At 51.4% G+C, this 57671-nt stretch carries 42 protein-coding genes (2 of these 42 running past the window's edge); 23 read left to right on the top strand and 19 right to left on the bottom strand.

From position 1 onward, the window contains the following. The 5 genes from QMG16_RS05245 to kdsB all read right to left on the bottom strand — a co-directional run. Positions 1-648 carry the 5' portion of a KpsF/GutQ family sugar-phosphate isomerase gene (locus tag QMG16_RS05245; RefSeq protein ID WP_373878711.1) on the bottom strand. The gene continues 372 nt to the left of window position 1, outside the view, so only the first 648 of its 1020 coding nucleotides appear in the window; the start codon lies at positions 646-648; the stop codon falls past the left edge of the window. 214 nt (positions 649-862) lie between these two features. Next, the gene (gene purF, locus QMG16_RS05240; protein WP_281792734.1) at positions 863-2326 is read right to left on the bottom strand and encodes an amidophosphoribosyltransferase; all 1464 of its coding nucleotides are present in this window, start codon (positions 2324-2326) and stop codon (positions 863-865) included. Positions 2327-2399: 73 nt separating this feature from the next. Continuing rightward, on the bottom strand, positions 2400-5627 hold the full coding sequence (carB, locus tag QMG16_RS05235) for a carbamoyl-phosphate synthase large subunit (RefSeq protein ID WP_281792732.1): 3228 nt from the start codon (positions 5625-5627) through the stop codon (positions 2400-2402). A 182-nt stretch (positions 5628-5809) separates the two neighbouring features. Beyond that, positions 5810-6955 carry a glutamine-hydrolyzing carbamoyl-phosphate synthase small subunit gene (carA, locus tag QMG16_RS05230; RefSeq protein ID WP_281792730.1) on the bottom strand — a complete coding sequence of 382 codons (1146 nt, stop codon included), beginning with the start codon at positions 6953-6955 and terminating at the stop codon, positions 5810-5812. Between the two features lie 393 nt (positions 6956-7348). Next, a complete protein-coding gene (gene kdsB, locus QMG16_RS05225; RefSeq protein ID WP_281792728.1) occupies positions 7349-8086 on the bottom strand; it encodes a 3-deoxy-manno-octulosonate cytidylyltransferase in 738 nt (245 codons plus the stop codon). A gap of 180 nt (positions 8087-8266) precedes the next feature. On the opposite strand from kdsB, the gene glnE reads away from it, so the two are divergent. After that, positions 8267-11011, top strand: coding sequence for a bifunctional [glutamate--ammonia ligase]-adenylyl-L-tyrosine phosphorylase/[glutamate--ammonia-ligase] adenylyltransferase (gene glnE / locus QMG16_RS05220; protein ID WP_281792726.1), 2745 nt, complete (start codon positions 8267-8269; stop codon positions 11009-11011). A 15-nt stretch (positions 11012-11026) separates the two neighbouring features. On the opposite strand, the gene QMG16_RS05215 is transcribed toward glnE, so the two are convergent. The 3 genes from QMG16_RS05215 to QMG16_RS05205 are packed head-to-tail and all read right to left on the bottom strand — an operon-like array spanning position 11027 to position 15863. After that, a complete protein-coding gene (locus QMG16_RS05215) occupies positions 11027-13864 on the bottom strand; it encodes a PAS domain S-box protein (RefSeq protein ID WP_281792724.1) in 2838 nt (945 codons plus the stop codon). Further along, a complete protein-coding gene (locus QMG16_RS05210; RefSeq protein ID WP_281792722.1) occupies positions 13861-14316 on the bottom strand; it encodes a response regulator in 456 nt (151 codons plus the stop codon). The genes QMG16_RS05215 and QMG16_RS05210 overlap by 4 nt, the downstream gene beginning before the upstream one ends. Then, on the bottom strand, positions 14313-15863 hold the full coding sequence (locus QMG16_RS05205; RefSeq protein WP_281792720.1) for a sensor histidine kinase: 1551 nt from the start codon (positions 15861-15863) through the stop codon (positions 14313-14315). The genes QMG16_RS05210 and QMG16_RS05205 overlap by 4 nt, the downstream gene beginning before the upstream one ends. 762 nt (positions 15864-16625) lie before the next feature. Here QMG16_RS05205 and QMG16_RS05200 point away from each other — a divergent pair. From QMG16_RS05200 to QMG16_RS05160, 9 genes are all read left to right on the top strand, one after another. Beyond that, the gene (locus QMG16_RS05200) at positions 16626-17036 is read left to right on the top strand and encodes an NADH-quinone oxidoreductase subunit A (RefSeq protein ID WP_281792718.1); all 411 of its coding nucleotides are present in this window, start codon (positions 16626-16628) and stop codon (positions 17034-17036) included. After that, the gene (locus tag QMG16_RS05195) at positions 17009-19399 is read left to right on the top strand and encodes an NADH-quinone oxidoreductase subunit B/C/D (RefSeq protein ID WP_373878655.1); all 2391 of its coding nucleotides are present in this window, start codon (positions 17009-17011) and stop codon (positions 19397-19399) included. Before QMG16_RS05200 ends, QMG16_RS05195 begins: the two co-directional genes overlap by 28 nt. 51 nt (positions 19400-19450) lie before the next feature. Continuing rightward, positions 19451-20437 (top strand): NADH-quinone oxidoreductase subunit NuoH, encoded by a 987-nt coding sequence (nuoH, locus tag QMG16_RS05190; protein ID WP_281792716.1) that lies wholly within the window; start codon positions 19451-19453, stop codon positions 20435-20437. A 94-nt stretch (positions 20438-20531) separates the two neighbouring features. Then, entirely contained in the window at positions 20532-21068 is a 537-nt protein-coding gene (nuoI, locus tag QMG16_RS05185) for an NADH-quinone oxidoreductase subunit NuoI (protein WP_281792714.1), read from the top strand. Positions 21069-21095: 27 nt separating this feature from the next. After that, positions 21096-21614: an NADH-quinone oxidoreductase subunit J family protein gene (locus QMG16_RS05180; protein WP_281792713.1), complete on the top strand. Its 519-nt coding sequence runs from the start codon at positions 21096-21098 to the stop codon at positions 21612-21614. Next, on the top strand, positions 21611-21913 hold the full coding sequence (gene nuoK / locus QMG16_RS05175) for an NADH-quinone oxidoreductase subunit NuoK (RefSeq protein WP_281792711.1): 303 nt from the start codon (positions 21611-21613) through the stop codon (positions 21911-21913). Before QMG16_RS05180 ends, nuoK begins: the two co-directional genes overlap by 4 nt. Positions 21914-21924: 11 nt before the next feature. Continuing rightward, on the top strand, positions 21925-23844 hold the full coding sequence (locus QMG16_RS05170; protein ID WP_281792709.1) for an NADH-quinone oxidoreductase subunit 5 family protein: 1920 nt from the start codon (positions 21925-21927) through the stop codon (positions 23842-23844). Positions 23845-23907: 63 nt separating this feature from the next. After that, positions 23908-25389: a complex I subunit 4 family protein gene (locus QMG16_RS05165; RefSeq protein ID WP_281792707.1), complete on the top strand. Its 1482-nt coding sequence runs from the start codon at positions 23908-23910 to the stop codon at positions 25387-25389. Then, positions 25386-26804, top strand: a complete 1419-nt coding sequence (locus QMG16_RS05160) for an NADH-quinone oxidoreductase subunit N (protein WP_281792705.1) — start codon at positions 25386-25388, stop codon at positions 26802-26804. The genes QMG16_RS05165 and QMG16_RS05160 overlap by 4 nt, the downstream gene beginning before the upstream one ends. A gap of 180 nt (positions 26805-26984) precedes the next feature. Here the strand turns inward: QMG16_RS05160 and hdrA2 are convergent, their stop codons facing one another. The 11 genes from hdrA2 to QMG16_RS05105 all read right to left on the bottom strand — a co-directional run bounded on the left by hdrA2 (position 26985) and on the right by QMG16_RS05105 (position 42637). Then, on the bottom strand, positions 26985-29420 hold the full coding sequence (hdrA2, locus tag QMG16_RS05155) for a CoB-CoM heterodisulfide reductase HdrA2 (RefSeq protein WP_281792703.1): 2436 nt from the start codon (positions 29418-29420) through the stop codon (positions 26985-26987). A 78-nt stretch (positions 29421-29498) separates the two neighbouring features. Beyond that, complete coding sequence (locus QMG16_RS05150) at positions 29499-31082, bottom strand: hydrogenase iron-sulfur subunit (protein WP_281792701.1); 1584 nt, start codon at positions 31080-31082, stop codon at positions 29499-29501. Positions 31083-31209: 127 nt separating this feature from the next. Beyond that, a complete protein-coding gene (locus QMG16_RS05145; RefSeq protein ID WP_281792699.1) occupies positions 31210-34566 on the bottom strand; it encodes an FAD-dependent oxidoreductase in 3357 nt (1118 codons plus the stop codon). Next, on the bottom strand, positions 34563-35168 hold the full coding sequence (locus QMG16_RS05140) for a 2-oxoacid:acceptor oxidoreductase family protein (protein ID WP_281792698.1): 606 nt from the start codon (positions 35166-35168) through the stop codon (positions 34563-34565). Before QMG16_RS05140 ends, QMG16_RS05145 begins: the two co-directional genes overlap by 4 nt. An 82-nt stretch (positions 35169-35250) precedes the next feature. Then, positions 35251-36096: a 2-oxoacid:ferredoxin oxidoreductase subunit beta gene (locus tag QMG16_RS05135; RefSeq protein ID WP_281792697.1), complete on the bottom strand. Its 846-nt coding sequence runs from the start codon at positions 36094-36096 to the stop codon at positions 35251-35253. A gap of 136 nt (positions 36097-36232) precedes the next feature. Further along, the gene (locus tag QMG16_RS05130) at positions 36233-37381 is read right to left on the bottom strand and encodes a 2-oxoacid:acceptor oxidoreductase subunit alpha (RefSeq protein ID WP_281792695.1); all 1149 of its coding nucleotides are present in this window, start codon (positions 37379-37381) and stop codon (positions 36233-36235) included. Between the two features lie 223 nt (positions 37382-37604). Continuing rightward, entirely contained in the window at positions 37605-37904 is a 300-nt protein-coding gene (locus QMG16_RS05125) for a 4Fe-4S dicluster domain-containing protein (RefSeq protein WP_281792694.1), read from the bottom strand. Positions 37905-38318: 414 nt separating this feature from the next. Beyond that, entirely contained in the window at positions 38319-40787 is a 2469-nt protein-coding gene (locus QMG16_RS05120; protein ID WP_281792692.1) for a Lon protease family protein, read from the bottom strand. 262 nt (positions 40788-41049) lie between these two features. Beyond that, positions 41050-41280, bottom strand: coding sequence for a KH domain-containing protein (locus tag QMG16_RS05115; protein ID WP_281792691.1), 231 nt, complete (start codon positions 41278-41280; stop codon positions 41050-41052). 27 nt (positions 41281-41307) lie between these two features. Then, a complete protein-coding gene (locus QMG16_RS05110) occupies positions 41308-41613 on the bottom strand; it encodes an MTH1187 family thiamine-binding protein (protein ID WP_281792689.1) in 306 nt (101 codons plus the stop codon). Positions 41614-41848: 235 nt separating this feature from the next. Continuing rightward, a complete protein-coding gene (locus QMG16_RS05105) occupies positions 41849-42637 on the bottom strand; it encodes a sugar phosphate isomerase/epimerase family protein (protein WP_281792687.1) in 789 nt (262 codons plus the stop codon). 550 nt (positions 42638-43187) lie between these two features. Here QMG16_RS05105 and QMG16_RS05100 point away from each other — a divergent pair. From QMG16_RS05100 to QMG16_RS05040, 13 genes are all read left to right on the top strand, one after another. Next, the gene (locus tag QMG16_RS05100) at positions 43188-44585 is read left to right on the top strand and encodes a sigma-54-dependent transcriptional regulator (protein ID WP_281792686.1); all 1398 of its coding nucleotides are present in this window, start codon (positions 43188-43190) and stop codon (positions 44583-44585) included. A 427-nt stretch (positions 44586-45012) separates the two neighbouring features. Then, positions 45013-47250, top strand: a complete 2238-nt coding sequence (locus QMG16_RS05095) for a tetratricopeptide repeat protein (RefSeq protein WP_281792685.1) — start codon at positions 45013-45015, stop codon at positions 47248-47250. A gap of 64 nt (positions 47251-47314) precedes the next feature. Further along, positions 47315-48661 (top strand): sigma-54-dependent transcriptional regulator, encoded by a 1347-nt coding sequence (locus tag QMG16_RS05090; RefSeq protein WP_281792684.1) that lies wholly within the window; start codon positions 47315-47317, stop codon positions 48659-48661. Between the two features lie 508 nt (positions 48662-49169). After that, positions 49170-49559 carry a flagellar basal body rod protein FlgB gene (gene flgB / locus QMG16_RS05085; protein ID WP_281792682.1) on the top strand — a complete coding sequence of 130 codons (390 nt, stop codon included), beginning with the start codon at positions 49170-49172 and terminating at the stop codon, positions 49557-49559. Next, complete coding sequence (flgC, locus tag QMG16_RS05080; protein ID WP_281792680.1) at positions 49559-49996, top strand: flagellar basal body rod protein FlgC; 438 nt, start codon at positions 49559-49561, stop codon at positions 49994-49996. Before flgB ends, flgC begins: the two co-directional genes overlap by 1 nt. Before the next feature lie 18 nt (positions 49997-50014). Beyond that, on the top strand, positions 50015-50320 hold the full coding sequence (gene fliE / locus QMG16_RS05075) for a flagellar hook-basal body complex protein FliE (protein WP_281792678.1): 306 nt from the start codon (positions 50015-50017) through the stop codon (positions 50318-50320). 32 nt (positions 50321-50352) lie between these two features. Continuing rightward, on the top strand, positions 50353-51969 hold the full coding sequence (fliF, locus tag QMG16_RS05070; protein ID WP_281792677.1) for a flagellar basal-body MS-ring/collar protein FliF: 1617 nt from the start codon (positions 50353-50355) through the stop codon (positions 51967-51969). Positions 51970-51974: 5 nt separating this feature from the next. Continuing rightward, on the top strand, positions 51975-52976 hold the full coding sequence (gene fliG / locus QMG16_RS05065) for a flagellar motor switch protein FliG (RefSeq protein WP_281792675.1): 1002 nt from the start codon (positions 51975-51977) through the stop codon (positions 52974-52976). Continuing rightward, positions 52969-53721: a FliH/SctL family protein gene (locus tag QMG16_RS05060; RefSeq protein ID WP_281792674.1), complete on the top strand. Its 753-nt coding sequence runs from the start codon at positions 52969-52971 to the stop codon at positions 53719-53721. The genes fliG and QMG16_RS05060 overlap by 8 nt, the downstream gene beginning before the upstream one ends. Further along, positions 53678-55033, top strand: a complete 1356-nt coding sequence (locus tag QMG16_RS05055) for a FliI/YscN family ATPase (RefSeq protein ID WP_281792673.1) — start codon at positions 53678-53680, stop codon at positions 55031-55033. The genes QMG16_RS05060 and QMG16_RS05055 overlap by 44 nt, the downstream gene beginning before the upstream one ends. 299 nt (positions 55034-55332) lie before the next feature. Continuing rightward, positions 55333-55776, top strand: coding sequence for a flagellar export protein FliJ (gene fliJ / locus QMG16_RS05050; RefSeq protein WP_281792671.1), 444 nt, complete (start codon positions 55333-55335; stop codon positions 55774-55776). Further along, positions 55763-56398 (top strand): MotE family protein, encoded by a 636-nt coding sequence (locus tag QMG16_RS05045; protein ID WP_281792669.1) that lies wholly within the window; start codon positions 55763-55765, stop codon positions 56396-56398. The genes fliJ and QMG16_RS05045 overlap by 14 nt, the downstream gene beginning before the upstream one ends. 495 nt (positions 56399-56893) lie before the next feature. Further along, positions 56894-57671, top strand: the 5' portion of a protein-coding gene (locus QMG16_RS05040) for a flagellar hook-length control protein FliK (RefSeq protein WP_281792667.1). Its footprint extends 1490 nt past the window's final position; 778 of the gene's 2268 nt are visible here — the first part of the coding sequence; its start codon is at positions 56894-56896; its stop codon lies beyond the right edge, outside the window.

Below are 57671 nucleotides of genomic sequence, written 5' to 3'. Positions count from 1 at the left end.
TTCGCGTACCATGGGGATTTCACCCCCCTGGCGCATGACTTCATAGAGGGGGACCTGAAGGCGCTCCCCGAGATGACCACCCGGATGGAAGCGGCGAAAATCCTGAACCTGAAAGTTGCGAACCCGGATGAGAGCGACCGCCAAGGCATCGCCCATGGCGAGTTGAGCCGTTGTGCTTGCCGTTGGCGCCAGCCCCAGGGGGCAGGCTTCACGGAGAACGCCCGTATAAATGGCAAGATCGCTGTATCCGGCGAGCGTTGAAGAAAGGTTGCCGGTGAAAGCGATCACCCGCGTTCCAATGTTTCGAAGGCTGGGAAGAATGATATTCAGCTCGTCGGTTTCTCCGCTGTTGGAAAGGGCCAGCACAATGTCTTCAGCACGCACCATTCCGAGATCCCCGTGCATGGCTTCCACGGGATGGATGAAGAGAGCGGGGGTACCGGTGCTGCTCAGTGTGGCGACAATCTTGCGGCCCACGATACCCGACTTGCCGATCCCCGTTACAATGACCCGGCCGCGTGCTTCATAAATCCACTGCACGGCCAGGGCGAACTTTTCATCGAAGTGCTCCAAAAGATGAAGGATGCCCTCCGCTTCAATGCGAAGAACCTCCCTTGCAATCTGAACAACATCTTGCCCGTTGCACATGCCGGGGAGGGACTTGCTCGGGAGCGAGCCGACTTCAAGATGATCCTCCGCTCCCTCCATATCAGGAATGGGTAACGAACCGCCTTTTTTCAATCGTTTTCCTTTCACTTGGACCTTATCTACTGCGAACGATCGAAATCTTGACTTCTACGTCATGATCAAAAAGTTCAATTTCATCCGTGTAGAGTATAGTGACATGCCGGAGGCAGAAAAATCAGGAACGCTGCTGCTCGAAGCAGTCTTTGCGGACCGGTTCTTCGACAGGTATGGAATAATCTCCCGTAAAACAGGCCAGGCAGAAGGAGTGATTGCTGCTGGTCGCCCTGGCGCCTTCCAAAAGCCCATCCAGGCTCAGATAGTTGAGGGAGTCCAGTCCGATGAACTGCCGGATCTCGTCCACGGTGTGGGATGCTGCAATGAGTTCCCCTTTTGTTGAAAAATCGATGCCGTAAGGGCAGGGGAATCGGTGAGGGGGGCAACTGACCACCATGTGTACTTCCCTGGCACCGGCCTGGCGAAGCGCATTGATGCGTGTACGGGTGGTGGTTCCGCGGATGATGGAATCTTCCACCAGAACGACCCGTTTTCCGTGGAGGAGTTCCTTGACGGGATTCAGTTTGATGCGCACTCCAAAATCCCGCATGGCCTGGCTCGGCTGGATAAAGGTTCGTCCCACGTAGTGGTTTCGAATGATTCCCATTTCCAGGGGGATTTTGGAGGCTTCGGCAAATCCGATGGCGGCGTAGTTCCCGGAATCCGGGAAAGGCATGATGTAGTCCGCCGAAATGGGACAGTTTTCTTGGGCCAGAAGATGCCCCAACCTTTTTCGGCAAAGGTATACGTTTTGGCCGAAGATGTTGCTGTCGGGCCGTGCAAAGTAAACGAACTCAAAAATACAGTAAGCCGGTGGAACCTGTGGAAAAGGCTTGAGGGAGCGGAGCCCGTTCCTGTCGATGATGAGAATTTCTCCCGGTTCGATGTCCCGGATATAAGTGGCTTCGATGAGATCGAAGGCACAGGTTTCGGAGGCGAGAACGTAACTGCCGTTCACTTCCCCCAGGCACAGGGGGCGGAATCCCCGGGGGTCGCGAATGGCGATGAGTTTATCTCTGGTGCACATGACCAGAGAGTAGGCGCCTTTCACACTTTTCAAGGCCTCGACAAGAGCTTCTTCGATGCCGTATTTGAGGTTCCTGGCCATGAGGTGCATGATGATTTCGGTGTCCATGGTGGACTGAAAGATGGCGCCATCCCGCTCCAATTCCCGGCGCAGTTGGATGGCGTTCACAATATTGCCGTTATGGGCGATGCCGTAATATTCATTGCCGTGAAAGACGACGAAGGGCTGTGCATTGGCCAGAAGGGAGGCGCCCGTAGTGGAATAGCGGACGTGGCCGATGGCCAGGTGTCCCTTGAGGCTCTTCAATGTATCTTCTTTAAAGACATCGTGGACCAGACCCATATGTTTGTATTCGCGGACCTGACAGCCGTCCGAAACAGCGATTCCGGCACTCTCCTGGCCCCGGTGCTGCAGTGCGTAAAGTCCGAAGTAACTCAATTTTGCAGCATCGTTGTTTCCAAAAACACCAAAAATTCCGCATTCTTCACGCTTTGAGGGAGTGTAGAGCCGGCTGATGGGAGATGAATTGTGAGTGATGAGAGTCGGGTAGTCGGTCATCGTTGATAACGCCTCCGTTAAAAAATTGAAACCATCCGTTCAGGCATTTGGATGTTTCGTTCTCCTCGGAACTCTAGCTTTCCCGGTGATATTCCTGAATGGTCTTCACGTCCCAGTCGCCCCGCTGCAACTCTTCCACCGCTTCGGCCATGGCTCTTGCGCCGGAAATCGTCGTGGTATACGGGATGTTGTAAAGCAGGGTCGTACGCCGTATTTCATAAGAATCCGAAAACGTCTTTTTTCCGAGACTGCTGTTGATCACAAGCTGGATTTCACCATTTTTGATATGGTCCATCACATGGGGCCGTCCTTCTTTCAGCTTAAAGACGGTTTCCGTGGGAACCCCGTGTTCCCTGAGATAGGCTGCAGTTCCTGTCGTTGCAATCAAACGGAACCCCAAGTCTTTGAACTTCCTGGCCACGGGAAGTACTTTGGGTTTATCGGCGTTGTGGACGCTGATAAAAACAGTACCCTTGGTGGGGAGTTCATAACCGGTGGCTGACTGGGCCTTGGCGAAAGCGATGCCGAAATTGGGGCCGATTCCCATGACCTCGCCCGTCGACTTCATTTCAGGTCCGAGCAAAAGGTCTACATTGGGAAAGCGCGAAAAGGGGAAAACAGATTCCTTCACGGAGATATGTTTCGGTGTCACTTCATGGTCAAATCCCAATTCTTTCAAAGACTTTCCAAGCATAACCTTAGTGGCCAGTTTTGCCAAGGGGTATCCAATGGCCTTGCTCACGAAAGGAACGGTGCGTGAAGCCCTGGGGTTGACCTCCAGGATATAGATCTCTCCCTTCTGCAAAGCGAACTGCACGTTCATCAATCCCACGACACCCAACTCCTTGGCCATGAGCCTGGTCTGCCTCTTGATCTCTTCCTGTACGTCCGGGGGAATGGTGAAAGGCGGAAGGACGCATGCGCTGTCGCCCGAATGGATACCGGCCTCTTCGATATGTTCCATGATGCCGCCCACGACCGTCATTTGACCGTCACAGATGGCGTCTACATCCACCTCTGTGGCGTCCTCGAGGAACTGATCCAGGAGAATGGGGTGGCCGGGAGAAATGTGGACCGCCTTTTCCATAAACCTTTTGAGCATGTTTTCGTCGTAGACGATTTCCATGGCTCTTCCACCCAGCACGTAGGAGGGGCGCACCACGACCGGGTAGCCGATCTCTTCGGCGGCCTTCAAAGCCTCTTCTATGGTAAAAGCCGTGGCATTGTTCGGTTGTTTGAGGCCGAGCTTTTGCAACATCTGCTGAAAACGCTTGCGGTCTTCGGCAAGATCGATGGCGTCAGGGGAGGTTCCAAGGATCCTGGCTCCCGCCTTTTCCAGGGGAACTGCAAGATTGAGGGGGGTTTGGCCTCCGAACTGAACAATCATGCCTTTGGGTTGCTCTGTTTCCAGGATATGGAGAACATCTTCCCGGGTGAGGGGTTCGAAATAGAGCTTGTCGGACGTGTCGTAGTCGGTTGAAACCGTCTCCGGGTTGGAGTTGACCATGATGGATTCGTGGTTTTCCTCCCGCAGCGAAAAGGAAGCATGCACGCAACAATAATCGAATTCTATACCCTGTCCGATGCGGTTGGGACCGCCTCCGAGGATGACCACCTTGGGCTGGTTTGAAGGCCGTGACTCATCTTCGGTTTCATAAGTGGAATAATAGTAAGGTGTGTAAGCTTCGAATTCTGCGGCGCAGGTGTCCACAAGCTTGTAAACGGGCTTTATTCCGTGCTGGATCCTTTTTTGACGAATCGTTTCCTCGTCGGTTCCCGCCAGTGCGGCCAGCCTCACATCGGAAAATCCCCAGGATTTGGCGAAGCGCAGTTGATCCGGATCATCGAGAAAATTCGGTGAAGTGACAGACGCTCGAATGGCCGTTTCCATCTCGACGATCTGCTGCATATGATGAAGGAACCAGGGGTCGATCCAGGTCAGTTCGTAGAGTTCCTCCACCGTTACTCCAAGTTTCATGGCTTCGGCGATTTGGAACAGGCGTTTTGAATTGGGGCGGCGTATCTTTTGTTTGAGGGCATCCAAGTAATCGCCGTCGACGCTGAGAGGGGGATCTCCGAATCCGTAACGGCCGATTTCAAGAGAGCGGATGGCTTTTTGCAGAGATTCCTTGAAAGTTCTGCCGATGGCCATGGTTTCCCCAACCGACTTCATGGAAGTGGTGAGGAAGTCCTCGGTATCTGGGAACTTTTCAAAGGTGAAGCGGGGAATTTTCACCACACAGTAGTCGATGGTGGGTTCAAAGGACGCGCGGGTTTCCCGGGTGATGTCGTTTGCGATTTCGTCCAGGGAATATCCCACGGCGAGTTTTGCCGCGATTTTGGCAATGGGAAACCCCGTGGCCTTGGATGCGAGAGCCGAGGACCTGGAAACGCGAGGGTTCATTTCAATGACTACCATTTCCCCGTTTTCCGGATTAATGGCGAACTGCACGTTGGATCCACCCGTTTCTACGCCGATTTCCCGCAGAATGGCAACGGAAGCATCCCGAAGCACCTGGTATTCCCGGTCCGTTAGAGTCTGCGCCGGAGCCACTGTAATGGAGTCACCCGTGTGGACGCCCATGGGATCCATGTTTTCAATGGAACAAATGATGACTACATTGTCCATCTTGTCGCGCATGACTTCTAGTTCAAATTCCTTCCAGCCCAAAACGGATTGCTCGAGCATGACCGTGTGGATGGGGCTGGCGTCGAGGCCGCCTTGAGAAAGTTCCAGAAGTTCTTCCCGGTTGTAGGCCACACCTCCGCCGGTTCCTCCGAGGGTGAATGAAGGACGGACAATGATAGGAAAACCGATTTCCCGGGCAATGGTCTCGACTTCTCCCATCGTACGGGCGATTCCGCTCGCAGGAACCTTGAGCCCGATCTTCGTCATGGCATCCCGAAAGAGCTCGCGGTCTTCCGCCTTCTTGATGACATCCACCCGTGCGCCGAGCATATCGACATTGTAGCGTTCCAGCACTCCCATTTCCGCCAGTTTGACGGCGACATTGAGAGCGGTCTGGCCTCCAAGGGTGGGAAGGAGTGCGTCGGGACGCTCCCTTGCGATGACTTTGGCTACAGCTTCGGGAGTGATGGGTTCGATGTAGGTGCGGTCGGCCGTTTCCGGGTCGGTCATGATGGTGGCGGGGTTGCTGTTGATGAGAACGATTTCGTATCCCTCTTCGCGGAGGGCCTTGCATGCCTGAGTCCCCGAATAATCGAACTCGCAAGCCTGACTGATGATAATAGGTCCTGAACCAATGATGAGAATTTTGTGGATGTCTGTTCGCTTGGGCATGTGCTCCTGTTCCTTGGAATCTATCCGGAAACCTTCCCCGGCAGCGCACACCCCCCTTTCAATTCCCCCCTCGAGGGGGGGACTAAGGGGGTGTTCCAAAGTCCACAGGAAGGTTTCCGGATAGGCTTTTAATGTCGGCCGCAGGCCGGTGGTCAGTATCGATGGCAAGCGTTGGTTCCCGCTTATTTCTTTTCCTTTTCCATGAGCTGCACAAACCGTTCAAAGAGATAAGATGCATCATGGGGACCCGGAGCGGCTTCGGGGTGATATTGAACGCTGAATGCAGGAATTTCCAGGTGTTCCATGCCTTCCAGCGTATTGTCGTTGAGGTTGATGTGCGTCAACCTCAGAGGCTTTTCCTTGAGAGATTCCAGATCGACGCAGAAGCCGTGGTTCTGGGAAGTGATTTCCACTTTGCCGGTGGAGAGGTCCTTGACCGGTTGGTTGGCTCCGCGATGGCCGAACTTGAGTTTGAAGGTGCGGCCTCCCAGGGCGAGACCCATGAGCTGATGCCCCAGGCATATGCCGAATACGGGTTTTTTTCCCAAAAGATGCCGGACCGTGTCTACGACATAACCGACCGCCGCCGGATCGCCGGGCCCATTGGAGAGAAAAACCCCGTCGGGTTCTGTGGCAAGGATTTCTTCCGCCGTCGTTTGAGCAGGGAAAACCATGACCTGACATCCTGCCTGTTCGAGTTTGCGAAGGATGTTGTATTTGACTCCACAATCTATGGCGGCAACCTTGAAGCCCGGTTTGTCTTTGGACCAGGCTTCGGATACATCGGCAGGTTGAGGTCCATTGTTCCAACGATATGGCTTTTGACAGGTTACATGCCGGACAAGATCCAAACCGTTCAGACCAGGAAAGGTGTGCACTGCCTCCATAAGCTGTTCGATGTCGTCGGTATCCGTGGCAATGATTCCGCGCATGGCTCCAACCACACGAATGTGCCGTGTGAGCGCCCGTGTGTCGATGCCTTCCAGGCCGATTTTACCGTGCTCGTTCAGGAAGTCTGCCAGGCTTTTCTTGCTGCGCCAGTTGCTGACAAAATCTTGATATTCTTTTACGATAAAGCCTTCTACCTGTATGGCGGCCGATTCCATGTCCTCATCGTTGATGCCGTATGTTCCGCTCAAAGGGTAAGTCATCGTCACGATCTGCCCTTTGTAGGAAGGATCAGTAAGCACTTCCTGGTAACCGGTCATACTGGTGTTGAACACTACCTCACCCAGCGCACGCCCCTGGCCGGCAAACGCATATCCTTTGAAAACGGCCCCATCTTCGAGCAAGAGCAGCGCTTTGGTTCGCTTCCATGGAGAAGTCATCTTTCTTCCTCGTTCCATTCTATAACTGCACACGGTTTGAATTTGGGTTTTGGTCATCCCGAACGAATGTGGGGGATCTTAAGATTTCTCCCTTCGGTCGTAATGACATGAGGTCCAATTTATAGCCGCTTGCAGTATATCTATAGGTTTCAAACGGCTCATCCCCTTGCCACTTTGGTCCGGAAGAATCCGCCTGATCTTTGAAATGCATTTGTTCGGGAAAAGGCGAACGAATTGTGTGGCAAAATCCTGAGCACGCAAGTTCATCGTACCCGCAATCTTAACCGACCAATTGTAACGATAAATTGGAGGATGGCAACCGATTTCATCATCCAAAGCAGAACATTTTTGTTTCGAAATTCGGTGCGGGCATACTTGTGGAGAGGAGAATTATCAGGGATGCATGATAAGGTTCAGTTTTTCAAGGTCTTGGGGGGTATCTATTCCATGGGTTTCGACCGGGGATAACGCGACGCGAATGCAATAGCCGTGTTCGAGCGTTCGTAGCTGTTCCAGTTTTTCGATGTTTTCCAGCCTTCCGGGGGAAAGCTCTGTAAAAGTCTGCAGGAAAGCGTTCCTATAGGCGTAAAAACCAAGATGCTTAATGAATGAGAGGGGAGTGTCGCCGGCATCTCTGCGACAGGGCAGGGGAGATCGCGAAAAATAGAGCGCCCTCCCGCTATTGTCCATAACAAGCTTGACGACGTTTGGGTTGAGATAATCCCGCTCGTCGCTTGTCTGAAAGCCGAGGGTCGCCATGGGACACCGAGGGGTTTTTTCCAACGCCTCGATGAGAAGATGGATCATCACGGGTTCCACAAGGGGTTCATCGCCCTGGATATTGACGACGATGTCCCCGTCCGAGAGATTCAACAGCCGGCACGCTTCCGCCACTCGGTCCGTTCCGCTCGGGTGATGGCTGCCCGTGAGAAGGGCTTCGCCTCCAAACGCCTCGACAGCTTCGAGAATGCATGTGTCGTCGGTGGCCACCAGCAGACGATCCAGCCTCGATGCCAGGCGGGATCTTTCATACACATGCTGGATCATGGGGCGTCCATGGATCATGGCCAGGGGTTTTGCAGGAAAGCGCGTAGATTGGTAACGCGCCGGGATGATGCCCACAATTTGCATGGGATGATCCTTTCAGTTTATTGTAAGAATGCTTTTTCAGAAGGGCTGATCTGTCAGGATTTTTCCAGTCCGTCCCTTTCTTCTTCCTGAAGGCAGCATACTATGATAAACGAACGTGTTCGTGCAAGGCTTCAAGGCTGATCTTTCCCACACAGGCAAGGAAAAAGGAAAATCCAAGGAATGAACGAGATCGAACGCATCCAGGGATCCTCTCAATATCTGGCTACCTTGCTTCGACGCAGCCCCGATTTTTCGGACTGGCTCTGGGCCAGGAAGAATCTCTACCGGCGCTATCCACTCACGGGTTTATACAAAGAATTGCTGGAAAGCAGTGAAAGGATCGAATCTTTTGCCCGATTGCTGACGTGTTTCCGTGAATTCAAACAGCGTCATTTCCTTCGCATCGGCGCAAGGGACCTGCTTGGGTTGGCTTCCCTGGAGGAAACGACTTCTCAGGTGAGTGATCTGGCATGCGTGGCGCTTCAGGTGGGTCTCGATATTCTCATCCGGCATCCTGAATGGTGGACAGACCGGGAAGGCGTGAAGACCTGGCTCCAGGTAAAGGATGACTTGCAGATCACGGTAATGGGCCTGGGGAAACTTGGCGGACATGAGCTCAATTACGTCTCGGATATCGACCTCATTTTCCTTTATTCCCCAAAAAAGCAGGGGGAAATCTCCTCGCCTGACAGCCTCTTTCTGTTGAACCGCCTCTGCGAATGGCTCATCCGCCTTTTGTCTCATCGAGCCGAAGGGGATCGCGTGTTTGAAGTCGATATGCGTTTACGCCCCCAGGGCAAAGATGGGCCTCTGGTGCCTTCGGTGACGGCGGCTACAGATCATTATTTGCTTTCCGGACGTCCCTGGGAACGTCAGATGCTTCTCAAGGCTCGCCCTGTGGCAGGAGACAGAGCGCTGGGAATGGCTTTCCTGCAGGAGGTCCGTCCATTTGTTTTCCGTCGCTTCCTGGATTTTCAGGCGTTGGATGAACTGCGCGCCATGAGGGATCGCATTCTTGCGGAAGCTGTCCGCCCCAACAAGAAATGGCAGCAATTCGATGTCAAACTGGGTGTGGGGGGAATCCGGGAGATCGAGTTTCTTGTTCAATCTCTTCAACTGATTTATGGCGGGCGCCATCCCGAGTTGGATGAACCCAATACGCTCCGTTGTCTCAAACGTTTGAGCGATTTGAATCTGCTGCCTCCAAGGGTGGTGGAGGAACTGAAAGATTCCTATATATTTCTTCGCAGAGTGGAACATTGGGTACAGTTGGATCAGAATCGCCAGACGCAAAAGCTGCCCAAGTCCGAGGAGGCGAGGAGCAGGCTCTCAGTGGCCCTGGGTTTTGGCCCGGATGAAAAAGAATTCCTGGCTAAGCTCGAAGCTTGTTGTTCCACCGTGCATGGACATTTTCTTGCCCTGTTTCAGCCGGAAGAGGAACCCTCGGACCAGTCCGTCCGGGCAGTGGAAGGTAAAGCCGGAGAGGTCGAAAAGGAAAATTTTCTCGGGAATTTTTCCGCCGAGGATCTGGCCCGGCTGGAAACGCATCTCAAGGGGTTCAAATCGCCCGTGCGGCGGACCATCCTGGATGTTCTCAATGAATATGGACGCCTGAAGGAACCGGACCTGAGGGAAATCGTACTGCTTCGTATGGAACACTATTTTGGCCAGGTAGTGAAACGTCCAGGCCTTGCCAAAGTCTTCCGCTCTTCCGCCCCATGGCTTCAGGATCTGTGCGGGGGGGTGGCTTCGAGCGCATTGCTCGCGGAGCTCTTGACCCATCATCCGAGTCTGGTGGAGGGGGTTGCCACCGTTTCGGGTGTTCTTCCCGACATTGCGGCCTGGGAGAAGACGAGCACGCGCCTTTTGAAGAGGGCGGACAGCCTGGAAGAAGGGCTGGAGTGGCTTCGGCGCATTAAAAATGAACGCCTGGTGCAGCTTGTTCTGGGGGACCTTGCAGGGGATGTGGGGCATGCGGCTTTGGAGCATCAGCTGACTTCCCTTGCCGATTTTGTCATTCGCCACACGTATCAACGCATATTGGACAATCTTCAACTATCCAGAGATCTGCCTCTAAGCGTTTTGAGTCTCGGCAAATTGGGCAGCCATGAAATGAGCTATCTTTCGGACCTGGACCTGGTATTTGTCTATGACCCCCGACCGGGTGAAGAGGAACATCAGATTCCCACCGATATCGTTCGTTTTTCTCAGCGGTTCATGCGGATGCTCAGCACTCCTCTCCATGAAGGACCCGGCTACGTGGTGGATGCCCGTCTGAGGCCCACGGGAAATTATGGGCCTCTCATTGTCACGCGAAACGCATGGTTCGAATATTATGAGAAACAGGCGGATCTTTGGGAAATTCAGGCGCTTTTGCGCGTACGCCATGTTGCCGGTCATGAAAAGCTGGGACGTTGGATCGAAGAGAGGGCTCAAGAAATCTGCTACAGAAAGAGAGACCCACGGGAAGTTTGGAACAGAATCTGCCATCTGCGGGGGCGCATGCAGCGTGAGCGAAGCGAGGAAAAAGGGGAGACGGTTGACCTCAAGCTGGGATTCGGCGGATTGGCGGATATCGAGTTTCTTGTTCAAGGATATCTTCTTTCGGAAGGCTACAGGGATCCTTCTCTCAGAATATCCTCTGTCCGCGCCGCCTTGCCGGGTGTGTTGGAAAAAATCTCTTCTCATGAAGTGTTACGGGAAATCCAAACAGCATTCGAGTCGCTCAGATCCCTGGATCATCGTCTTCGACTCTTTACCAATTCTACCGCCTCTCGCCTTATTCCCCGGCAGTTGGAAGCGATGCAGGCATTGAAGCTCTGGCCGCCCGCGCAGGGGGGGAGTTCTCTGGAGAGTTGGCATGATCTTTTACGTATGCGCAGGCGTGTTCGTGAGTCTTTGCAGCATTTTTGCCATGAGTTGTGACGGATTCCCCCCAAGTCAAATTTTTTTGGAAATGGAAATGTAGAAGATGCTCCCTTTACCAGGAGCCGGTGTGGCCCAGACCTTACCCCCGTGTTGTTCTGCGATTTCCTTCACGATGGCCAATCCCAGGCCGGACCCTTCGATCTCTCTCACTTCTTCCTTGCGCTGAAAAAGGTCAAAAATTTTTTGGGTATCTTCTCTTCGGATGCCGATGCCGTCGTCTCTGACAGAAATGATGTGGTGATGAGGGGATTCCTCGTATCCAACGGCGATTTCGCTTAAATCGTCCCCACCGTATTTCAACGCATTATCCACAAGATTTCTAAGAACTCTCAAGAGAGCGAGCCGGTCGGCCTTGACCTCCGGCAAATCATCCGGAATGGTCCACCGTATGGAGCGGATGCTGAATCGAGTGGAGAATTCGTCTTTGATCATCTGGAGTACGTGCCTCAGATTGACCCTTTCAATGATGAGAGAAACCTCCTTGGTGGAGATGTAGAGGTTGATTTTTTCAACGAGTGCGGCAATTTGTTCCGAAGCCTTTAGGATTTGTTCACAGTAGGTTTTACCCCTCGCATCCAGTGTATTGCCGTATTGCTTGTACAGAAGGTTTGTCAATCCGTAAACTCCGACGGCCGGGCTCTTGAGGTCGTGGGAGACCGAATATGCGAAGAGCTTTATTTTTTCAGCGCTCCTTTGCAGAGCTTCCTCCATTTGCTTTTGTTCCGTAATATCCCGGCCCACCGATTGAAATTCCTTCGGGTGATTTTGGCCGTTGAGAATAAGACGATTGGTCCATTGCTGCCAGCGAATTCCTCCCCCAGGTTTCATTGCCCGAAGTTCAATGGTTCCCACTGGATTTTTAGGGTTCAGGGAGGCGAAATGCTCCCGGACTTTTTTGTGGTCTTCGTCCACCAGAAAGGGCAAAAAGCCGGCGCCGATCAATTCCTCCTGTTTCCGTTCGAAGTAGCGGCAAAAGGCGTTATTTACAAACGTGATGGTCTGGTCGGGCAGCGAACGGAAGATGAGCTCCGTCTGATCCTCGACGATGGCCCGATAGCGGGCTTCGCTCTCCCTCAGAGCCTCTTCCGCCTTTTTATAAGCCGTGATATCCCGAAAAATTCCCTGATAGCCCAGAATGCTTCCATCCTTGGAATACTTGAGCGTGGAAGTGAGCAAACAATCCATCTCCTGGCCGTTTTTTTTGCGAAACTTCACCCTGTAGTCCCGCACGGACCCTTCTTTTTCGATTTTTTTTTGGTAGGTATCCCGGTCCCTTTGGCGTATGTAGAGTTCAGAGATGTTTGTCGTCATCAATTCGCTGCGCGTATACCCGAACAGGTCGAGTCCCGCCTGGTTGATATCAAGAAACTTTCCGTCTCGAGTGACAACGGCGATGGCGTCTCTGGATTCCTCGAAGAGGCTTCGATATTTTTCCTCATTTGCCCGAATGGCTTCTTCTGCCTGCCTGCGCTCAATGGCGATGCCTGCCAGGTGCGCAGCAACTTCAACGAGTTGCAGATCCTTTTGGGATGGTTCACGCTGCAGACCGTCATACAGGGCAAAGGTGCCCAACACGGTTCCATTGCTGGCGCGAATGGGAACGGAAAAACAGGACCTCAATCCGTACTTCATTGCCAGATCACGATAATTGGCCCATAGAGGATCGGTTGCCGTATCTTCCACCACGACGGTTTTAGAGAAATAGGCTGCGGTTCCGCACGATCCTGCAGACGGGCCGATGGTGAACCCGTCAATGGATTGGATATATTGGGCAGGAAGGCTGGGAGCTGAAGCATGAAAGAGCTTTTCTCTTTCAGCATCCAGCAGAAGGATGGAGCTGTAGCTCCCCGTAGCGAGCTCCTCCGTCATGGCAGTGAGGGTATCGAGAGTTTCCTGCAAGGCGCTCCCTGTCGCAATCATCTCCAAAATCTTTCGTTCCCAGGCGAGAAGCTCTTCCAGGTATCTTCGCTCCGTGAAGTCCTCGTACGTTCCCAGGATCCCCATCACGTTGCCTTCGCTGTCGTGCAAAGGGATTTTGTTCGTCTCGAGCCATGCCAATTTGCCGTTGGCCTGGAGTTGGGGTTCAATGATATGGAGTTGAGGGGCATCCTCTCTCATCACGCGGAGGTCCGTCTTTCGAAAAAAGTCTGCCTGCTCTTTTTGCCAGACCATATCGTAATCGGTCTTCCCTACAATTTCTTCGGGGGAGCGGAGACCCGCATCTACGGCAAAATTGTGATTACACCCCTGGTAGATCAAGTTTTTGTCTTTCCAGAAGATGGATTGTGGGATGTTGTCCATGACCAGTTGAAGCATCTGTTGCGATGTCCGAAGGGCCTCTTCCGCCTTTTGCCTTTCGGCGATTTCACAGCGCAGTTCCTCGTTGGCCTTTTCGAACTCCGCAGTACGTTCCTGAACCCTGACCTCCAGTTCGTTGCGAGCTCTTCGAAGAGCTTCCTCCGTGCGTTTGCGCTCGATGGCGTACCGCGTGGCCCTTGCCAGCAGGTGGCTGCTCACATGCCCTTTGACCAGGTAGTCCTGTGCACCCTCCTTGACAGCCTTGATGGCGAGTGTTTCATCGTCGAATCCCGTCAGGATGATGATGGGAATTTCGGGCGTCCGATCGTGAACTTTCAAGAAGGTTTCAAATCCATGGCTGTCCGGAAGGGATAGATCCAGAAGAATGGTGTCGATTTCTTGTGTCTCGAGGATTTCAATGCCTTCGTAAAGCGTTTCCACGTACTTCAAATCAAAGGAGCCGGGAGCACATTCCAAAAAGAGCTCTTTTATCAACCTTGCGTCGCCGGGATTGTCCTCGATCAAGAGTACCTTGATGCAATTGGAAATCATTCTTTTGTGCCTCGTGGTAATTTCACGATCGTGAACCAGAAGTCTTCGATGGATTCCACGACGGAGATGAACTGGTCCAGATCCACCGGCTTGGTGATGTAGCAGTTTGCATGAAGACTGTAGGCTTTCAGGATGTCCTGTTCCGCTTTGGATGTGGTGAGGACGACGACCGGAATGTGCCGCAAATCCTCGTCGGATTTGATTTCCGTGAGGACTTCGCGGCCGTCTTTCTTGGGGAGGTTCAAATCGAGCAGAATGAGGTCCGGCCGCACTGCATCGGCGTATTTTCCCTCTTTGCGCAAAAACGCCAAAGCTTCCACTCCATCTTCTACCACGTAGAGGTTGTTCTTGACCTTTCCTTCCTTGAGACCTTCAATCGTCAGGCGTACATCGCCGGGATTGTCTTCGACCAGCAGGATTTCTACGGGTTTAATTTGTTTTACAAAGGTCATGATTGATTTCCTTTTATGATTGGGATGGTAAAACAGAAAGTGGCCCCTTTTCCCGGCTCGGATTCAGCCCAGATCTTTCCGCCATGGTATTCCACTATTTTTTTGCAGATCGCCAGGCCGATGCCGGTGCCGGCGTATGCTCCCCTTCCGTGGAGGCGTTGAAAAATGATGAAGATGCGGTCGGCGTATTGCGGATCGAAGCCAATGCCGTTGTCGCGAACGGTGAACAGCCACTCGTTTCCTTCCAGTTTGGCTGATATATGAACGTGGGGAGGATCTTCACCGCGGAATTTAATGGCGTTTGCGATAAGATTCTGAAAAAGCTGTCCCATGAGACCTCCGCTGGCAATCAGTGTGGGGAGCGGGTCGTGCGTGATTTTGGCCTGGTTTTCTTCTACGGCGGCCCCCAGGTTTCCCACCGCCCAGTCAAGGGCCGTTTCACAATCCGTGGACTGTAAAACCCCACCGACCCTTCCAACGCGTGAATATGCCAGCAGGTCGTTGATCATCGTCTGCATGCGTTTGGCTCCCTCCACGGCATAAGCGATGAACTCATCCGCATCTTCATCGAGCTTGCCCTTGTAACGGCGGGCCAGAAGCTGCACGTAGCTTGCGATCATGCGCAACGGTTCCTGCATGTCGTGCGATGCCACGTAGGCAAATTGCTGCAATTCCGCATTGGATCTCTCAAGCTCTTTAGCCTGTCTGGCCAGGGCTTCCTCCGCCTGTTTGCGGTTGGTGATGTCCGTGATGATAACGAAGCTGCCTCTGAATTCCCCGTTGGCGTCGAAAAGGGGCCTTGGGGACATGATGGTTGGAATCTTCCGCTTGTCTTTGGCTGTCCAGGCAATCTCGTAAGGATCATAGATGCCTTGTCTCCGTTTGACGAGCTGCTCTTTGAGTATGATTTGGTTGTCTTCATCCAGGAAATCGGTCAAGGGGCGGTCCACAATCTCTTCGCGGGAATAGCCCCACATTTGGCAGAGTCTTTCATTGACGTATGTAATACGATCTTTTTCGTCTCGGATCAATAACCCATCATTCATGGTTTCGACAAGAGTACGGTAGCGCTGTTCGCTTTCTCTGAGTGCTTCCTCGGCACGCCTTGTTTCAGAGATGTCTTCGAAAAGGCCCACCGCCCCCAGAAACTTGCCGTCCTCGGAGGAAAGACGATTGTAAATGGCCCTCAGTTGAGTGCTCTTATTTCCCGTGACGGAACGATACTCTCCTTCGTAGTAGCTCAGTTTTCCATTCAGCGCCGTCTGAACGGCTGAACGCATCGGCATGTCTTGAGCGGAGGTAACCATGTTGAAGCCAAGGACTTTCTCCCGGGGGGCCCCCATAATTTTCAGAAAATGCTCGTTGCAGTCCAGGATGATTCCGTCCTGGTCAAAATGGACAATTCCGAGCGGAGAATGATTGAAAATCATTCGGTATCTCTCTTCACTCTGAAGCAGGGCTTCCTCGGCAAGGAGCCACGAATGCCTTTCTCTTTCGAGCTTTTCGATCCTTTTTTCCAGTTCTTCGTAAGTCGGTTTCTGAGACATGCGAAAGTTCCTCTTGTAAGTCGCAAGATTTGTCTGTGAATATTCGAACCACGTCATCCGTAACGGCGACCGGCACTCACAATCATCCCCATGTTCTCCCATGTTTTTTAAACCCATCAGCTGTCTCTATTTCGCCTATCACCACCAATAGATCAAGTAGGTCAAGGGAGCTGAAGAATTTCTCAAAATAGATCCAGGCGGTTTTCCCCTGGGGAAAATGCCAGGGGGCATGAGGAATTGAAGGGAGAATTTCGTTTGAATTCAACTCTCGGGGAATAAGGGAGTGAGTCGCTCTTGAAATCCCCATTTACCACAGATGCACAGAGATCACAGAGGAATCCCATAAGAATTCCAAAATCTTCTCCATGTCTCCGTGGTGAATAGCGGGATATTAGAATCCGCCAACTCCCTAAAAACAAAGCCTCTCCGAAGTGTGGGGTTACAGACGGACATCTCATATCAGTCGGTCGAATCCTTTTACAATGTCGAAAACCGGCGTGGCATGTTGCCGGATTTCAGGCGTCGGTTACACATCTCGGACTTCCCAATATCCTACTTTTCGATTGACAAAGATGCTGTAAGCTATAAGTTGTTGGAGCAACATCTGGTGTTCGGTTCCACCTTATTTGCCGATGGGGCATTATCCTGCATCGTTCTTCTCGCATTGCTGATGGTTGCTGCTGCAGCAGCAGGTTTTATATTTCCGCTTGTCTCACATTTTGTGGAAAGATGCCAACGTAAAGTATGCACTGCGGAGGTTTCATGAATCCGATTGCTTATGGTGAGGCTTTTTCTCCCTGGGAGCCGGGCATATTCAGTTTGATCATTTACAGTATCCTGGTACTGGCGTTTGTGGCATCACAGCTTTTCATCGCTTCCTGGCTTGGGGAAAAGAGACCGACTCCTGAAAAACTCAGACCTTACGAAAGTGGCATCATTCCCACGGGTTCGGCACGTCTTCGCTATCCTGTACCATTTTATCTGGTAGCCGTTTTCTTTCTTGTTTTCGATGTGGAGGGAGCCTACATTTTCACATGGGCGGTCGTCAGTGAAGAGCTTGGCTGGGCTGGATGGCTGCAGATATCATTTTTCATCGGCCTGTTGCTCGTTGGACTTCTCTATATCTGGAAGAAGGGGGGATTCGATTGGGGACCAACCCGCAAGAAAACGTAAACAACAGGTTCCTGAACAGTGTTGATGTTGTGGTCAACTGGGCCCGCAAGTACAGTCTCTGGCCCATGTTTTTCGGCCTTTCCTGCTGTTTTGTGGAAGAGGCTGCCGCTTTCACTTCCCGCTACGATCTCGCCCGTTTCGGGGCGGAAGTGTTGCGCCCTTCACCCCGCCAGGCGGATCTCCTTATAGTCTCGGGTACCGTATTCAAGAAAATCGCACCGATCGTTTTGCGCCTCTATGAACAGATGGCTGAACCCAAGTGGGTGATTTCTATGGGATCCTGTTCCAACTGCGGTGGAATGTACGATGTCTACAGCGTGGTGCAGGGAATAGATCAGATTCTCCCTGTGGACATTTACATCCCCGGATGCCCGCCGCGACCCGAAGCCGTGCTGCAGGGGCTTTTGTTGTTGCAGGAGAAGATCACGTCCGAAGAGCGACCCGCGCGCTCCATTTTCCACCTGCCGGGGGGAACTCAGGGCAGCCGGAGGCCCATACGGGTGGATGGTCTGACAAAGTCCCGCGATCCACGAGGACCCGGAATGGAGGGTATCCCCATCCGGGGCAGTTCGGTCATACCTCCCTTGTTTCGAGACAGCCGTTCCGATCTCATGTGGACCCCGCCGGCACGGCGCATCGAACTGAAGGATGAAGAAAGGGTTCTCGCTGATATTTTGAAGGATCGTTTTGGGGAAGCCATCGAAAGGGTGCCTCAGACGGCGGACATGCCCACATTCAATGTGGCCGAAAACCGGATCAAGGATGTGCTGCGCTTTCTCAAAAACGATGCAACGCCCAGGTTTCAGCGCCTCGAGGATCTCACCGCCATCGATGAATCCGCCCGCCGCAACCGAAGTGCATACCCGGATTTCACCCTGGTTTACCACCTGCTTTCATTTGATGCTGCTTCCAGATTGCGGCTCAAGGTGCCCCTCCATGGCGAAGCCCCCTCTGCACAAACGGCGACCGATATCTGGCCGTCCGCCAATTGGTACGAACGTGAAGTTTTCGACATGTTCGGAATACGGTTCGATGGCCATCCCAATCTTCGTCGAATCCTCATGCCCCACGACTGGCAGGGATATCCCTTGAGGAAAATCCATCCGGGCCGTGCGACGGAAATGCCTCCCTATGCGCTTGCCGATGCCCGGAAGCACCAGCCCCTGGACGGTGGGATTTTCGTGAAACATGCCGATGGTGAACAGAAGCTTGTGCTGAACATGGGTCCCCATCATGTCAGCACCCATGGACTGCTTCGCTACGTTGTTTCTCTCGATGGCGAAGAGATCACCGGTCTTGACATGGATATCGGGTATCATCACCGGGGGGTGGAAAAAATCGGGGAACGTCAGAGTTGGCATCAATTTATCCCATACTGCGCCAGAGTGGACTACCTGGCGGGTGCTGCGAACGATCTTCCCTACGTTTTGGCGGTGGAAACCTTGGCGGACATCAAGGTGCCGGAACGCGCCCAGGTCATTCGAGTGATGCTGAGTGAACTCTTTCGCCTCAGCAACCATCTCGTTTGGTTCGCCACATACGCCCACGATGTTGGAGCCATGACGCCCAATTTTTACACTTTTCGCGAGCGGGAGATAATCCTCGATATTGTGGAGCTCATCACGGGGGGGAGATTGCATCCCTCCTGGTTTCGACTGGGAGGCGTCGCCGCCGATCTGCCCGAAGGATGGAAAGATGCAATCGATCATTTCGTAAAGATATTTCCTGCCCGCCTCAGGGAATACGAAAGCCTCATTCGAAAGAACCCTATTTTTAAGGCGCGCACGGAAGGGATAGGTCGTCTATCTCTTGAAGACGCTATGGACTGGGGAGTAACCGGCCCGAACCTGCGGGCGTGCGGCCTCGAGTGGGATTTGCGCAAAAAAATTCCCTATTCGGGGTACGAAAATTTCGAATTTGAAGTTCCCACGGCCAGCGGCGGTGACTGTTATGCGCGCTACCTGGTGCGGGTGGAAGAAATGCGGCAGAGCCTCAAAATCATTGAACAGGCCGCTGCAAATATGCCTGAAGGCCGCTATGTGACCGATGACTATCGCTACGTGATTCCGAAGCGCACGGATATGCTCAAGGACATCGAGAGCCTCATACACCATTTCATCAACGTGACCCGCGGCCCGAAGATCCCCAGGGGTGAGGCTTATGTATCCTGTGAAATCCCGAGAGGAGAGCAGGGATACTATGTAGTCAGTGATGGTTTGGGTTACGCTTACCGTATGCGGATACGGGGTCCCGGGTTTGCCAATGTGCAGGTGATGCCCCGGATGGCGACAGGTGAGAGCATTGCCGACATCATTGCCATTATCGGTTCTGTGGACTACATATTGCCGGATATCGACCGATAAGAACCTTTGCTCCCTATAGCACTGAACCCCCAAAAATAACGTGGCAAGACTATGCTTACCTGGATTGCTGGCATCGTTTTTTTGATCGTAAAGCTGGGATTTGTTCTTATTTTCTTACTGGTCCTGGCTGCCTATCTGGTATGGGTGGAGCGTAAGTTCCTGGCGCGGCTTCAAATCCGCTACGGTCCCAATCGAGCGGGCAAGTTCGGCCTTCTGCAGCCCATTGCGGATGTGATCAAAATGATCACCAAGGAAGATACGGTGCCTGCGGATTGCGATCGTGTCATCTTTTTGCTGGCGCCGGCCGTGGTGGTCTTTACAGCCTTCCTCATGTTTGCCGTAATTCCCTTTGGTGCCGATGTAACGCTCTGGGGGAGGCAAATCCCCCTCATCATTTCGGACCTCAACATAGGACTTTTGTATGTTTTTGGGCTCTCTTCCCTGGGGGTATACGGAGTCGCTCTGGGGGGCTGGGCCTCCAATTCCAAGTACAGTCTTCTGGGAGGCATACGCGGCGCAGCCCAGATGATCAGCTACGAGCTTTCCCTGGGTTTGTCGCTGGTTCCCATTGTCATGCTGTCACGTTCCTTCAGTCTGGTGGATATTGTTCAGGCTCAGGAATCTTATCCGTTCATTCTGGTTCAGCCTGTCGCTTTCGTGATTTTCATGATCAGCGCCATGGCGGAGAGCAAGCGCATTCCCTTCGACCTGCCCGAGGCGGAAAACGAACTGGGAGCCGGCTACCATACGGAATACAGTGGAATACGTTTTGGTCTTTTCTTCCTCGGAGAGTACGTCCACATGCAGGTTCTGGGAGCCCTGGTCGCCGTCCTTTTTCTGGGAGGCTGGCGGGGGCCTCTTTTGCCCGGTCCCCTATGGCTTTTGGTAAAAATCATCCTGGTGTCTCTCATCATGATATGGATACGCGGAACACTGCCCCGGCTCAGGTATGATCAACTGATGGCTTTGGGCTGGAAGGTTTTGATTCCCCTGGCTCTCATCAATATTATGGTGACGGGCGCGGCGATACTGTTTTGATGAATTGAAAAATTCAATTCGGGCGTGTCGCCTTTCATTTCATTGAACTGAAAAGGCAAAACAGCGGTTAAAAATCAAAGGATTGAAAGGGCGTATGTCTTCAGCTTTAGAGGCAGTAAAGGCACTTGCGAGCGGGTTTGCCACGACCTTCAAGCATCTTTTCCGAAAACCCATAACCGAGGAATACCCCGAATATAAAAGGACTTTGCCCGTTCGCAGTCGTGCGCGCATCGTGTTGACGCGGGACCCTGACGGCGGAGAACGCTGTGTGGCCTGCTATCTGTGTTCGGCGGTTTGCCCCGTGAGCTGCATTTCCATGCAGTCGGCTGAAAGAGAAGACGGGCGCCGTTATGCCGCCTGGTTTCGCATCAACTTTGCCCGCTGCATCTATTGTGGGCTTTGCGAAGAGGCCTGCCCGACTTCGGCCATCCAGCTGTCGCCTTTTTTCGAAACATGCGAAAGGGACATCTTGAAGCTTGTTTACGAGAAGGAAGATCTGCTTGTAAGCCACCAGGGGAAGGATAGGGAATACAACTTTTACAAGTATGCGGGGGTGGTGACCGAAGTGGGCGGCAAGGGTGAACATATAAAGGAGGATCGCCCGGTGGATATAAAGAGCAATATGCCGTGATAATCCTCTTCTCGACAGGGCTCTGATATGACATTTTTCACATGTATATTTTATGTGCTCGCAGCGAGCATTGTCGCGAGCACGGGGCTTGCCGTCACGCGACGTAACCTTGTGCACGCCGTGATCTACCTGATTTTTTCCTTTTTCGGGAGTGCCATGCTCTTTTACCTGCTGGGAGCGCCCCTTCTGGCGGTCCTGGAGGTGATCATCTACGCTGGGGCCATCATGATCCTGTTTCTTTTTATCATCATGATGGTCAAGGTGGAATCATCCGGAGAGCGTATGTTTCCCTCCAGCCAATGGCTTCCCACAGTCTTTTTCGGGCTCTTTTATCTCGGGATCGGGGCGGTCATTGTCTTCACGGCTCCCGGAAGCGCAATCCATTTGACTATGGCCGTTGCCACACCCAGGGAGCTTGGATTGTACCTTTTTCAATGGCACTGGCTGTCCATAGAAATAGTTTCCCTGCTGTTGCTGGTGGCAATAATCGGTGCTTTGCTTCTGGGAAGAAAAAAAGGATCGGAAGAATCTGAGGGTCGGGTATGATGGTTCCATTTGGCCATGTTCTGATGCTGGCAGGAATTCTTTTTTTCATGGGCATTTTCTGCGCCCTGACGCGCCGCAACCTGATCATGATCGTGCTGGGGGTGGAAATCATGCTGAACGCGGCTTCCATCGCTTTCGTAGGGGCCGCTTTGCGCTGGCGCCATTTGGAAGGCCAGACTTTTGTGCTCTTCATTCTGGCGGTTGCTGCGGCTGAAGTATCCGTCGGTTTGGCAATGATTGTGTATGCTTATAAAAAAACAGGCTCTTTTGATCCGAGCAGGTATAACCTTTTAAAATAACGGAATTCATAATGATGGCCGCCTCCTGGATAAGTGACACTACATTGCTTGCAGTCATGCTGGCTACATTGATGCCTTTGGGCTCATTTCTCGTGATAATGGTTTTCACAAGGCACCATCCACGGCTATCCGCCGGGTTGTCCATCTTCGCTGTTACCGTTTCTCTCGTGTTTTCCCTTTTGCTTCTCGGTTCCCACTGGGCCATTGAAAGCCCGATTCAATATACGGGACGGTGGCTTGTTTCCGGCGAGATCGATATCCCCTTCGGTTATCTCCTCGATCCGGTGAGCATGCTCATGCTCTGCACCGTGGCGGTCATCGGATTTCTCATCCAGGTATACTCCCTGGGCTATATGGCTGGAGATCCAGGCTTTTCCCGTTATTACGCCCTCATGTCCCTTTTCCTCTGGGCCATGATGTGCCTGGCAGTGTCGCCGACCCTGCTGCAGCTCTATATCTTCTGGGAATTGGTTGGATTGTCGTCGTATTTTCTCATCGGATTCTGGTATGAAAGGTTCAGTGCCAGCCAGGCGGGCAAGAAAGCTTTTGTCATGACCCGGGCCGGGGATGTGGCAATGTTTCTCGGTATCCTTCTCATTTTGCTGCACCTCGGCAATCTGGATATCCTGGAAATAGACAGTCCGAAAATGGCTGTACATATGTCGCCCGAACTTCTCACCCTCTCCGCTCTTCTGATTTTTGGCGGCATCATCGGGAAGAGTGCTCAGTTTCCCTTGATGACCTGGTTGCCGGACGCCATGCAGGGCCCCACGCCTGTAAGCGCTTTACTGCATTCTTCCACCATGGTGGCTGCGGGTGTTTATCTGTTTGAGAGGCTTTTTCCATTTTTTCTTTTTTCTCCGGATGCCATGACTTTCGGCCTGACTGTTGGGACGATCAGCATGCTTCTGGCCTCCACCATGGCCATGGTGAGTCGAGATATCAAACAGATCTGGGCTTACTCGACCATCAGCCAATTGGGATATATGATCATGGGGCTGGATGCGGGCGCTTTTTTCTCCGGGGTTTTTCACCTGACCACCCATGCTGCTTTCAAGGCTTTGCTGTTTCTTTGCTCGGGGGTATTCATCCACACGTTTGAGACCAACGACATTTTTGAACTCAGCAAAAAAGGGGCGCGCGGCCTGAAGGTTCCCATGGCCTGCGCCTTAATAGCAGCTGGTGCTCTTTCCGGTTTACCACCGCTTTCAGGTTTTTTCAGTAAGGAGATAATCCTTGCGGGGTTGGCCGATCTATCTAATCCCATCTGGCTGGCCGCCGCCCTGCTAGGAGCCTTTCTGACCGCCTATTATGCCTTTCGGCCCATCTTCATCATTCTTTTTCCTCCAAGCTCTGAAAAAAAACAGAAACCGCTTTCTCCGGGTTTTCATGCGGATCATACCGGCAGCCACCATGGAGGCCGGTATTGGGCTATGGCCTGGCCCTTGGTCATCCTGGCCACCGTTACCATGTTGCTGGGTTTCATGAAGGTTCCACTGGAACATTTCCTGACGGGCCAAACCGGTGTTCTGAAATTTCATGAAATCTCACACCACGATTGGCTGCTCTACACGGAATTGATTCTGGCCGCCGGAGGGGTGGTGCTCGCCTGGCTTGAATTTGGCCGTCCCGGATCGGCTCAGGTGGGGTTTGTTGAACGCATTCCCGCCTTGAACAGGCTATTTGCCGAGCGTTGGTACATGGATCATTTTTATCGATATGTGCTGGATAAGGTTGTCGACAAAGGGATTTCCAAACTTTTTGCTCAAAACGACAATAAAGTGATCGACGGCGCCATCGATGGGATGAGCAAAGGGACGGTAGAAATGGGTGCGTTCCTTTCCCTGCTGCATTTGGGAATGGTCCAGTACCGGTTGATGATGGTTTTTATCGTTATGGTCCTGATGACGATTTACTTTTTCTTTTTTTGATCGGGCAGGGAGCCGATACGCTCTCAGCCTTTCGCCCATAGCCTTTCTTAGGGTAGTGAATCCATGAGAATCGAATTCACCGGTTTTCCTTTCCTTTCCGCCATACTCCTCAGTTGCCTGGTGGGGTTTTTGATCATTCTTTTCATTCCTCGAGAACGCACCCGGCAGATCAAGTGGGTCAGCGCGCTGTTTTCCTGCATTACTTTGCTTCTGTCTATCTATCTCTTTTTCGCCTATGACAAAAATACGGGAGGCCTGCAGTTCGTTGAGAAGTTCGATTGGATTCCGTCCATGGGCATTCAGTATTTTAATGCCGCCGACGGTTTCAATCTGCCCAACCTTCTTCTTACCGGCATCGTGTTTTTTACCGGTGTGCTCACCATGTGGGAACTGGAAACCCGGGTGAAGGAATTTTTTGCCCTCTACTTCCTGATGGTAACCGGCGTTTTTGGTCTCTTTATGAGTATGGATCTCTTTTTTATTTTCGTCTGGTATGATGTGTCGCTCTTTCCCATGTATCCTCTGATCGCTATTTGGGGCACTACACGCAAGGAGTACGGAGCCATGAAACTGACTCTATACCTGCTGGCGGGAAGTGCCCTCATTTTGCCGGCTATCCTTTATCTATTCGTGAGCTCGGGACAGAACACCTTCGACATCGTCACTCTCATGCAACCTGGGACTTTCACTTCCTTCCAGCAAAAATTCGCATTCATCCTGCTCTACCTCGGCTTTGGTATCCTGGCCGGTGTGTGGCCCTTTCATACATGGTCGCCCGTGGGCCATGTGGCTGCTCCTCACGGTGTCAGTATGATTCACGCGGGGGTGCTGATGAAAATAGGCGCTTTCGGTATATTGCGTGTGGCTATTTTTCTTTGCCCTCAAGGGTGGCAGCACTGGGCACAACTCATGGCCTTGCTTGCCGCTATAGGGATAGTCTACGGCGTTCTGGTCGGTTTGAGGCAGACAGACCTCAAGTACGTGATAGGATATTCCAGTGTTTCCCATATGGGTATTGTCGGACTTGGCCTCTCAACGGTGACATTGACGGGCCTCAATGGTGCGGTCTTCCAAATGTTCGCTCATGGCGTGATGACGGCCCTGCTCTTTTCTTCCGTAGGCTATATCTACGATCGGACCCATACGAAAGCTATTTCCGAGCTGGGAGGGTTGAGCAAAATCATGCCGGTGGCATCCGGTTATTTCATAGTGGCGGCCTTGGCGGGCATGGGTATTCCAGGCCTGGCGAGTTTCTGGGGTGAATTCCTCGTTTTTGTTTCGGCCTTCAAAACTTATCCTCTTCGCGGGGCTGCGGCTGTGACCGCTCTGGTGATCAGCGCACTTTTTATGCTTCGCGTGGTTCAAAAAACGTTTTATGGCCCCGGCAATGAGAAGTATGCGCAACTGCCGGACATGCCTTTCCGGCTGGGCATTCCCAGGATGATTCTGGTTACGGTGCTCTTATTGTTTGGATTCTTCCCGTCGCTCCTGTTGGATATGATTGAGACGGCATCAATTCCGTTGATCACTGGATTGACAAAATGAAATGGATGCTTTTTAGTCCCGAAATCTATTACTTTTTGGTGGCCCTCTGTTTTTTGTTTCTGTCAATGAGGGGACATCCCAATCCCAGGCGGGATCACTTCTTCGCGTTTTGTTCCGCATCCGTAGGGGTAGTGGTTTGCCTGGCTGCAGTCAGGCTGGAAGGCACCCTCTTTTCCGGTGTCTATCGGATTGATCTTTTCTCACAAATTTTCAAGAGCTTGCTTTCCATGGGCCTCTTTTTGGTCATCTCCATCTGCTCGGAACTGAAGGGTGTCAGGGAAAATTACGAACGCGAATTTTATTTTCTGCTCCTTGTCTGCACGCTGGCTATGATGATGCTCGTCAGCAGTGTGCATCTGCTCAGCATCTATGTCTCGTTGGAACTCTCCAGCTATTCCCTTTATATTCTTGTTGCGTTGCGGAGGGATTGGAATCTGGGAGTCGAAGCGGGCATCAAGTATTTTCTGGTGGGTATTTTTGCATCGGCCGTGATGCTTTTCGGGATTGTTCTTCTCTACAGCACGACTGGTTCTATGTACGTGAGTGAGCTTGTCCAGTTACTTCCCCAGTTCAGCGACAGTCCCGCCGTCATGATCGGACTCCTTCTGACCCTCAGCGGTTTCTTTTTCAAACTCGCCGTTTTTCCATTCCATTCATGGGCTCCGGATGTCTACCAGGGTGCCGCGAACCAGGCGGCGGCTTATATCTCCACAGTATCCAAGGTGGCGGCTGTCGCCGTTCTCCTTCGAATGATCTCTACGGCCGGGGAGGGCAGTTCCTATCTTGTGCGGGTTCTGGTGGTGCTCTCCATCATTTCCATGACGGCGGGGAATCTTGCGGCTATCGTTCAAAAGGATCTGAAGAGGCTGCTGGCATATTCGACCATTGCCCATGCCGGTTATGTCCTTATCGGGCTGTTGAGTATGAATACGGATGGTTATACGGGCGCCATTTTCTATGCATTGGCTCTACTGATGATGAAATTCACCATTTTTCTGGTGGTCGTCAAAGTGGCGTATGACGGAAGCAATTTACAGGTGGAACAATTGGCGGGACTGCACAGGCGTTCTCCCCTTTTGGCTGCGGCATTGATGGTATCGCTTTTCAGCCTTGCCGGACTTCCGCCGTTTGTCGGGTTCACGGGGAAATTCCTGATCTTCACGGCGGCCATGGAGAAGGGCTATTTTGCGTTGGTGCTCATTGCCATGATCAATGTGCTGATTTCACTTTATTACTACCTGCTCGTGCTGAAAGCGGCCTACCTGGTGGAACCGGCAGAGCCCGCGGCGGACCTGACCCTATCGCGGCCTGTCAAGCTTCTTACCGGGACCCTCATCTGCGCAATGGTGGTGGCGGGAATTTTTCCCCGCTATCTCATCGATATCGCAAGGGCTGCCGCTCAAGTTATAATGTAAAATCAGGCTGTGTGGCCAGGCGGGCAAGAGGCCTGGAGAGCGAATAAAATAGAGAGACAAGGGACAAACATGAGCAGATCGAGGTCGATTTGTCTTATGTCAAGGGCTGACCCTCATGAAAAAAGGTGAGCAAAACATCATTGCTCACCTTTTTTCATGAGGGTATAGGTGGAGTAAAGCTCACTCAGCGCCTTGATTTTTCTTCGCCAGAATCGCAACCGTTTCAGAAACTTCCCGCTGGGTGACCCCCTTGCGGAGTTCTTCCAGGTTTTTCATGACGTTGGCGAAGCGAATGCCTTCCGCGGCGCTGATCCATTCGAGCTGCAGGCGTTCGGGGCGGATGCCCAGTTTTTCCATTTTTTTGTGGATTTTCTGAATGCGCTTTTCAGTCCAGTGGTTGGCGTCGATGTAATGGCAGTCTCCAATATGGCAGCCGCTCACCAGGATCACGGGAGCGCCCTTGGCAAATCCCTCCCAGATGAACTTTTCGTCCACCCGGCCCGAGCACATGGTGCGTATGACTCGAACGTTGGGTGGATACTGGAGCCGTGAGACTCCGGCATAATCCGCTCCGGCGTAAGAGCACCAGTTGCAGGCGAATGCCAGGATTTTCTCTTCGGTGGATTCCTCCAAAAGGGTGTCCACCTGGTTGAGTATCTGTTTATCGGTGAAATGATTCATGGTGATGGCGTCGAAGGGGCATTCCGCCGCGCAGGTTCCGCACCCGGCGCACGCCGCCGTGTTCACGACCGCAGGAGTTTTCTTCTTCACATCCACTGTGATGGCGTTGTATGGACAAACTTCTGCGCACTTTCCGCACGACTTGCACAGATCTGGAATGACTTCGGAAGTAATCGGTTCCGTGAGTATTTCACCCTTGTGCATGAGCCGGATGGCCCGCGCTGCGGCCGCGGATGCCTGAGTGACGCTTTCTTTGATATCCTTGGGGCCTTCTGCGCATCCTGCGTAGAAAATGCCGCGTGTTGCAGCATCCACGGGCTGGAGCTTGGGATGCGCTTCCAGGAAAAAACCGTCGGATGTAAGCTGCAAACCGAGCATTTCCTGAAGTCTTTGAGTGCTCCTGGGGGGCTGTACTCCAATAGCGAGCACGAGCATATCGAGATCGTGATATTCGATGGCTCCCGTGGCCGAATTTTCCACGGCCACTCGAATGCTTCCATCGGAAAGCTCTTCCACGTTCCCCGGCAGACCACGCAGGTAGTGTACTCCCAGTCGCCGACTTCTCTTGTAGAGATCTTCAAAACCCTTTCCAAAGGCGCGGATGTCGATATAGAAGACCTTGACATCCATATCCGGATAGTGTTCCTTGAGAACGAGCGTGCTCTTCACCGTGTTCATGCAGCATACATTGGAACAGTAAGGATTTCCCTTCCTGACCGAACGGGAACCCACGCACTGAACGAATCCGATGGATTTGGGGTGCCTGCGGTCTCCGGGACGGACAAGCTCGCCCTTGGTGGGCCCACCGGCGTTGACCAGACGTTCGAATTCCAGGCTGGTGAGCACATTCTCAAAGCGTGTATATCCGTATTCGTCCATTTCGGTCGGATCGTATGGATCCATTCCAGTGGCCACGATGATCGTTCCCACGTTTTCGACGATCTCTTCATCGGACATGTGGAAATTGATGCAGCCCTTGTCGCATGCCTCCACACACTTGGCACAGACGGCGGGATTGTGCCCCAGGCATTCGTTCACGTTGATCACATAGGCTGACGGAACCGCCTGGGGGAATGGCGAATAGATGGCTTTGCGCGATGAGAGTCCTAGGTTGAATTCATCGGGTCGAACCACGGGGCAGACTTTGGCGCAATCGCCACAAGCCGTGCATTCCTTCTCATCCACGTAGCGCGCTTTCTTCAATATCTTTACATCGAAATTACCGACGTAACCTTTCACGTCCACCACTTCACTCAAGGTATAAAGCTTGATTCGGGGATGTCGACCGACATCCGTCATTTTTGGCCCGAGAATTCAGATGGAACAGTCCATGGTGGGGAAAGTCTTGTCCAGTTGCGCCATGGTTCCCCCGATGGAAGGCTTTTTCTCCACCATGACCACATCGTAGCCGTTGTCGGCGAGATCGAGCGCCGCCTGGATTCCAGCCACCCCTCCGCCGATCACTAATGTTTTTTTGGTGAGGGCAAGTTTTTCGGGTTCCAGGGGGGTCAGGTCACGGACACGCGCAACGGCCATTTTAGTGAGATCGATGGCTTTTTGGGTGGCTGCGTCGGGTTCGTTCATGTGCACCCAGCTGCAGTGCTCTCTGAGGTTGGCCATCTCCAACATGTAAGGGTTGAGCCCGGCCGCCTGAACCATCTGACGAAAAGTGGGTTCATGAAGTCTGGGTGAGCAGGACGCGACAACCACCCGGTTCAGATTGTTTTCAATGATGTCGTCCTTGATGCTGTGCTGCCCCGGTTCGGAACATGCATAGGGTATGTCCTTTGCCACAACGACATCTTCCAGTTCCGCAACCGTTTCGGCCACCTTCTTGCAATCCACGGTCCGACCGATATTCAGGCCGCAGTGACAGACGTAAACTCCAACACGGGGACGAACTTCCTGATTTTCAAGTTTTTGCATAATCGGCATCTCTTCGTTTCAATGGCCAATAACAGCCAATAGTCTGGTTTGGCGGTGGGCGAGCATTAATATACGTCTCACTGATTTTTATTCCCAGCGAATGGTCTTCGCCAGAACAGTGGTGAGATCCATGATTTCCATTTTGATTTCATCTCCCAGGAAAGGATCTTCCATGGCGCACTTGAGGTGGATCTGACACTTGGGGCAGGCGGTGACTAGGAGGTCACTGCCCGTTTCCCGGGCCTGGCGCAACCGATTGACCTGCAGTGTCTTCGTGTAACTGTCGCATCCCGTCCAGGCGCAGTTGCCGCAGCAGAGAGCAGACGCCCCATGGTCTTTCATTTCGGTGAAACCATCGGGCTGAAGCCGGTCGATCAGCTTTCGCGGAAGGTCCGGCCGCCCTTCGAGGCGGCTCAGCCGGCAGGGGTCTTGAAAAGTGAGCCTTCTCTCCATCTTCTCAAAGCCGATGGCTCCCTTGCCGATCTCCCGTTCTGCCAGGTCATAAATATGAGTCACCTTGAATTTCAATTCGATTCCCAGTGCAGGATAGTCATGGGCAAGGGTCCGGTAGCATTCGGGACATGCCGTGACCACTTCTTCCGCACCCGACGCCTCGATGGCTTCCACATTGAGTTGTGCGAGCTTACGGAAATTTTCATGATCTCCCGACCAGAGAAGATCATGACCGCAACAGCGTTCGCCGTTCAAAACGGCGGGGGTGATGTCGAAGAAATTCAGAAGCCGAAGACTGTCCGTGAGGATATCGCTCGTCTGGATGCCCAGATGGTTCTTGAAATAGGTATCGAAGTAGGGGGCGCAGCCACCGAAGAAGAGTACCTTGCTCTGAGGATCGGTCTGGATGTCTTTGGGCAGCCATTCCCAATGCCGTATTTTTAGATCTGGAGAAGTCATGGTGCGCATGATGGATTGAAAAATACCCCCATGGGCCTCATGGCCGCTTTGACCGCAGACTTTTTGAAGGTGCCTCATGTCGCGAATGAATTCCGGGAAATCGACGGCCGATGGACAGCGATCGTAGCAGAGCCCGCAGGTGAGGCAGGACCATACATCTTTCACGACTTCAGGCGAGTCGATTTTTCCTCCGATGATGGCATTGGCCATCGCCCGTGGTGAAAAGGGTTTTCCAGCAAGGGCCAGGGGACAGGCGGAAGAACATTTTCCGCAGTCCTGGCAGGCGTAAATATCGTGGGAAGCCAGAAGTCGAGAAGCGGCATCTTTTGCGACGGCTGCTGGTTCTTCCCGCAGAGTCGGCTGGACGGGGCTTTTGCCGATGGTCTTGATGACCTTTTGGAAGTCCTGAAGGAAGTTGAGGAGAGGTTCAGATTCCTCCGGGAGAAACATGGCAAGACGGAGGCGGTCTCCTCCAAGCCCCAAGAGGTCCAGGATCCCCCGGGTATCATCCACGTTCCGTTCAGCAACGGCCGTTCCACTCCCATACCGGCAGGATCCGGGTTCACAGCCCAAAAGGGCGACACCGTCCGCTCCCATTTCAAAGGCCTTAAAAAGGAGCGATTTGCTCATCCTTCCGGTGCAGGGGATGCGTATCATGCTGACTTCCGCAGGGATGTCCGCGCCGTTGTCCTGAAGGGTCTGGTAGGCGGCGTGGGGTCCCCAGTTGCACATAAAGAGTACGATTTTCAATTTATCCATATTTTGTTCTCACTGGTCGAATTATAGGCGGACAACGCGGAGCACCGGGTTGACGGTCGAAAATTCCGGGCAAACGCCCCCCTTCCTGTCCCTGTTCTTCCAAAGAAAAGGGTTGCAGGAAAGTGTCCTACGTCAGTATCTCTTCTATCATCTGTTCGAGATACCGCCGGTCGCGATACGGGCTGTCGGCAGCATTGGACGGGCACACGGGAATGCAGTTGCCGCAGCCCTTGCAAAGCGCTTCATCCACCACTGCATGCCATCCTCCATGATCATTTTTGCGGAAGCTGATGGCCTGATAAGGGCAAACCTGGATGCACCGCCCGCACCCGCGGCACCGGCTCTCGTCCACCACGACCGTATAGCCCTTGTTCTGTCGAGGGCTTCGGGGCATTGTCGAAGCTGCAAGAATGGCGGCGGCAGTCCCCTTGATCCTTTCCGAGACATTGATGCCGGAAGGACTGGCCAGAAAGAGCCCGGGGATCGATGTCGCGCCCGGGTTGAAAAAAGGGATTCCCGTGGCACCCCGTTTCTGCATGGATGCTTCCACCATGTGGGGAGGAAGGTCCGCCGTGGGCATGTAATGGATCTGTTTCCGGGAGTGTTCACCGAGAATCACCGCTCCCACATGGAAAACCTGTTGCGAACCTTCGGTTTCCACAGTGATCTGAAAATTACCGACTGTTCCTCGAAGGCCCTTTGCGGAAGACCCGCTGAAGCTGTGAATGTTTGCATACCTCAACGGATCGGTTAAGGGTTTTGTCGGAGTGCCGAAATGAAAGACCTCCATACCGGCTTCCGCCAGTGTGAGGGCGCTCTTGAGAGCGGCTTCCGAATCGCCGATGACGGCCGTCGTAAAATTATAGGGTCGAGCGGGAGCGGGAAGTCCCTTCAAATGCCTGGCCCGTCCAATGGATCTATCCATAAGACCTGTAAATTTTTCGTAAGCCAGCTGCGGGTCGCTTTTGAGATGCCGGAGGACCTCTCCCCGCAAGTTGCACGTTTCTACCATGGCCCGGCTGATCCCGGTGCCATGAAAGAGGGCATCTTTGAGACGGCTTCGCTGGTCGGTGCAGGCGCTGCAGATGAAGTCCAGAGGACAGCAGACGCAGGAAGCCAGCACGATCCGCGTCAGACCTTTCTCGCGGATAGTCCTGAGGAGCGAAGCCGAACCCTCGGGCGTACAAGCTGCCTGAACGACTTCAACGTGCTCTATGTGAGGGCGCTCCGCAAGAGCCGCCATGTATTCATTCCAATGCTCGGGCCACCCGAAAGCGTTGTTGCAGCGGCAGGCAAATACGCCCATTCGAAGTTCGGGCAAAAGCTGAGGGCCGGGAGGGGAAAAGGCGAGCCCATGGCCTTTCAGACGCAGCGAAGTTCCCCCCAGAAGAATCAAGGCTTCCGCTGCAGCCGCGAATCCGCGGAGCGTCATGGCATGGATATCGGTCTTGGCGGCTTTGGAACTGTAAGCCCGGATGACGTCCTCACCCTTTACAGAGGGAGCGGCCTTGGGGTCCGCAATGATCACAACGCCCGCATGTTCGACATCCTCACAGGCGATTGCATTGTGCAGAATGGTTTCCTTGGAAACACAGACATCCACACATTGGAGGCATTCGGAACAGACACCGCACTGAAGACAACGGGACGCCTCGGAACAGGCTTGCGTCTCTGTCAGACCCAGCGCGACCTCTTCAAAACTGCTGTTCCTGGCCGCGGGCTGCCGTTCAGGCATGCGCACGCGGGCTACCGAGGGGATATCCGGCGTGATTTCAGGAAAATCCCTGTCGACAGGCCTTTGAGGTTTCACTTGAGGAACCTCTTCGCCACTGAGAGAGCGATGAACGCAACGAGCGGCTTCCCTTCCCGACGCCATGGCTTTCACCACGGAAGATGGACCGTTGACGACGTCTCCTGCGGCATAGACCGTTTTGAGGGTTGTAGAACAGCTGGAATCCACCCGAATGAACCCATTGGGTGAGACTTCCACGCCTCCGTTCAGCCGGCAGGTGGGGGAATCGGCCAGCTGCCCAATAGCGACGATGGCGCGATCGAACTCCAATTCAAAAGGCTCTTCGCCCGGCACGATGACCGGCCATGGGATTCCCTTTGCATCAGGTTCTCCGGGTTTTGTGACGGCACAGCGCAACGCTCCGAATTGGCCGTTGGAACCCAGAAAAGCGGTCACTTTGGTCGAATAGACGAAGGAAACACCTTCTTCTCTCGCGGCAAGGATTTCATGCGGATCCGCAGGAATGAGCTCTTCCGGAAACCAGGAGACGATAGTGGTTTTTGCTCCCAGTCTCACCAAAGCGCGGGCGACATCGAAGGCTGCATTTCCGTCGCCGACAACGGCTACGCGCTCATCAAGCTTCTGAATTTCATTGCGATAAAGCCTGCTCAGGAATTCCAGACACCCTTCGACCTTTTTCAAATCTTCGCCCGGAACACCCAGCTTGCGATCTTTCCAGGTACCCGTCGCGAGAATCACGGATGCGAATTCTTTTCTGAGTGCTTCGAAATTATTGGAGGGATCGGCCGGGGAGGAAGTCTTGAACTCTACTCCAAGCCCTTCGATATATTCGATTTCGTGATCCAGGATATGCCGCGGCAGACGGTAAGGTCCTATTCCGTAGCGCAGCAAGCCGCCGATCTTTTCTTCTTTTTCAAATACCGTAACGGGATATCCCCATCGGGCCAGGTCGGCCGCGGCAGCGAGTCCTGCGGGCCCTGAACCGACAATGGCGATCTTTTGCGCCCTCGGTGTTACCGGAGCCTTTTCTGGAGCGTGGGGATGCAGGAGTTCATAGTCGGCGACGAATCTTTTGATGTCTCTGATGGCTACCGCTTCATCCAATTCTCCACGGCGACAAGCGACTTCACAGGGGTGCATGCAGATGCGGCCGCAGATTCCTGGAAGTATATTTTCGCGCCGGATGAGATCCAGGGCCTCCGCAAATTTTCCCACTTTGGTGAGGGCAACATATCCCTGGGCGTTGACACCCAGGGGACAGTTGGCCTGGCACAGAGGCTGACGGCGTTTGTCGATGAGGGGATGGCCCGGCAGGCTGCGCCGGCCATTGAAGCGAATGGGTTTGGATCCATCCGGTGTCGAAGCCGGGCATACCTCCACGCAGCGCCCGCAGAGTACGCAACGATCCGCATCGATGTAGTCGGCGGGACTCTGAATATGGGCACAGAATCCCTGTGGCGTATGCTTGAGGGAAGTGATTTCCCCGGGAAACACGCACCGGATTTTTGGGTTTCGCAAGATGCGAAGCAGCCCCGGCCGGAGGGCATAGTTCAATGTGACACCGGAATTGAGACGCCATTCCTCGCCGGACAGTTTTTCATCAAGGTCCGCATCGGTATCCACCAGGGTCACTGGAATTCCCATCTCCCCCAGCTTGTTGGTAGCCGCAAGCCCAGCCGGATTTGCACCGATGACCAGAACACGGTGGAGGCGGTCTTTGGGATTTCTCATTGTCTGACCCCTTTCTTGCCCGCCGCCTTTTTCTGACGTCCCTTGAGGGTGGCAAGGCCGAAGTCGTATCCCTTGTTGAAAGCCGTAAGGTTCAACTCTTCGGTACCCTGAGGTACGGAACCCGCAACGGTTTTCCGTACAGCGTCCACCGACACGACGCCGGTAACGGCCGTAAAAAAGCCCAGCATGACGATATTGGCCATCATCTTTTTCCCCAACTCTTCGGCGATGCGCGTGGCCGGAATGGTGAAAGAATCAGCACATTTCACCGCTTCCGCCTTCACGAGATCCTGATCCAGGATGAGGGTTCCATCCAGCTTGATGGTGCTTCCGAATTTGTCGAACCCGCCCTGGGACATGCAGACCAGAATGTCGGGGCTTCGCACATAAGGGTAATGGATGATTTTTTCGGAAATGATGACCTGTGCGCTGCACGCTCCGCCGCGAGCTTCGGGGCCATAGGATTGTGTAAGTGTACTTTCTTTGTGATCCAGAAGACTTGCCGCTTTGCCAACAATCTGCCCAGCCAGTACGATTCCCTGTCCACCGAAGCCGGTAATGAGGATTTCTTTATGCAAAATAGAGGGTGACGTTGAACTCATGCTCTTTTATTCCTGTCCCAATGACGCTGTCCGTATGACCTTCTTCTCTCTTCAGAGACGAACCAACCGATCTTTGTCTCATTCATTCGGATGCGCCCGGAAAGCTCAGACGGCAGGTCTTATCGTAAGTATCCAAAAAAGTAGGCCGTTCCGTATCGATGAACTTGCCCAGGGTGATCCCCCGGTTGTAATCCAGAGTGATTTCCGCCGGATGAGCGCCGTTTTTGGTGATGGTGCGTTCCTGGTAGATCTTCAAGGAATCCAAAGGCTTTTCCTTGTTGCGCCTGCCGTAGCCAGTGGGGCAGGGGGCGAGCACTTCGATGAAGGAGAACCCTCTGCGGGTCAAGGCTTCCTCGATGGACTTGGTGAGGTCCCTCGTGTGAAGTATGGTCCACCGCGCTACATAACTTGCCCCGGAGGCGTATGCCAGAAGAGGCAGGTTGAAAGGAGTTTCGGGATTTCCCAGAGGAGTCGTGGGGGTTTTGGCCATACAGGGTGTCGTGGCCGCTGCCTGACCGCCGGTCATTCCATAATTGAGGTTGTTCACGCAGACCACGGTGATGTCCACATTCCGTCGGGCCGCATGGATGAAATGATTGCCGCCAATGGCGAAAAGGTCTCCGTCTCCGCTGAAAACGACGACGTTCAATTCCGGGTTGGCCAGCTTCATTCCGGTAGCGAAGGGAATGGCTCTTCCGTGGGTAGTGTGGTACGAATCCAGTTTGATATAGCCGGCCCCGCGACCCGAACAACCGATCCCGGAAACCATGACGGTCTTTGTGAGATCGATGCCGCTCGCTTGCATGGCGACCAGGCAGGAGGAGAAAGCTGTACCGATACCACATCCCGGGCACCAGATGTGGGGGATGCGATCCGTACGCAAAAGAGCATCCAGTGGATGATCTGATCGGGCCTTTATGTTTTCCATGGGTACTCCTGGGAATTGCAATAGAGCTTTGTGAGATACTTTCCGGACTCCCCTCCGCAGGGAAAACCCGTTGCCCTCAAAAGCGTTCAGCCGGCATGCGCTTCTCTTTGAGGTTCCGATTTCATGTATCTTGCTGCTATGTGGTTATCTCTTTCAATTTCTCAACGATGGTGTCAGGCGAAATAACGCTTCCTCCTGCATGTCCGACCAGATGAACCGGAACTTTGCCTCTGGAACATCTCTCCACCTCGAGGTGGATTTGTCCCAGATTGATTTCCACTGTCACCAGAGATCGCATTCTGTCTGCGAGCTTGTTGATGAGTACTTCGGGAAAGGGCCAGACGGTGACGAGCCGCAAAAGACCGACTCTGATCCCCTGTTCCCGGGCTTCATCCACAGCAGCCAGACTGCTGCGGGAGGATACCCCGTAGGAAACGATGGCAATTTCCGCATCGTCCAGGCGATAGCTTTCCGTCTGGATGATGTCGTCAAGATTATTTCGAATTTTCCCGACGATGCGACTCATCATCTCTTCCTGGGCCTCCGCCGTCATGGAGGGATACCCGCGTTCATCGTGCGTGAGGCCAGTGATATGCACTCCAAATCCTTCACCCGCTATGGCCATGGGCGGAACCCCATTGGGGCCGGGCTGAAAAGGTTTGAAGCGGTCCTTTCGTCCTTTGGCTCTGGGGCGCGACTTCAGCTTGATCACTCCCGGTTCGGGAATGACTACCCGTTCACTGAGATGCCCTGTGACTTCATCTGCCATGATCAATACGGGCAGCCTGTAGATTTCACTCAGGTTGAAAGCCGTAATGGTTTGGTAAAACATCTCCTGTGGAGAAGCGGGCGCCAGGGTAATGATCTCATAGTGGCCGTGAGATCCCCACCTGGCTTGCATCATGTCCCCCTGGGCCCCCAGGGTAGGAAGCCCTGTCGACGGGCCGGCCCGCTGCACATTGACAACCACGCATGGTGTTTCCGTGCAGAGCGCGAGTCCAAGATTTTCCATCATCAGGCTGAAACCAGGACCGGACGTAGCCGTCATGCTCTTTACTCCGGCACAGGATGCACCCACAATCGCGGCCATGGAAGCGATCTCGTCTTCCATCTGAATGTATGTGCCGCCGAAACAGGGAAGTCGAGCCGCCATACGTTCGGCTATTTCAGTGGCAGGAGTGATGGGGTACCCTGCAAAAAAACGGCATCCCGCCGCCAGGGCCCCTTCTGCGCAAGCCACATCTCCTGTCATAAAATGTTCACCGGTTAAAACTGTAGAATTCATGCGTCATCTTTCAATGGAGAAGTTGGAGCGAAGCCGGAGATGTCCTTTTCCGGGTATCGAAAATCTTAGAGGATGTCTGAAAATTCCCCCCTTGGGGGGGGTAAGGGGGTGTCAGGATTTCGCGAACCAGAAAAACACCTCCCTTGGCCCTCCCCCTCAAGGGGGGAATCGAAGCAGGTTCGGCTCCCAAGCAGAGGAATTTTCAGACAGCCTCTTACTTGAGTCAGTGAGAGGAAAACCTCTTTTGATCCTCTGCTTCAAGTTCCGGAGGGGCCTCAACGGAATAGATGGCGAAATCCGGGCAGATGGTTTCGCAATAATGGCAGTTCACACAGGCTTCCGGCTTCCCGACCACAGGGGGATGATACCCTTTGATATTGTATTTTGTAGAAATTTCAAGCACATCTCGAGGGCAGTATGCGATGCAGTAACCGCATCCTTTGCATCTTTCTTCAATGATGTGAACAATGCCACGGGAAACTTGAATTTCATCGGCATCCAGAGGAATGCGCCAGTATTTCATGCGTGAGTGTCCTTAAAATATTCGAGATTGCAATGGTGCAGCCGTATGCAAATTATACGAACTGGAAAGCTCGGTTTCCTTGGCCGACGCTTTTCACAACAGTTGATTATTGTAGGTTATCAACGAAGTAAGTCAAGCAATTTTCAAGTTGTCAAACAAAATGATTGGGGTTACAGGGCGATTTTTCCGGGGGGTATCATGACGAGGTTAAAAAGTCTTGCATTTCTTTCCGGAAAGGCTTTAGGAGCAAATGGAAATTATCGCTAGAAAATTTTTTGAAAGGGTCATTTATTGAAAAAGGAAGGGAGATGGTGGAGCAAAAAAATGAGGGGTAAAACAAATAAGGCATGATCCCGGGCATAATGGGATCATGCCTTTAAGTTCCAAATGGAATGAACAACTCAGAGACGTGTTTTATACCCCGCAGTGGGGACAGCCTCCTTCGCTTTCCTCTTCCTTTTTCTTGCCGTTTTCACTTCCCTTTCCAAACTCCTTGACGATTTCGGTGATCTCCTGGAGGCGATCAGCCACCTTGCGGAACACCGTGCCTTCGGGATAGGTTCCATCTTCCTGTATTTTACCGGCTTCCATGCCTGTAAGGATCTCAATGCCTTCTTCTACGGTCGTAACGGGCCAGATGTGGAACTTGCCTTCCTTTACGGCGTCGATGACTTCCTGTTTTAGCATAAGGTTCCGAACATTCTTGGAGGGGATCATAACTCCCTGGCTTCCCGTGAGCCCCTTGTGCTTACAGATGTCGAAAAAACCCTCTATCTTGTAGTTGACTCCACCGATAGGCTGAATTTCGCCTTTCTGGCTGACGGAACCTGTTACGGCGATCCCCTGCCGGATGGGAACCTTGGAAATAGCGCTCACAAGGACGTAGAATTCCGTACTGGACGCACTGTCCCCATCCACCATTCCGTAGCTCTGTTCGAAGCAGAGGGAAGCCGTGAGGGAGATGGGATACTTTTGGGCAAAACGTTCTTTAAGGAGGTTGGTGAGGATCATGAGCCCCTTGGTATGGGTGCTGCCGCTCATCTTGGACTCGCGATCAATGGAAACCATACCTTCACGTCCAACGGAAACCGTCGCCGTGATGCGGTTTGGCTTTCCGAAAACATGATCGCCGGCCATAAGCACGGAAAGCCCGTTCACCTGTCCGACCTTTTCTCCCTCTGTTTCCACCCAGAAGATGTCTTTCTCGATGTACTCTTTGATTCGTTCCTCGATGAGGTTGGACCGGTAGATACGCTTTCGAATCGCTTCTTCTACATGTTTTCTTTGAATGAACTCTGAGTTGTCGAGGCTTGAAAAGTAGTTGGCTTCTTTGAGAAGGTCGCTGATGTTTCCCAGTTCCAGCGTGAGCTTCTCCTGATTTTCGGTGAGTTCCATGCTGTATTCGAGCACCCTGGCGACACCGGACTTATCGAGATGGCGCAGACCGTGGTCCTTGCAGAAGCTGCTCATCATTCTCGCGCAATCGACGATGGCCTCGTCCTTCCGCTCCATTTGGTCGTCCATATGGGCCTTCACTTTGAAGAGCTTCTGGAAACGATCGTCATAAGTGTAGAGCAATTGATAGATGTACGGATCGCCCGTCAAGATGATTTTGACATTGAGGGGGATGGGTGCAGGGCGAATCGTGCGGGTGCTGAACAAACCGTACAGTTCACCAATGTCCTCGATCTTGATTTCCCGGTCTCTCAAGGCTCTTTTCATGGCTTCGTAGGAAATATACCATTTTAAGAGGTCCAGCGCCTTCATGACCAGATAGCCGCCATTGGCCTTGTGTAAAGATCCCGGCTTGATCATCGTGTGATCTGTGAAGAGGGCGCCGAACCATGCCTGCCTTTCGATGGACCCGAAAAGGTTGGGATACGCGGGGTTCGATTCGATCACGACAGGGGCCCCCTCGGTTTCCGAATTGTCGATGAGCACATTGACATCATACTTCCGAAATGTCGTTTCACGCGCAGGGATGGGGAACGCTGCTCCAGGTTGAGGCTGCTGAGCTTCGGGCTTTTTCTTGAAGTCTTCGATATTTTCAAGAATATCTTCCTGAACCATCTTCAAGTAATCAAGCACATGCTCGTCATCCTTGTACTTCTCCTCAATATTGTCCATGAGTTGTCCCACGACGAACAGAGCGATTTCATTGTCCAGTTTCGTGTGCTTTTCCTTGAATTCATTTTCGGCTTCTCGAATTCTCTTGATGGCCTCTTTCATCTTTTCATGAAGTGCGTCGCTCTTTTCTCTCAGGGCGGTCTTTTCCTCATCGCTCAGATGACGCAGATCTTCCTGCGTCATGGGTTCCCCTTCCTCGTTGGCAGGGATAATGACCATGCCTACCTGTGAAAACTGGAGAATAAAACCTTCGTCTTTTGCCTGCTGAGAGAGTTCATCGATCACTTCCCTTCTTTGCTTTTCAAAACCCTGATGTACTTCACTTTCCTTTGACCGGTAATCGTCGCTGTCGAAGACTTCAGGGATTTTGGCCTGAAGCGTCTGAATGAACTCATTCATGTCTTTTTTGAGCTGTTTTCCTCGACCGGCAGTAACTCTGAGAGACAGGGGCTTGTCTTGTTCCTTGAAGTTGTAGACATAACACCAGTCAGGAGGGGTCGGCTCTTTTTTGGCCTGGTCCTCTATGAATGTCTTGGCCATATATGTGAGACCAGCTTTGGACGGTCCGGCGATAAAGATATTGTAGTCGAGCGTTTTCATTCCCATACCGAACTTGATGGCATCGATGGCCCGGTCTTGCCCCACCACCTTCTTTTCCAGGGATTCCAAGGAAGCCGTCGTTTCAAATGGGAGTAAGCTCTCGTCAATCTGGGCTCGCAATTTATTGACAGATAGTTCGGGAAATTGCTTTGGCATAGAACTGATCCCTCCGTTTTTTATATGAAAAGCATTCATTATCTGAATCATTCAGCATTTCAGTAAACAACATGTTTATGCGATTAAGCTAGATCCTGTGGTGAGGAATTTCAAGTTTTTCTTTCGAAACGAATGGATATGAATATCCAAAAGTCGAGCTGCGTGATTCAGGTCACATGCTCTCAAAAGGTGCTGCAATCTTTCCCTTCAAAGTCGAAAAGGGAAAAACCATAAACCGTGCGGCCAGGTTCATTCGATTGAGCTAACTGACAACGTCGAGTTTTGCCCGCTTTTTATGGCTGGAGGCTGCCGCTTGAACAACGGTTCGAATGGCATTGATCGTATTTCCACCCTTTCCAATGATCTTTCCCAAGTCGTCCGGCGCAATCTTGAGTTCCAGGAATACCGTCTCGTCATCTTCGTGTTCTTCCAATATGACTTCTTCCGGGCGGTCCGCTAAAGACTTCACCAAATATTCAACCAGTTCCTTCATGACAAAACCTCCTCGGTACGCTAAGCATTATCCTTTCGAAAGTTTTTCCATCACAGATCGAATTTTCTGTTCGGGAGTGGCCTTTCGATCTCGCCGATCATCGATTTTGATTTGGGTGAGAACTCGACAGACGTCGGATGAAAAAACGCTTTCATGCATTTTCTTGAGAACATTCCAGATTTCATCGAGGTCCCCGGAAATGATCGTTCCCATGGCAGTCAGTTCGTATTGCAGGGAACTCTCTTTGAGGACGCTCAACACCTTGGCAACGTGTGTGCTCAGACTGCACCCCGAGATTCCAAGAGGAACAACGCTGATTTCTACAATCGCCATGATCGATCCGACTCCTTGTTGATATTGAGACATCGTCAAAAAACTACAATTTTTTGCTTTGGCCATTGGAAAGAAATAGTCCCGGTGCGAGGCATTGACTCAAAGGCTGTCTGAAAATTCCTCTGATTGGGAGCCGAAGCTGCTTTGATTCCCCCTTTAGGGGGCCAGGAGGGGCTGGTTCGCCAAATTTTGACACCCCCTACCTTCCTCAAGGGGAAAATTTTCAGACAGTCTCTCACCGGTTCTTGCCGAGCACCTGCGTCAACCCCGCAAGGGTTTCGACAAGGTGTTCCTTCCGGTGAGGTTCCAATGTCAAAAGCGGTTTCTTTCCTGCCTTTTCCAGCACCCGAAAGAGCGTTACAAAATCGATATTGCCTTGTCCTATGGGCAGATGGGCATCTCGAGTGCCGTCGTTGTCGTGCAGGTGCATTTCCATCAAAAAATCCGAAAGGGCCTCAATCCATTGGTCCAGGGATGTCTTGGAAAAACAGTTTTGATGTCCCACATCCAAACAGAATCCGAAGCAGGCGGAAGGGATCCGTCTGAAAATTTCCTGGTGTAAAAGAGGATCGTGCTCCCAAACGTTTTCCAGCAAGAGAGGGATACCCAACTTTTCTGCCTGCCTCACAAGATCTTCCCAAGTGCCCATGCTGTGATCCAACCAGATTTGCCGATGACCTCCATGATGCCTTGGGTCATAGCCCGTATGGCAAACGACTTGGATGGGGCGAAAAATCTCAAAGATCCGCATAAACTGATCGAGGCGCAGCTTCGATATCTTTCGGATGAGTGAATCGACACTTCCTGGACTCAAATCCCAGAAGGGGCCATGGAGAGTGATGCGGCAACCGCGCTTCTGCAGCTTTGATGCAACGGCATTCATTTCTGTGCGGGGGACTGCATCCAGTTGATTTGCATCAAAACCTATTTCAAGGTTCATACGGTAGTGCAATATCATTTCCAGGTATTGAGGCAGAAACCTCCAGGGCATACTGATATGGACATCCGCAAGGAGCTTTAGCATATCTTCATTGAACTGAGGTAACATTTTTCCATCTCTCGCATTCTGATAATTTTATGAGCAACCTTTTCTATCACAAAGGGGCAAAGAACACAGAATAAATTGAATGTGGATTGTATTCGGGGGAGCACACACCAATAAAAAAATGATGACGCAAAAACACTGCCTGCTGCGATCTCACGGTGACCGGCACGGCGAATAATCTCCTTTTCTTAAGTCCTTTAAAATCATATATACTTTCTATATACCTTGAATTGTCAACAGGGAGATTTGATGCAGGTCCATTTTTGGGGTCCTGGAAGCATGTGCGATGAGGCATGCCCGATCTAAGGAGAAATTATAGGGTGGATAATGATGAGATTTTTGTGTAAGTTAGTCTGCATCCGTTACTCTTCAGGTTGTTAATGAAAGCGCCATCATCGGGGCATGGTGCCTCCTATCCGTAAGTCGCACAGGATTCCGCATGGAAGGGATTTGAATGATATTTTGATCCGGTTGTGGAAAGAGAGTATTTAATCATCCAAAAATTCATAAAATTCGAAATCTATTTCTTATGAAACTTCCTTTCAGAATATTAATCGTCGACGATGATCCCGGTACCTTGGAGGCGATTTCAGATCTGCTCAAAGAGGCCGGCTATGAAATCGATGTGGCTTCAAATGGGCAAGAAGCGATTCGGAAAGCTCGGCAGAATAAATTTGAGGTCGTGATTACGGACCTTTCCATGCCCCGTATGGACGGCATGGAACTGCTGGGGCATTTTATGAAACACCAGCCGGATACCTATGTCATCATGTTAACGGGCGTTGGGACGATCGCTACCGCTGTAGAAGCCATGAAGCAGGGTGCTTTCGATTATCTTTCCAAGCCGGCCAAGTCCGATGAGATTCTTCTTGTTCTGAAAAGAGCCGAAGAAATGATGTTGCTTCGAGCGGAAAACGATTTGCTTCGTTCACAGTTAAAGGAAAGGTACTGTTTCGATAAAATTATCGGCAAGAGCGAACCCATGCAGGCAATCTACCGCATGATCGAGCGGGTAGCGAGGACGGACAGCACCATTCTGATTACGGGAGAGAGTGGTACGGGCAAGGAATTGATCGCCAATGCCGTGCATTACAACAGCGAGCGCAAGGACAAACCCTTTATTCCCATCAACTGCGGAGCGATCCCTGAAGAATTGCTTGAAAGCGAACTTTTCGGTCACGAGAAGGGTTCTTTTACAGGGGCGTATCGAGAGCATTTGGGGCGTTTCGAACTGGCTCATCAAGGAACTATTTTTCTGGATGAAATCGGAGAGATGAGCCCAAAGCTCCAAGTGAAGTTGCTTCGTTTTCTTCAAGAAAAAAAGTTCGAACGGGTGGGTGGGGCTCGAACCATTCAGGTGGATACGCGGATTGTTGCCGCCACCAATAAAGACCTGGAAAAGATGGTGAGTGCAGGGAGTTTTCGTGAAGACCTTTTCTACCGTTTGAATGTGATTCCCATTCGTGTTCCGCCTTTGAGAGAGCGAATCGAAGACATCCCTTTGCTGATTCAGCACTTTCTGAAGCAACACAGTCAGAAGAAAGATATCCCTCTTAAAAGGATTTCAAAAGCCGCCTTGTCTGCCATGCAAGCTTACAGCTGGCCGGGCAACGTCAGAGAGTTGGAAAATGCGATTGAACGCTTGGTCATTCTGACGGAAGGGGATGAAATACAAATGGAGGATTTGCCGCAAAGGATGGCACAGATGCAGGCAAAGCCGAGTTTTTCAACCATCGGCATAGAAGGCGGAGGAATCGATCTCAAGGGGACTCTGGAGGAGTTGGAAAATTCCCTGATCCTTGAAGCCTTGAAAAAAGCCGGAGGAGTGAAGAATCAGGCAGCCAAGCTGCTCGGCCTCAACCGTACGACCCTGATAGAGAAAATGAAAAAAAAGAAGCTTTGTTGTCCCGACCCTCCCGACAAATAGACGAGCTCATTGTTCATGAATGAGCGGGATTTCTATCTTTTCTGCCTTGTCACATCTTGGTTTGCTTCTCCCCGGTGCTTCCCGTGCAAACCCAAAATCATTGGCATGTTCTTTGCGTAAAAAAACCGTGTCGGTGCTTCAGGCCATTTCGTCAGACTGAAAGTTGGGTTGCAATAGTGCTATGGAAAAAAATCGGTCGTGGGAAAAAATATCTTTAGCCACGAGCCTGGTGGTATTTTGCATCATTGCGTTTTCCCCGAGAACCCTTCTCTCATATTCCCAAACCACTCAGATTAAGGACATGCGTCTGGGATTTCACGATACGTTTACGCGTCTCGTTTTTGACGCAGAAGGTCCGCGTCCATCCTCAATCGGCCCTCCTTCGGAAAAGGGTATTGCGATTCAGTTTTCTAAACTGCAGACAACCATGGAAAATGAACGAACGATTGAAGACAATTCCTCCAGGATCCGAAAGGTCAGCTTTCAGAAAAAGAAGGGGCAAATTCTAGTCACCTTTCAAGAACCGCACGTGACTGTCCAAACCGGATTCCTGGATGCCGGCCCCTACAAAGAAGGGCATTATCGGCTGGTGCTTGACTTTTTTACCCAAAAGACTCCGGAGAAGCGGGTCAAAACCTCAGCCCCAACTCCAGACACTAAAGAAGGAACAAAAAAGATCTCCGGCAAGAAACCGGGCGACGCAGACAAGGTGAGCGTTTCATTGGAGACTTCCCAGGCGGCAAAAACACTTGATGAAGTTTCCATGCAATTCGGGAATGAGAAGAGGGATTCAACCGATGAGATTTTACAGCAGGCCGACCGATGCCTCTTAGAGAAGGACAATGCCAAAGCATTTGCTCTTTACGAAGAATTGCTGAAGACGGCATCACTGGGGAAGGAGCGGCAGACGGCCCTTTATGGTCTGGCCGAGAGCTTTTTCCTCATGCATCAGAATGACCTTGTCAATCATGGTCCTGAAGCTCTTAAACGCTACAATTCGGCTCTTCAAGAAGGCTCGATTCCTTCGCGCACCCCTTTGGCGCTCTATCGAGTCGGGTTGTGCTACCTTGCTTTAAAAAATGTCGAAAAGGCGAAAGGCTATTTCAAACAAGTCACACAAGAATATCCTGAAGATCCTGCAGCGGCTGCGAGTTGGCTGCGCCTATCAGAAATATATCGGGGGAAAAAAAATTATGTGGAAGCCATTGAAACGGCGAAGGCTCTCTTGAAGAGGTCCACTTCGCAGCCTGAAAAAGCTGAAGCATATTATTACATCGGACAAAATTTTGCCCTTGTGGGGGAACATCAGCAGGCTGTCGAGGCTTTCCAGGAGTGCCTCAAGCTCGATCAACAATTCTACCTCAGGAAACCCGATATCCTGAAATATATGGGGCAGGCTCTTTCCTGCTTGAAATACGAAGACAATAGCCGTGAATTCCTTCTTCATTACATGAACCTGACATCGAATACCGACGATAGGGACCTCCTTCTGGCAAAGATCATGGAAACCCTTTTGTCTCAGCATGAAGAACGTTTAGCGAACAGGCTCTACAGTTATTTGCAGGTCTATTATCCGGATTCGGAGGGTGCCTCCATCGGCAGTATCCGCAGGGCGGAATATCTGGAGGCTGGGGATAAAAGAGCTCAAGATGAGGCGATTTATCTCTATCGGGAACTTTCACGAAAATCGCTTTCACCCCCATTGGATGGTCTGGTTCAATTCAAACTTGCCCTCTGGGAGTGGAAAAATGGAAATCTCGAGAAGAGTTTGTCGCTGATCGAGGATAGGCCCCAAGGCAGCTTGACGGATGCTCTGCATAATGAGTTTGTAGCGCTTCGTGAAAAAGTGATCTTGGATATGCTCAGGCAAGCTTTCGAGCAAAAGAAATACGACAAGGTTCTGGGACTTTACCAGGGAAATATTCCCATGTTTCAAACTCTGAAAGACTTTGATGTCTTCACGATCATTGGCAGGAGCTATGAAGAACTGCAATCCTACCCGGAAGCAATGGTGTGTTACAACACTGTTCTCGAAAACACCGGAAAGGAAAATGGAAAATGCTTGCTGAATATGGCCCAATGTAGCTTTCGAATGGGTAAGTTGGAAAAGGCCCTTCAATTTTGTCGGCGGATTCCCGCTGGAGACAATGAAGGTCAAAAAAATGAACTTATGGCGAAAATTTTTTTTGCTCAAGGGAAATACTCGGAAACCCTTCAGCAGCTCGGTCATATTTTTCCCAAAGAAAGAAAGCTTACTCCAGACGATTTTGAGTGGGTCAATATGTATATTGAATGTTCTATCGAAACGGGAAAATATTCGGATGCCCTGTCATGGATTCAAAAGGGGCTTGAGCTTCTGAAGGATGAAGATTCAGGCAAACGGGCGCAGCTTTGCCTTTTGAAAAGCAGATGCCACAAGAATCTAAAACAGCCGGCGGAAGCCATCAAATGCCTGGAAAGTGCTCTCTCTTTGCTTCAAGAGGAAGACCTCAAAGGGCAGTTGAATTATGAAATATCCAACCTCTACCTGCAGATCGGCGACAAACAGCAGGCGGTTCAAAAGCTGTCGCAGGTCCTCAAGTCGGGCAGTTCCTTTTGGCAGACTGCTGCGCAGCAGCAGCTGGACTACATACAGCTCAAGGAAGAAGGGCTGAAGATATTTTGATATTCGGCGAACAGTCGGCGTAAGCTTGTGGAAAATATAAAAAGAGTTCAAACGGGGTGGTCACATGGTGGTATTGATCGTTGAAAATGATCCCATAGAAACTCGGATGCTTGCTGATTGTGTCAGGGAACAGGGGCATGTACCGGTAGTTTTGGATGCAGTCGGTCCAGCTTTGCACTACATCGGAAAAGAATCTCCCGATCTTGTTCTGATCAACCTTAACGGTTCTGCGGTCAGTGGGTTGAAGATCATTGAAGCGGTTCGGGGCCGACAGTATGCCATTCCCGTAATTGCTATGACGCATAAGGGACGACTGGAAGACGCGGTTCAATTAATGAAAAGCGGTGCCCACGACTTTTGGGTCAAGCCGATTCCCAGGCAAAAACTGGTCAAGACATTGGAATTATTGGAATCCAAGACTATTCATTCCATTTCAAAACCACCGATTAAACATTCTTTACTCCTGACGCAGAATCCCAATATGATCCATCTTAAGACCATTGCTAAAAAGGTGGCCTTGAGCAAGGCTACCGTTTTCATCCAAGGGGAGAGCGGAACCGGAAAGGAACTTTTTGCCAGGTATATTCACTGGCACAGTGACCGAAAAAACAAACCGTTCGTGGCAGTGAACTGTGCAGCACTCCCGGAAAACCTTTTGGAAAGTGAATTGTTTGGCTATGAAAAGGGTGCTTTCACAGGTGCCATCAAATCCAAGGAAGGCAAATTCGAACTGGCTAATCAGGGGACCCTGTTGCTGGATGAGGTAACCGAGATTTCTGTTCAGCTTCAAGCCAAGTTGTTGAGAGTGCTTCAGGAAAATGAGGTCGACAGGCTTGGGGGAAAATACCCGATTCCCATAGATGTTCGAGTGATCGCCACCACCAATGCCGCCATGGAAGGAGCTCTTGCCGGGGGGCAATTTCGAAGAGATCTCTATTACAGGTTAAACGTGATACCCTTGAAAATTCCCCCCCTGCGAAGTCGGCTTGAGGACGTGGAACTGCTCAGCAAACACTTCGTTCAGAAATATAGCGGCATGTACAATGTTCCGGTGGAAGGAATCGCGTCCGATGCGCTTGAAAAGCTTCGTGGACATTCCTGGCCGGGGAATGTCCGTGAATTGGAAAATGTGATTCAAAGAGGGGTGTTGTTGACTCACGGAAAGGTCCTGAATGCTGAAAGCGTCATCTTTGACCATGAAACTCAGGTGCAAACCTCTTCCCATATGGATATGGAATTGATGACCATAGGCGAAATGGAAAAGCGTCTCATTCACAAGACCCTCGATGCCGTCAACGACAATCGCACGCGGGCTGCGGAAATACTGGGAATAAGCGTACGAACCCTTCGAAATAAGCTCAATGAGTACCGGCAAAACCAAATGATGGGCGAAGGGCTGGAAAGCATCTGAAGCGATAGTCAAAAAAATGACTATGCGAAGCTTGGTTTACGATGCAAAATCTGCGTGCAAATTCTCACCCGAAACGCATTGGGGAGGAGAGAAGATCAGGAGGGTTCCAACCGACTTCTGTCGCCATCCTTTGGTATACGGAAAAATTTGCCGGTTTTATGCTCCACGATCAGAAACACCCATCATGAAAGGAAGAAACCGAAGATTTCTCATTCCTCCCGGTGCCACCTTGTCAATCCATAGCCATCCTCCAAGGACGAAATGCATGGTTTCGTCAGCTGCGGGAGGCTCCATTTTGCATCTCATGAGCCTTCACTTATGCCGGCCGGTTACTTTCCCCTCCAGAGAACTCATCGGCGGCCCCGCCTTGGAACCCAAGACTCCCCCTTGAGGTGATCCATCTTATTAAGAATACATTTATTTTTGTTGAAAAGCCTCTCTCCTTGTGTCCTGTAATGGTATGGATATTGCTAAAATTTTTAGCAAACTTTTAAGGGGGAGGTAGCGTATGGGAAATTCCGTTATGTTTGATCGAACCGTTGAGTTGATGCAAGACCGTCTCAACCTGAATTCTCTGAATCATAAAGTGATATCGAGCAACTTGGCCAATCTCAATACTCCCGGCTATGTTGCAAAGGAATTGTCGTTTGAGAATACTCTTCGGAATGCCATGGAGGACCATGCTTTGCCTCTGGTGAAAAGTGATAGTGATCATGTGGATCCGACCGATTCCAGGATGTCCATGAAATCGCCTGAAATCGTTGCTACAGGCGCAGTGGATTTGGACAGGGAGATGGTGAACCTTTCGAGGAACAATGTGGAATATCAATATATGGTGACGATGCTCAACAAAAAGTTTGCTATGATGAAACAGGCCATAAGCGACGGAGGTATGTAATGGACTTTGATCATTCCATGAGGATCAGCGCTTCGGCACTTAGCGCCAATCGTCTCTATATGAATGTCCTCTCGTCCAATCTTGCCAATTCCAATACCACTCGCACCGCGAATGGAAAACCCTATGAGCGTCGCGTGGTACTCTACGAGAGTGTGCCTTCTGCAGACACTTTCGATGAATCTCTCGATTTGTTCATGCAGGAAGACATTCAAAAGGTTCGAGTGGTCGACGTCGTTCCCGACGGGCGTGATTTTAAGGAAATTTACGATCCCTCACATCCCGACGCCAATGAAGACGGGATCGTGCTGATGCCCAACATCAGCCCCATCGAGGAGATGGCAAATCTGGTGGATGCCACGCGGTCCTATGAGGCGAATTTGAGTGCCCTGGCCACAGCCAAACAACTCTCTCTCAAGGCATTGGAAATCGGCAAATAAACAGAAGAAAGGGATACGATGGCTACGGCGCCCATTACATCGTTTTCGCCTGAAATCAAGGGCGGAATTGTAGCTCCGATTCAGGAAAGCCCTCAAGGCCCCTCCGGAGGGTTTGCCGATATGCTCAAGACCAAGATCATGGAAGTTGATCGGTTGCAGCATGTAGCGGATGACGCTATGAGCGAGGGAGCGGTAAACGGTGCAACGAACATTCATGAGACAATGATTCAGTTGGAAGAAGCGGATCTTGGCATGCGCATGATGTTGAAGGTGCGCGACAAGGCTTTGTCCGCTTACCAGGAGATCATGCGAATGCAGTTCTGATGGAGCCACGTGATGAAAGGTTGTAGCATTTTATGAACTCCCTGCTCAGATTTTTTGAAAAGGGCAAGGCTGCCTTTCTGGGACTTCCAACTCCCCAAAAGATCCTCTATACGGGGGCTCTTTTAGTATTCCTCGGGAGCTTGGCCTTCTTGATCGTTAACAGCAATAAAACAGAATATGCCACCCTCTATGCCGGACTTTCCCAAGAAGATACCGGTCAGGTTGTAGAAAAACTCAAGGCGCAAAAAATACCTTATCAGCTCGAAGGAAACAACCGTGTGTCCATTCCCAAGGACCTGGTGTATGAAACACGACTCTCCCTGGCCACAGAGGGTCTTCCCAAAGGGGCCGGGATGGGTTTTGAGATCTTTGATCAGCAAAAACTGGGAAGCACGGAATTCGTCCAAAAGGTCAATTACCAGCGTGCCCTGCAGGGGGAGTTGGCTCGAACCATCAATCAGATCGATGCGGTGGCCGAGAGCCGTGTTCATTTGGTCCTCCCGCAGGAAAGCCTTTTCAAGGAAGATGAGCAGCCTCCAAGTGCCTCCGTTGTCTTGAAACTGAAATCGGGAACTCGCCTCGGACCCCAGCAAGTTCAGGGGATTGTCAATCTTGTGGCGGGTGCAGTGCAGGGACTGCAGGAAGACAGAATCACCATCCTGAGCACCGACGGTCAGATTATATTCAAGAAAAGCCCGTCGGAAAGCTCCTTTGGCATGAGCGATCAGCAGATCGAGTACAAGAAGAATCTTGAGGAGGATCTGCGGCGCAAGGTCCAGACCATGTTGGAGCAGCTCCTGGGAGCCAATAGAGTCATCACTCGCGTTTCTCTTAACTTGGATTTCAACCGAACTCAGGTGGCGGAAGATACCTATGATCCGGACAGTGCCGTGGTGCGCAGCCAGCAGAGGAGTACGGAAAATTCTCAGGGAAAGGAGTTGGGTCCCGGCGGCAATCCGGATGTTCCCGTCAATGTTGAAAGCAAACTGTTGCAGAATTCACCCCAGGAGGACGGTCGGAATCCGGCACTAAAAGGGTTCAACCGACAGCGGGAGACGGTCAATTATGAAATCAACCGGGTCACTCGTCAGATCACGTACACGCCGGGAAGCATCAAACGCATCTCTGTGGCGGTGATGGTGGACGGTCCTTACGAAATGAAAGAAAATGGCGAGGGCAAGGTCGGTCCTGTTTTTGTGGGGCGTTCGCCCGAAGAGATGAAGACACTGGAGGATCTGGTCAAAAAGGCTGCGGGGTACGATGAAGCTCGCGGCGATCAGATAACCGTTTCCAATGTTCCCTTTGCTGTGGACTATACGGGGCAGGATTTGGGAATGCCTGAAAATAGGTGGATCAAGATGGTGAAAGAGAATCAAAGAATCCTGTTGAACCTGCTCCTTATGATCCTGATTTTCTTCTTCGTTGTCAGACCCTTCATGCGAAAATTCCAACAGTTGGGAAAGGAACCCGAGAGCTTGCCGGATTCTGTTCCTGCCTTGCCGGTCGGACAGGATGCCGGCGCTGCTGAAATGCTTGAACCTCCCGAGATGAAACCCTTGACACTTCGGCAGCAAGCACAGGCTCTGGTTCAGAATGATCCCGAGAGGGCGGCGCAAATTCTCAGGTCCTGGTTGCAGGAGGAGGTCTAAATGCCATGGATAAACTGAACGGAGCCCGGAAGGCCGCCATCGTCCTTCTATCTCTGGGTGAAGAGACTTCTTCCTTGATCCTCAGGAATCTCACCAAGGAGGAAATCAAACGTATCGGCATTCATATGGCAGAAATCAAGGGGGTCAAAAAGGAGGTCTCCGATGAACTGCTGCAGGAGTTTTCTTTGAAATTCGAAGAAGAGGATCAAGTCTCCATTCCGGGCGGTCATTTCCTTAGAAACCTTCTCCCCAGTGTGCTCGGCAAGGATGAAGCCGCCGACATGATGGGCCGGATTGAAAAGGAAAAGGAAAAGGTACCTTTCAAGTATGTGAAGGAAATAGACGCCAAGGTTTTGGCAAATTTCATTCGCAACGAACATCCCCAGACGATCACCGTCATTCTGGCGCACCTGGGGCATGAAAAGGCCGGTCAGGTCATTCACTTCCTGCCCGAAAACCTTCAATTTGAAGTGATCAATCGTATCGCACAGTTGGAGATGGTGCCGCCCGACCTCATCAGGGATGTGGATGAAGTCCTCGAAAAGGAACTGCTTTCAGTGGGCCAGGACAGTCAGCGCATTTTGGGGGGTGTTTCAACTGTGGCGGAAATTCTTAACTACTGTGACAAACGGACCGGTGAGAATATCCTTCAAGCCATGGAGGAGCGCAACGAGGAGCTCGCCGAAAAAGTCCGAAAGCTCATGTTTGTTTTTGATGATCTGGCTGCTGTGAATGATCAGGGGATTCGAGAACTGCTCAAGGAGGTTCCCAACGAGGAGCTCACCCTGGCGCTCAAGACCGCTTCCGAGGAGTTGAAAAGCAAGATTTTCAAGAATCTTTCCAAACGAGCTGGAGAGATGCTCCAAGAAGATCTCGCGATCATGGGCCCTGCGCGTTTGAGCGATGTGGAGGCGGCTCAGCAGAATATTCTGAACGTCGCCAGGCGCATGGAAAAAGAAGGGCTCATCATTCTTGCGGGGCGGGATGGTGGAGATTCGCTTGTCTAAAATCATTAAAGCTTCCGAGAATGCTCCATTGCAGCGTTTTGATTTTTCTGAAATCGAGATGGATGTCGATGGAAGAAATTCTTTTGTGGCGAAGGATGAAAAAGACCGGTTGGAAGGTGAATCGGAGAATGTCGATGACTTGCCCTCCCAAGCGTTGCACGACCTCGAGGAAGCCATTAGAAATCGAATGCTGGAAGCGGAGCGGCACGCGCAGGAATTGGAAAAGACCGCCTATGAAAAAGGGTACGTGCAGGGGCAGAAGGATGGTTTTGAGTATGGACGGAAAAGCGCATCCATCATACAGGAACAACTTGAAAATATCTTGAAACAGTTGGGATCCTTGCCTGCCGGGGTATTCAAGGACTATCGTCAGTGGTTTATCGATGCCTGTCTCACAATGGTGCGGCGTATCGTTCAAAGAGAACTGACGATGAATCCTGAAAATTTGACACAGCTCATGACGGCATTGCTTAATGAAGCGGAAGAAAATCAAAGCCTTATACTCTATTTGAATCCCAGGGATTTGGATATGCTCAAGAAAAATACACCCTTTGAAAAGTGGATGGAACAGGTTTCCAGGTCGTTTTTGGTAAAGGCCGATGCCGGAATGACGCCGGGGGGGTGTCGGTTGGAGAGCGAAATCCAGGTGCTGGATGCCGGTATAGAGACCCAGTTCGCCCTGCTGGAGGAAGCTTTAAGAGGTGAATTGGCCGGTATGGAAGCCGAAGATCTCGAAAATGCATGACGACTATCTCAAATTGCGGCAGGTGATTCCCCGTTTCAAGGATTTTCCGAGGTGGCGCAAGTTCGGGCGTGTGGTCTACCTGGTGGGCAACATTGTCGAAGTGGCAGGCCTGAGGGCGGCATTGGGAGACGTCTGCAAGATTTTGCCGGCAGGAGGTTTTAAACCGATCTATGCCGAGGTCATCGGCTTCAATCAGAAGCGGCTCAAGTTAAGCCCTTTGACTCCTCTCAGCGGGATTGCGCCGGGGGATACCGTGCAGCCCCATCACCAGGCGAGCGCCATTTCTTTGCATCCCTCCATTCTGGGCCGTGTGATAGATGGCATGGGCGAACCCATAGACGGCAAGGGGCCCTTGCTGCAAGGAATTTCCTATCCCCTTTCGGGGGACATCTCCAATTGCATGGAACGTCCTGTCATCAAGGAGCAGTTGGATGTTGGCATACGCAGTATCAATAGTCTCCTGCCCATCGGCAAAGGGCAGAGAATGGGCATCTTTGCAGGATCGGGCGTGGGCAAGAGCACTCTTCTGGGGATGATTGCCCGTTATACTTCCGCTGATGTCAATGTGATCGCCCTCATTGGAGAGCGTGGCAGAGAGGTGAATGAATTTCTCGAGAGTGAACTCGGAGCGGATGGATTGGAACATTCCGTCGTTGTGGTGGCTACTTCCGATCAACCGGCGACCGTTCGTATGCGAGGGGCATATGTTGCCTGTGCCATTGCCGAGTTTTTCCGTGATCAAGGGCGGGATGTCCTTCTCATGATGGATTCCGTTACCCGGTTTGCCATGGCGGCGCGGGAAGTGTACCTGGCTGCCGGGGAACCGCCCACGACAAAAGGCTATACACCGAGTGTTTTCAGTCACTTGCCTCGACTTCTGGAGCGGGCGGGCAATTTTGAGAGGGCTTCTATTACCGGCATTTACTCCGTTCTGGTGGAAGGCGGGGATATGGAAGACCCCATAGCGGATAGTGTGCGCTCTATTCTGGATGGGCATATCGTTTTGGATCGGTCTCTCACTCAGAAACGGCATTATCCCGCCATCAATCTTCTCAAGAGTGTCAGTCGTTTGGCGAGCAGGTTGCACAACGAAAAGGATAAATTCCTGGCAGCCAAATTGACCCGGACTCTTTCCCGCTATAACGAGAGTGAAGATATGATCCATATCGGGGCCTATATCAGGGGAAGCCATGCCGAAACGGACTATGCGATCGATATGATAGACAGAATCAATGATTTTCTGCGCCAGCCGGTGGATGAAAAATGCACTATTGAAGAAGCCCGGGCTTCCTTGGCAGCTCTTTTTGAATGACTACCGGTTTTCCATAACTCTTCTCCTGAAGATATATAGAATCATTTGTAAGGGAGTTGGCGGATTCTAATATCCCGTTATTCACCACGGAGAAGATTTTGGAATTCTTGTGGGATTCCTCCGTGATCTCTGTGCCTTCGTGGTAAATGGGGATTTCAAGAGCGACTCGCTCTCCAGGTTTATGCTCGCAATGGTTGATGATGGCGCTCTTGTGGGACTGGCGTCCTCGCCTCGATCTAAAATCTCCGGACCGACTGTTGTCCTTAACCTTCTCATTATTATAAGTTATTAGGAATGTGATGATTTTCCAATTTCGTTTCGAAGCCCTTTTGAAACAGCGCCAATTCAATCTAAAAAAATGCCAAAGTGATTTGGCTGTGGTTCAATGTCGCTACCAGGAACTGAAAAGTAAGGAATTGGAAATCATTCAACAGATCGCTCATCATGCGAAACTCTGTGAAGATGATCAAAGCCGGGGAATGAATGTGGCGGCTTATCTTTGCTTTAAGGATTACGGAGCATCTTTGGCGCGACAATTGCAAAATCTACGTAATGAGTTAATGAAAGCCTCTCAGGAAGTGGAGGAAAAAAAAGGTGCTTTGCTCGAGTGTGAAAAGGCGGTGAAAATGTTAGAGTGCCTTGAAGAAAAAGAGCTGCAGGAACATCGCTATCTTCAGGCCCACAAAGAGCAAAAAGAGCTGGACGAAATCTCAATTCTAAAGGGCTTCCATGAAAAAGATTAAAAACGAAAAAACGGACTCCAAACCGCACAAGAAGAAGGAGAAAGGTTGGTGGGGGAATATCTTTTGGATTCTGTTGGGGGTAGTGTCTCTCAAACTTGCGCTCACTTTCGGTTTTTTCTGCAATGAGAAAGAATGGGACCGCAAGTGGCTCTCTGCTCCTGATGTTCTTGCGGAAGAACAGAAAAATAAGATGGCTCAGTCTTCTTCTCAAAACAAGTCGACTTCGGTTGCAACGGTTTCGCCGGCAGAAAAAATTTCCTACCTGGATCAAAAAGAGGCAGATCTGAAACGCAAGGAAAAAGAGATTCAACAGAGACAGGAATATCTGCAGCAAATGGAAAGGGATATCGAAAAGAAGCTCCAGGAGCTTACAGCCATACAAAAGGAAATCCAGAATTTCAGAAGTGAAAAAGAAGCCAATCAAAATGCCAAGATTCGTTCTCTTGCCAAGATTTATGAAACGATGAAAACCAAAGAAGCTGCAAAGTTATTGGAAAATTTGGATGAACAACTGGTGGTGAATGTGATTTCAGTCATGAATACAGATGCCGCCGCGAACATATTGGCCAATATGGACACCAAAAAAGCTGCGAAGATCTCTCAGGTCCTTTCCACCCATTGATTTGATTGCCCCGATACACAGAACTTTTGGTCCTATCTCCTCAAAACCAGGATTCAACGAGTCAGTCTTTTCTTGAGTTTTTTCTTTTGGGCCTCCGAGGTCCTGCGGTCAATGCCGGCCTTATGAGCAATGGCGAGTGGAAATGAGAAAAATTTTCCAGAGCCGCGGTTCGGTATCATTTGCTTTGGATCAAGCAATGGTCCTATCTGCATGCAATTCATACATAAAATGATTGTAATCCCTCCTGGCATTTCTCTTGCTTTATAAAGCGCAAACGATGAACGAACAGGGACTTGAGAATCACTTGTGAACGCAGGATAGAAAATGCAAGCCACTCAGATTTCCGCAAGTCAATTGATGATGAGCTTTCTTTCTAAAGCGAAAAAAGAGATCGGCGAAGGCATTTTAACGAACGAATTTTCCAAGGAATTGCAAAAGCAATGCGGTTGTTGTGAGGGGAATAGCACTCTACGGGTTCCTGTTCAAGGTGAGAAATTGTCGGTCCCTGAGAAGACAACCCTCAAGTCCTCTAAAACCGAAACTCCACCTGCCTCGACCGAAAAAGGCAAGCCGCAGGAAGCTGCAAAAGCTTCTGCCGTGTCCCGGCAAAATGTTCCTGCTACCGTGGGAAAAACGATTTCTGAAACGAAGACGCGTGAACAACTCGTCGTTCTCAATTCTGTAGCTGTGGAGAAAATCCTGGCAAATTTTCAACTGCCTGCCGAAGCAAGGAAAAGCTGCTTGAGTTCGGTAAACGCAGAGGGTGGAGTCCCATTCAATGCCCTCGTTGGAATCCTGGATGCATACGGACAGAAGACGAAAGACTCTATAAATGAGAACAAAGCGAGTGCTCAGGATGTCGCAGAACTTGTCGGATCACTCCAATTGATGCAGGGAATGCCTCCCGAAACGATTGAAAGAATCCAGCTGAAACCCAAGGGTTTCTATACCGTAAAAGAATTTAAAGGGTTACTGAACCGTATCGTCGAATGTGTCAATGATGCAGTGCTAAAAAAGGCTCCTCTTCAGGAACAGGCTCATACAAACGGGCATACAGCCTCGGCGCAAGAGAGTGTCAAGGGGGGAATGGCCCCCGTTGTTTCCAAACAAGAGTCGAGAAGGCTGCTTCGAAGCGGTCTTCCTTCTTTCGCCATTCCTGATTTTCGAAAAACACATAGTGACCTTTGGACGAACATTGATAAGCCCATTGCTGCCGAGTCACTGCATGAGCCAACCTTGGGTGACAGTGGCAAGAGCAAAAAGGCCGAAAGAG

The sequence above is a fragment of the Desulforhabdus amnigena genome, from assembly GCF_027925305.1.
Lineage (GTDB): Bacteria > Desulfobacterota > Syntrophobacteria > Syntrophobacterales > Syntrophobacteraceae > Desulforhabdus > Desulforhabdus amnigena.
Note: the sequence above shows the minus strand (reverse complement) of the source record. Positions and strands in the feature narration are given on the sequence as shown.

Coding starts and splice junctions, on each gene's coding strand:
- nuoK (WP_281792711.1), top strand. CDS start 21,611: ATGATGGTTCCATTTGGCCATGTTCTGATGCTGGCAGGAATTCTTTTT.
- QMG16_RS05170 (WP_281792709.1), top strand. CDS start 21,925: ATGATGGCCGCCTCCTGGATAAGTGACACTACATTGCTTGCAGTCATG.
- QMG16_RS05095 (WP_281792685.1), top strand. CDS start 45,013: ATGGAAAATGAACGAACGATTGAAGACAATTCCTCCAGGATCCGAAAG.
- nuoI (WP_281792714.1), top strand. CDS start 20,532: ATGTCTTCAGCTTTAGAGGCAGTAAAGGCACTTGCGAGCGGGTTTGCC.
- QMG16_RS05165 (WP_281792707.1), top strand. CDS start 23,908: ATGAGAATCGAATTCACCGGTTTTCCTTTCCTTTCCGCCATACTCCTC.
- fliE (WP_281792678.1), top strand. CDS start 50,015: ATGGCTACGGCGCCCATTACATCGTTTTCGCCTGAAATCAAGGGCGGA.
- fliJ (WP_281792671.1), top strand. CDS start 55,333: ATGATTTTCCAATTTCGTTTCGAAGCCCTTTTGAAACAGCGCCAATTC.
- QMG16_RS05125 (WP_281792694.1), bottom strand. CDS start 37,904: ATGAAATACTGGCGCATTCCTCTGGATGCCGATGAAATTCAAGTTTCC.
- QMG16_RS05090 (WP_281792684.1), top strand. CDS start 47,315: ATGGTGGTATTGATCGTTGAAAATGATCCCATAGAAACTCGGATGCTT.
- QMG16_RS05200 (WP_281792718.1), top strand. CDS start 16,626: ATGAATCCGATTGCTTATGGTGAGGCTTTTTCTCCCTGGGAGCCGGGC.
- QMG16_RS05130 (WP_281792695.1), bottom strand. CDS start 37,381: ATGAATTCTACAGTTTTAACCGGTGAACATTTTATGACAGGAGATGTG.
- QMG16_RS05045 (WP_281792669.1), top strand. CDS start 55,763: ATGAAAAAGATTAAAAACGAAAAAACGGACTCCAAACCGCACAAGAAG.
- nuoH (WP_281792716.1), top strand. CDS start 19,451: ATGCTTACCTGGATTGCTGGCATCGTTTTTTTGATCGTAAAGCTGGGA.
- carA (WP_281792730.1), bottom strand. CDS start 6,955: ATGACTTCTCCATGGAAGCGAACCAAAGCGCTGCTCTTGCTCGAAGAT.
- QMG16_RS05210 (WP_281792722.1), bottom strand. CDS start 14,316: ATGACCTTTGTAAAACAAATTAAACCCGTAGAAATCCTGCTGGTCGAA.
- purF (WP_281792734.1), bottom strand. CDS start 2,326: ATGACCGACTACCCGACTCTCATCACTCACAATTCATCTCCCATCAGC.
- QMG16_RS05150 (WP_281792701.1), bottom strand. CDS start 31,082: ATGGATAAATTGAAAATCGTACTCTTTATGTGCAACTGGGGACCCCAC.
- QMG16_RS05115 (WP_281792691.1), bottom strand. CDS start 41,280: ATGAAGGAACTGGTTGAATATTTGGTGAAGTCTTTAGCGGACCGCCCG.
- QMG16_RS05100 (WP_281792686.1), top strand. CDS start 43,188: ATGAAACTTCCTTTCAGAATATTAATCGTCGACGATGATCCCGGTACC.
- QMG16_RS05160 (WP_281792705.1), top strand. CDS start 25,386: ATGAAATGGATGCTTTTTAGTCCCGAAATCTATTACTTTTTGGTGGCC.
- QMG16_RS05110 (WP_281792689.1), bottom strand. CDS start 41,613: ATGGCGATTGTAGAAATCAGCGTTGTTCCTCTTGGAATCTCGGGGTGC.
- QMG16_RS05180 (WP_281792713.1), top strand. CDS start 21,096: ATGACATTTTTCACATGTATATTTTATGTGCTCGCAGCGAGCATTGTC.
- fliG (WP_281792675.1), top strand. CDS start 51,975: ATGGATAAACTGAACGGAGCCCGGAAGGCCGCCATCGTCCTTCTATCT.
- QMG16_RS05140 (WP_281792698.1), bottom strand. CDS start 35,168: ATGAGTTCAACGTCACCCTCTATTTTGCATAAAGAAATCCTCATTACC.
- QMG16_RS05135 (WP_281792697.1), bottom strand. CDS start 36,096: ATGGAAAACATAAAGGCCCGATCAGATCATCCACTGGATGCTCTTTTG.
- carB (WP_281792732.1), bottom strand. CDS start 5,627: ATGCCCAAGCGAACAGACATCCACAAAATTCTCATCATTGGTTCAGGA.
- kdsB (WP_281792728.1), bottom strand. CDS start 8,086: ATGCAAATTGTGGGCATCATCCCGGCGCGTTACCAATCTACGCGCTTT.
- glnE (WP_281792726.1), top strand. CDS start 8,267: ATGAACGAGATCGAACGCATCCAGGGATCCTCTCAATATCTGGCTACC.
- QMG16_RS05215 (WP_281792724.1), bottom strand. CDS start 13,864: ATGATTTCCAATTGCATCAAGGTACTCTTGATCGAGGACAATCCCGGC.
- QMG16_RS05205 (WP_281792720.1), bottom strand. CDS start 15,863: ATGTCTCAGAAACCGACTTACGAAGAACTGGAAAAAAGGATCGAAAAG.
- fliF (WP_281792677.1), top strand. CDS start 50,353: ATGAACTCCCTGCTCAGATTTTTTGAAAAGGGCAAGGCTGCCTTTCTG.
- QMG16_RS05105 (WP_281792687.1), bottom strand. CDS start 42,637: ATGCTAAAGCTCCTTGCGGATGTCCATATCAGTATGCCCTGGAGGTTT.
- QMG16_RS05145 (WP_281792699.1), bottom strand. CDS start 34,566: ATGAGAAATCCCAAAGACCGCCTCCACCGTGTTCTGGTCATCGGTGCA.
- flgB (WP_281792682.1), top strand. CDS start 49,170: ATGGGAAATTCCGTTATGTTTGATCGAACCGTTGAGTTGATGCAAGAC.
- QMG16_RS05120 (WP_281792692.1), bottom strand. CDS start 40,787: ATGCCAAAGCAATTTCCCGAACTATCTGTCAATAAATTGCGAGCCCAG.
- flgC (WP_281792680.1), top strand. CDS start 49,559: ATGGACTTTGATCATTCCATGAGGATCAGCGCTTCGGCACTTAGCGCC.